This window comes from Streptomyces sp. NPDC006385 (assembly GCF_040612485.1).
Lineage (GTDB): Bacteria > Actinomycetota > Actinomycetes > Streptomycetales > Streptomycetaceae > Streptomyces.
Genome location: NZ_JBEXQG010000005.1, coordinates 1 through 56,745 on the forward strand (window position 1 = coordinate 1; position 56,745 = coordinate 56,745).

The 56,745-nt window shown below is 71.8% G+C and carries 47 protein-coding genes and 1 pseudogene; 27 read left to right on the forward strand and 21 right to left on the reverse strand.

Annotated features, from left to right (window positions below; genetic code table 11):
- Both ABZ078_RS04980 and coxB read right to left on the reverse strand, forming a co-directional pair.
- Window positions 1-242: pseudogene (locus tag ABZ078_RS04980) on the reverse strand (cytochrome ubiquinol oxidase subunit I); the annotation flags it as partial.
- Window positions 239-1,204: a cytochrome c oxidase subunit II gene (gene coxB / locus ABZ078_RS04985; RefSeq protein WP_356571721.1), complete on the reverse strand. Its 966-nt coding sequence runs from the start codon at window positions 1,202-1,204 to the stop codon at window positions 239-241. The gene coxB and the pseudogene ABZ078_RS04980, both read right to left, overlap by 4 nt.
- A 265-nt stretch (window positions 1,205-1,469) precedes the next feature.
- On the opposite strand from coxB, the gene ABZ078_RS04990 reads away from it, so the two are divergent.
- The gene (locus ABZ078_RS04990) at window positions 1,470-2,849 is read left to right on the forward strand and encodes an aminotransferase class V-fold PLP-dependent enzyme (RefSeq protein ID WP_356571723.1); all 1,380 of its coding nucleotides are present in this window, start codon (window positions 1,470-1,472) and stop codon (window positions 2,847-2,849) included.
- A gap of 81 nt (window positions 2,850-2,930) precedes the next feature.
- Here ABZ078_RS04990 and ABZ078_RS04995 read toward each other — a convergent pair whose 3' ends face one another.
- Window positions 2,931-3,905, reverse strand: coding sequence for a carbohydrate kinase family protein (locus ABZ078_RS04995; RefSeq protein WP_356571725.1), 975 nt, complete (start codon window positions 3,903-3,905; stop codon window positions 2,931-2,933).
- A gap of 131 nt (window positions 3,906-4,036) precedes the next feature.
- On the opposite strand from ABZ078_RS04995, the gene ABZ078_RS05000 reads away from it, so the two are divergent.
- Together ABZ078_RS05000 and ABZ078_RS05005 are read left to right on the forward strand one after the other, a co-directional pair.
- Window positions 4,037-4,246, forward strand: a complete 210-nt coding sequence (locus ABZ078_RS05000) for a hypothetical protein (protein ID WP_356571727.1) — start codon at window positions 4,037-4,039, stop codon at window positions 4,244-4,246.
- A gap of 187 nt (window positions 4,247-4,433) precedes the next feature.
- Window positions 4,434-6,200 carry a hypothetical protein gene (locus tag ABZ078_RS05005; protein ID WP_356571729.1) on the forward strand — a complete coding sequence of 589 codons (1,767 nt, stop codon included), beginning with the start codon at window positions 4,434-4,436 and terminating at the stop codon, window positions 6,198-6,200.
- Between the two features lie 107 nt (window positions 6,201-6,307).
- Here the strand turns inward: ABZ078_RS05005 and ABZ078_RS05010 are convergent, their stop codons facing one another.
- Complete coding sequence (locus ABZ078_RS05010) at window positions 6,308-6,664, reverse strand: iron-sulfur cluster assembly accessory protein (protein WP_004001854.1); 357 nt, start codon at window positions 6,662-6,664, stop codon at window positions 6,308-6,310.
- Window positions 6,665-6,990: 326 nt separating this feature from the next.
- Here ABZ078_RS05010 and nadA point away from each other — a divergent pair, with 326 nt between their 5' ends.
- The gene (gene nadA, locus ABZ078_RS05015) at window positions 6,991-8,175 is read left to right on the forward strand and encodes a quinolinate synthase NadA (protein WP_356571731.1); all 1,185 of its coding nucleotides are present in this window, start codon (window positions 6,991-6,993) and stop codon (window positions 8,173-8,175) included.
- Window positions 8,176-8,196: 21 nt separating this feature from the next.
- Here the strand turns inward: nadA and ABZ078_RS05020 are convergent, their stop codons facing one another.
- The 6 genes from ABZ078_RS05020 to ABZ078_RS05045 all read right to left on the reverse strand — a co-directional run bounded on the left by ABZ078_RS05020 (window position 8,197) and on the right by ABZ078_RS05045 (window position 17,125).
- Entirely contained in the window at window positions 8,197-10,449 is a 2,253-nt protein-coding gene (locus tag ABZ078_RS05020; RefSeq protein ID WP_356571733.1) for a protein kinase, read from the reverse strand.
- 120 nt (window positions 10,450-10,569) lie between these two features.
- Window positions 10,570-13,710 carry an efflux RND transporter permease subunit gene (locus ABZ078_RS05025; RefSeq protein ID WP_356571734.1) on the reverse strand — a complete coding sequence of 1,047 codons (3,141 nt, stop codon included), beginning with the start codon at window positions 13,708-13,710 and terminating at the stop codon, window positions 10,570-10,572.
- Window positions 13,711-13,889: 179 nt separating this feature from the next.
- Window positions 13,890-14,573, reverse strand: coding sequence for a response regulator transcription factor (locus ABZ078_RS05030; protein WP_356571736.1), 684 nt, complete (start codon window positions 14,571-14,573; stop codon window positions 13,890-13,892).
- Window positions 14,574-14,655: 82 nt separating this feature from the next.
- Window positions 14,656-15,882 carry a histidine kinase gene (locus ABZ078_RS05035; RefSeq protein WP_356571738.1) on the reverse strand — a complete coding sequence of 409 codons (1,227 nt, stop codon included), beginning with the start codon at window positions 15,880-15,882 and terminating at the stop codon, window positions 14,656-14,658.
- A gap of 143 nt (window positions 15,883-16,025) precedes the next feature.
- Window positions 16,026-16,304, reverse strand: coding sequence for a hypothetical protein (locus ABZ078_RS05040; RefSeq protein WP_356572080.1), 279 nt, complete (start codon window positions 16,302-16,304; stop codon window positions 16,026-16,028).
- 41 nt (window positions 16,305-16,345) lie between these two features.
- Window positions 16,346-17,125: a PspA/IM30 family protein gene (locus ABZ078_RS05045; protein ID WP_356572082.1), complete on the reverse strand. Its 780-nt coding sequence runs from the start codon at window positions 17,123-17,125 to the stop codon at window positions 16,346-16,348.
- Window positions 17,126-17,366: 241 nt separating this feature from the next.
- Here ABZ078_RS05045 and ABZ078_RS05050 point away from each other — a divergent pair, with 241 nt between their 5' ends.
- From ABZ078_RS05050 to ABZ078_RS05060, 3 genes are all read left to right on the forward strand, one after another.
- Window positions 17,367-18,011, forward strand: a complete 645-nt coding sequence (locus tag ABZ078_RS05050) for a DUF3043 domain-containing protein (RefSeq protein ID WP_356571740.1) — start codon at window positions 17,367-17,369, stop codon at window positions 18,009-18,011.
- Between the two features lie 83 nt (window positions 18,012-18,094).
- Complete coding sequence (locus ABZ078_RS05055) at window positions 18,095-18,796, forward strand: methyltransferase domain-containing protein (protein WP_356571742.1); 702 nt, start codon at window positions 18,095-18,097, stop codon at window positions 18,794-18,796.
- 56 nt (window positions 18,797-18,852) lie between these two features.
- Entirely contained in the window at window positions 18,853-19,956 is a 1,104-nt protein-coding gene (locus ABZ078_RS05060; protein ID WP_356571744.1) for a trypsin-like peptidase domain-containing protein, read from the forward strand.
- Between the two features lie 47 nt (window positions 19,957-20,003).
- On the opposite strand, the gene ABZ078_RS05065 is transcribed toward ABZ078_RS05060, so the two are convergent.
- Complete coding sequence (locus ABZ078_RS05065; RefSeq protein ID WP_356571746.1) at window positions 20,004-20,216, reverse strand: hypothetical protein; 213 nt, start codon at window positions 20,214-20,216, stop codon at window positions 20,004-20,006.
- A gap of 112 nt (window positions 20,217-20,328) precedes the next feature.
- Between ABZ078_RS05065 and ABZ078_RS05070 the strand changes: the two genes are divergently transcribed.
- Complete coding sequence (locus ABZ078_RS05070) at window positions 20,329-21,531, forward strand: bifunctional adenosylcobinamide kinase/adenosylcobinamide-phosphate guanylyltransferase (RefSeq protein ID WP_356571748.1); 1,203 nt, start codon at window positions 20,329-20,331, stop codon at window positions 21,529-21,531.
- 63 nt (window positions 21,532-21,594) lie between these two features.
- Here the strand turns inward: ABZ078_RS05070 and ABZ078_RS05075 are convergent, their stop codons facing one another.
- Complete coding sequence (locus tag ABZ078_RS05075; RefSeq protein ID WP_356571750.1) at window positions 21,595-22,410, reverse strand: class I SAM-dependent methyltransferase; 816 nt, start codon at window positions 22,408-22,410, stop codon at window positions 21,595-21,597.
- Between the two features lie 215 nt (window positions 22,411-22,625).
- Between ABZ078_RS05075 and cobT the strand changes: the two genes are divergently transcribed.
- Complete coding sequence (gene cobT, locus ABZ078_RS05080) at window positions 22,626-23,771, forward strand: nicotinate-nucleotide--dimethylbenzimidazole phosphoribosyltransferase (RefSeq protein WP_356571752.1); 1,146 nt, start codon at window positions 22,626-22,628, stop codon at window positions 23,769-23,771.
- Window positions 23,772-23,846: 75 nt separating this feature from the next.
- On the opposite strand, the gene ABZ078_RS05085 is transcribed toward cobT, so the two are convergent.
- The gene (locus tag ABZ078_RS05085; RefSeq protein ID WP_356571754.1) at window positions 23,847-24,611 is read right to left on the reverse strand and encodes a hypothetical protein; all 765 of its coding nucleotides are present in this window, start codon (window positions 24,609-24,611) and stop codon (window positions 23,847-23,849) included.
- Window positions 24,612-24,684: 73 nt separating this feature from the next.
- On the opposite strand from ABZ078_RS05085, the gene ABZ078_RS05090 reads away from it, so the two are divergent.
- Window positions 24,685-25,464, forward strand: coding sequence for an adenosylcobinamide-GDP ribazoletransferase (locus ABZ078_RS05090; RefSeq protein WP_356572084.1), 780 nt, complete (start codon window positions 24,685-24,687; stop codon window positions 25,462-25,464).
- Window positions 25,465-25,477: 13 nt separating this feature from the next.
- Here ABZ078_RS05090 and ABZ078_RS05095 read toward each other — a convergent pair whose 3' ends face one another.
- From ABZ078_RS05095 to ABZ078_RS05110, 4 genes are all read right to left on the reverse strand, one after another.
- Window positions 25,478-26,128 carry a spherulation-specific family 4 protein gene (locus ABZ078_RS05095; protein WP_356571756.1) on the reverse strand — a complete coding sequence of 217 codons (651 nt, stop codon included), beginning with the start codon at window positions 26,126-26,128 and terminating at the stop codon, window positions 25,478-25,480.
- Entirely contained in the window at window positions 26,125-27,654 is a 1,530-nt protein-coding gene (locus ABZ078_RS05100) for a hypothetical protein (protein ID WP_356571758.1), read from the reverse strand. Before ABZ078_RS05100 ends, ABZ078_RS05095 begins: the two co-directional genes overlap by 4 nt.
- Window positions 27,651-29,174 carry a GT4 family glycosyltransferase PelF gene (gene pelF, locus ABZ078_RS05105; RefSeq protein ID WP_356571760.1) on the reverse strand — a complete coding sequence of 508 codons (1,524 nt, stop codon included), beginning with the start codon at window positions 29,172-29,174 and terminating at the stop codon, window positions 27,651-27,653. The genes ABZ078_RS05100 and pelF overlap by 4 nt, the downstream gene beginning before the upstream one ends.
- 98 nt (window positions 29,175-29,272) lie before the next feature.
- The gene (locus tag ABZ078_RS05110) at window positions 29,273-31,291 is read right to left on the reverse strand and encodes a hypothetical protein (protein WP_356571762.1); all 2,019 of its coding nucleotides are present in this window, start codon (window positions 31,289-31,291) and stop codon (window positions 29,273-29,275) included.
- A gap of 100 nt (window positions 31,292-31,391) precedes the next feature.
- Between ABZ078_RS05110 and ABZ078_RS05115 the strand changes: the two genes are divergently transcribed.
- From ABZ078_RS05115 to ABZ078_RS05155, 9 genes are all read left to right on the forward strand, one after another.
- Window positions 31,392-31,517, forward strand: a complete 126-nt coding sequence (locus ABZ078_RS05115; RefSeq protein WP_356571764.1) for a hypothetical protein — start codon at window positions 31,392-31,394, stop codon at window positions 31,515-31,517.
- A gap of 163 nt (window positions 31,518-31,680) precedes the next feature.
- Window positions 31,681-33,216 (forward strand): leucyl aminopeptidase, encoded by a 1,536-nt coding sequence (locus ABZ078_RS05120; RefSeq protein WP_356571766.1) that lies wholly within the window; start codon window positions 31,681-31,683, stop codon window positions 33,214-33,216.
- Between the two features lie 242 nt (window positions 33,217-33,458).
- A complete protein-coding gene (gene lpdA / locus ABZ078_RS05125; RefSeq protein WP_356571768.1) occupies window positions 33,459-34,847 on the forward strand; it encodes a dihydrolipoyl dehydrogenase in 1,389 nt (462 codons plus the stop codon).
- Between the two features lie 62 nt (window positions 34,848-34,909).
- Window positions 34,910-36,736, forward strand: coding sequence for a 2-oxoglutarate dehydrogenase, E2 component, dihydrolipoamide succinyltransferase (gene sucB, locus ABZ078_RS05130; protein WP_356571770.1), 1,827 nt, complete (start codon window positions 34,910-34,912; stop codon window positions 36,734-36,736).
- A gap of 195 nt (window positions 36,737-36,931) precedes the next feature.
- The gene (locus ABZ078_RS05135) at window positions 36,932-37,561 is read left to right on the forward strand and encodes a GntR family transcriptional regulator (protein ID WP_356571772.1); all 630 of its coding nucleotides are present in this window, start codon (window positions 36,932-36,934) and stop codon (window positions 37,559-37,561) included.
- Between the two features lie 263 nt (window positions 37,562-37,824).
- Complete coding sequence (gene aceE, locus ABZ078_RS05140; protein WP_356571774.1) at window positions 37,825-40,527, forward strand: pyruvate dehydrogenase (acetyl-transferring), homodimeric type; 2,703 nt, start codon at window positions 37,825-37,827, stop codon at window positions 40,525-40,527.
- A 110-nt stretch (window positions 40,528-40,637) separates the two neighbouring features.
- Complete coding sequence (locus ABZ078_RS05145) at window positions 40,638-41,675, forward strand: YafY family protein (protein ID WP_356571776.1); 1,038 nt, start codon at window positions 40,638-40,640, stop codon at window positions 41,673-41,675.
- Complete coding sequence (locus tag ABZ078_RS05150) at window positions 41,675-42,193, forward strand: DUF4240 domain-containing protein (protein ID WP_356572086.1); 519 nt, start codon at window positions 41,675-41,677, stop codon at window positions 42,191-42,193. The genes ABZ078_RS05145 and ABZ078_RS05150 overlap by 1 nt, the downstream gene beginning before the upstream one ends.
- Window positions 42,194-42,329: 136 nt before the next feature.
- A complete protein-coding gene (locus ABZ078_RS05155; protein WP_356571778.1) occupies window positions 42,330-43,457 on the forward strand; it encodes a peptidoglycan bridge formation glycyltransferase FemA/FemB family protein in 1,128 nt (375 codons plus the stop codon).
- A gap of 24 nt (window positions 43,458-43,481) precedes the next feature.
- Here ABZ078_RS05155 and ABZ078_RS05160 read toward each other — a convergent pair whose 3' ends face one another.
- Window positions 43,482-44,222 (reverse strand): peptidoglycan recognition protein, encoded by a 741-nt coding sequence (locus ABZ078_RS05160; RefSeq protein WP_356572088.1) that lies wholly within the window; start codon window positions 44,220-44,222, stop codon window positions 43,482-43,484.
- Between the two features lie 1,114 nt (window positions 44,223-45,336).
- Between ABZ078_RS05160 and ABZ078_RS05165 the strand changes: the two genes are divergently transcribed.
- A complete protein-coding gene (locus ABZ078_RS05165) occupies window positions 45,337-46,524 on the forward strand; it encodes a MarP family serine protease (protein ID WP_356571780.1) in 1,188 nt (395 codons plus the stop codon).
- A 40-nt stretch (window positions 46,525-46,564) separates the two neighbouring features.
- Here ABZ078_RS05165 and ABZ078_RS05170 read toward each other — a convergent pair whose 3' ends face one another.
- A complete protein-coding gene (locus tag ABZ078_RS05170) occupies window positions 46,565-47,065 on the reverse strand; it encodes a GNAT family N-acetyltransferase (protein WP_356571782.1) in 501 nt (166 codons plus the stop codon).
- 70 nt (window positions 47,066-47,135) lie between these two features.
- Here ABZ078_RS05170 and ABZ078_RS05175 point away from each other — a divergent pair, with 70 nt between their 5' ends.
- On the forward strand, window positions 47,136-48,032 hold the full coding sequence (locus ABZ078_RS05175) for a TIGR01777 family oxidoreductase (RefSeq protein ID WP_356571784.1): 897 nt from the start codon (window positions 47,136-47,138) through the stop codon (window positions 48,030-48,032).
- Window positions 48,033-48,185: 153 nt separating this feature from the next.
- Entirely contained in the window at window positions 48,186-49,577 is a 1,392-nt protein-coding gene (locus ABZ078_RS05180) for an NAD(P)/FAD-dependent oxidoreductase (RefSeq protein ID WP_356571786.1), read from the forward strand.
- Window positions 49,578-49,641: 64 nt separating this feature from the next.
- On the opposite strand, the gene ABZ078_RS05185 is transcribed toward ABZ078_RS05180, so the two are convergent.
- Entirely contained in the window at window positions 49,642-51,117 is a 1,476-nt protein-coding gene (locus ABZ078_RS05185) for a regulator (protein ID WP_356571788.1), read from the reverse strand.
- A 281-nt stretch (window positions 51,118-51,398) separates the two neighbouring features.
- Here ABZ078_RS05185 and lipB point away from each other — a divergent pair, with 281 nt between their 5' ends.
- The 4 genes from lipB (at window position 51,399) to ABZ078_RS05205 (ending at window position 54,572) form a co-directional block, all read left to right on the forward strand.
- The gene (gene lipB / locus ABZ078_RS05190) at window positions 51,399-52,220 is read left to right on the forward strand and encodes a lipoyl(octanoyl) transferase LipB (protein WP_356571790.1); all 822 of its coding nucleotides are present in this window, start codon (window positions 51,399-51,401) and stop codon (window positions 52,218-52,220) included.
- Between the two features lie 150 nt (window positions 52,221-52,370).
- On the forward strand, window positions 52,371-53,336 hold the full coding sequence (gene lipA, locus ABZ078_RS05195; RefSeq protein ID WP_356571792.1) for a lipoyl synthase: 966 nt from the start codon (window positions 52,371-52,373) through the stop codon (window positions 53,334-53,336).
- Window positions 53,337-53,593: 257 nt separating this feature from the next.
- Window positions 53,594-53,794 (forward strand): hypothetical protein, encoded by a 201-nt coding sequence (locus ABZ078_RS05200; RefSeq protein WP_356571794.1) that lies wholly within the window; start codon window positions 53,594-53,596, stop codon window positions 53,792-53,794.
- 76 nt (window positions 53,795-53,870) lie between these two features.
- A complete protein-coding gene (locus ABZ078_RS05205; protein WP_356571796.1) occupies window positions 53,871-54,572 on the forward strand; it encodes a DUF4191 domain-containing protein in 702 nt (233 codons plus the stop codon).
- Window positions 54,573-54,647: 75 nt separating this feature from the next.
- Here ABZ078_RS05205 and ABZ078_RS05210 read toward each other — a convergent pair whose 3' ends face one another.
- Window positions 54,648-55,115, reverse strand: coding sequence for an RDD family protein (locus ABZ078_RS05210; RefSeq protein WP_356571798.1), 468 nt, complete (start codon window positions 55,113-55,115; stop codon window positions 54,648-54,650).
- A gap of 198 nt (window positions 55,116-55,313) precedes the next feature.
- Here ABZ078_RS05210 and glnA point away from each other — a divergent pair, with 198 nt between their 5' ends.
- Window positions 55,314-56,723, forward strand: a complete 1,410-nt coding sequence (glnA, locus tag ABZ078_RS05215; RefSeq protein WP_004001807.1) for a type I glutamate--ammonia ligase — start codon at window positions 55,314-55,316, stop codon at window positions 56,721-56,723.
- Window positions 56,724-56,745: the final 22 nt, after the last annotated feature.

The following is a 56,745-nucleotide window of genomic DNA, read 5'->3' on the forward strand; positions in this document are numbered from 1 at the left end:
TCGTTCGACATGATCTGCAGACCAGGCCGGGCGAGCTCGGCGCGCATGAGCAGCGCCATCACGCCACCGATCACGAAGAACGCGAACGACGTGACGAGGTACAGCGTCCCGATCGTCTTGTGGTCGGTGGTGGTGAGCCACTTGACCACGACGTTGCCGGGTTGCCTGCGCCTGACCGGCAGCTCGTTCTCGTACGAGTCCTCAGCTGCCGCGGCACCCTGGGGTTCGTTGAGGATGCTCACAGGTTTGTCGTCTCCCGGTTCTTCTCGTGGCTCGTCTGCGCGATGCCGGCGGGAACGTAACCGGTCTGCCCCTTCTTGGCGAGGTCCTTGAGGTGCTGCTCGTAGCGCTCGGGGGAGACGACCTTCACGTTGAACAGCATCCGGGAGTGGTCGACGCCGCAGAGTTCGGCGCACTTGCCCAGGAAGGTGCCCTCACGGTTGGGGGTCACCTCGAAGGCGTTGGTGTGGCCCGGGATGACGTCCTGCTTCATCAGGAACGGCACCACCCAGAAGGAGTGGATGACGTCACGCGAGGTGAGGACGAAGCGGACCGTCTTGCCCTTGGGGAGCCACAGGGTCGGGCCCGGGTTGCCCGTCTGCGGGTTCCGGGTGCCGGGGGTGCCGCAGTCGTAGACGCCGCCGGCGTTCGCCGGGAAGTCTTCCTTGTACCGGTTCGGGATCGCGTCCAGTTCCTTGGCCGTCTTGGCGTCACCGGTGGAACCTTCGACGTTCTCGATCATGTTGAAGCACCAGCTCCACTGGAAGCCGACGACGTTGACGGTGACGTCGGGCTTGTCCTTGAGGCTGAGGAGCTTCGACTCGTCGCGGGCCGTGAAGTAGAAGAGGACCGAGACGATGATGAGCGGGACCACGGTGTACAGCGCCTCGATGGGCATGTTGTACCGGGTCTGCGGAGGGACCTCGACCTTGGTGCGGCTGCGCCGGTGGAACATGGCGCTCCACAGGATCAGACCCCACACCAGCACGCCGACGGCGAGCGCAGCCGCCCAGGAACCCTGCCACAGGGAGAGGATCCGCGGAGCCTCTTCCGTGGTCGGGGTGGGCATACCAAGGCGGGGGAAGTCTTCCCAGTTGTACGAGCAACCGGTGGCTGTCGCCAGGACCAGGCCCGCGGTCATTGCCTGCAGCAGCTTCCGCCGCATCGGGCGCCGCGGCGAGCGGTCGGAGCCGTTGGGACTCACGTAGCGCCTTCCCGAGAGTCTCGCCCGCGCTGATTGGCTGCGGCCTGGCCTTCTCGCTGGTCGGTCGCCGCCCTGCGTCGGGCAGGGGTTTGGATGTTTATGCGGACCAAACCCTAGCCGACGCCCTCCGGGGGTTCGCGGGGAGGGGGGCCTACTGAGGTGGGGGGTTCGCTTGATTGGCGGCTGCGGGTTCGTTCGGCCTTGTCGCGCAGTTCCCCGCGCCCCTTTGGGGACGTTGCAGTGACCGGGCGTTTAGCGTTGCTGTGTGGGTTACTTCGACGCTGCTTCCAGTGCTCCTCTTCATCCCGTTGCCCGGCAGGCTCTCCAGGCCTCGCTCGATGAAGGGTGGGCTGATCCCGCACGTCTGTACAGGGAGGGTCGCAGGGCTCGGATGCTGCTGGACGCGGCTCGGGAGGCCGCTGCCGAGGCTGTGGGATGTCGTGCCGACGAGTTGGTGTTCACCTCGTCGGGGACGAGGGCCGTGCACTCGGGCATCGCCGGGGTGTTGGCCGGGCGGCGGCGGATCGGGCGTCACCTGATCGTGTCCGCCGTCGAACACTCCTCTGTGCTCCATGCGGCTGACACGCACGAGGCCGAGGGAGGGGCGGTCACACAGGTGGCGGTTGACCGCGCGGGGGCGGTGAGCGTGCGGGGGTACGCGGACGCCCTGCGGGCGGACACCGCGCTGGCCTGCCTGCAGTCGGCCAACCACGAGGTGGGGACCGAGCAGCCGGTGGCGGACGTGGCCGCCGTGTGCCGGGCGGCCGGGGTGCCGTTGTTGGTGGACGCGGCCCAGTCCCTGGCGTGGGGGCGGGTCGAGGGTGACTGGTCGGTGGTGACCGGGAGTGCCCACAAGTGGGGTGGGCCGGCGGGGGTCGGACTGCTCGTCGTACGCAAAGGGGTGCGGTTCGCCGCGCAAGGGCCCGTGGACGAGCGGGAGTCGGGGCGGGCGGCCGGGTTCGAGAACATCCCGGCGATCGTCGCCGCGGCGGCCTCGCTGCGGGCGGTGCGGGCGGAGGCGGCCCAAGAGGCGGTACGGCTGCGTGAGCTGACGGAGCGGATCCGGGCGGGGGTGGCTCGGCTGGTGCCGGACGTGGAGGTGGTCGGGGATCCGGAACGGCGGCTGCCCGGGATCGTCACCTTCTCCTGTCTCTATGTCGATGGGGAGACCTTGCTGCACGAGCTGGACCGGGCCGGGTTCTCGGTGTCGTCGGGTTCGTCCTGCACGAGCAGCACGCTGACGCCCAGCCATGTGCTGAAGGCGATGGGAGTGCTGAGCGAGGGGAACGTGCGGGTGTCGCTGCCGTTCGGGACGGCGGCGAAGGACGTCGAGCGGTTCCTGGAGGTGCTGCCCGGGGCGGTGGCGGGGGTGCGGGAGAAGCTGGGCGCGCCGGTCGCCGAGGCGGTCGTACGGGACGACGACGACCTGGTCGTGGACGCCCTCGGCAGGCGGTGCCCGATCCCGGTCATCGAGCTGGCGAAGGTCATCGGGGACGTGCCGGTGGGCGGGACGGTACGGGTGCTGAGCGACGACGAGGCCGCGCGGCTCGACATCCCGGCGTGGTGCGAGATGCGGGGCCAGGAGTACGTCGGTGAGGAGCCGGCGGAGCAAGGGACGGCGTACGTCGTCCGCCGGGTGAGCTGACGCCGTCGGGGGCGCGGGGCTGTGTCGATGCGCGGCTCCGCCGCGCCGGCACGACCAGCCCCCACGCACCCGCACCCGGCCTCAGCCCAGGTGAGCCTGGACCTCCTCAGCGGCGGCGGGTCCGTACGCCTTGGCGAACCGCTCCATGAAGTGCGCCCGGCGAAGCCGGTACTCCTGCGTCCCCACCGTCTCGATGACGAGAGTCGCCAGCATGCACCCGACCTGGGCGGCCCGCTCCAGCGACACCCCCCACGCCAGTCCCGACAGGAACCCGGCGCGGAAGGCGTCGCCGACACCCGTGGGGTCGGCCTTGCGCTCCTCCTCCGGGCAGCCGACCTCGATGGGGTCCTCGCCGTCCCGCTCGATGCGCACGCCCCGCGAGCCGAGGGTGGTGACGCGGTGGCCGACCTTGCCGAGGATCTCGGCGTCGGTCCAGCCGGTCTTGGACTCGATGAGGCCCTTCTCGTACTCGTTCGAGAAGAGGTACATCGCCCCGTCCAGCAGTATCCGGATCTCGTCGCCGTCCATCCGGGCGATCTGCTGGGAGAAGTCCGCGGCGAAGGGGATCCCGCGGGAGCGGCACTCCTCGGTGTGGCGGAGCATCGCCTCGGGGTCGTCGGCGCCGATGAGGACCAGGTCGAGGCCGCCGAAGCGGTCCGCGACGGTCTTCAGTTCGATCAGACGGGCCTCGCTCATCGCGCCGGTGTAGAAGGAGCCGATCTGGTTGTGGTCGGCGTCCGTGGTGCAGACGAAGCGGGCGGTGTGCAGGGTCTCGGAGATACGGACCGAACCGGTGTCGACGCCGTGGCGGTCCAGCCAGGCCCGGTACTCGTCGAAGTCGGAGCCCGCGGCGCCGACCAGGATCGGCTTCGTGCCCAGCTGACCCATGCCGAAGGCGATGTTGGCGCCGACGCCGCCCCTGCGTACGTCCAGGTTGTCGACCAGGAACGAGAGCGAGACCGTGTGCAACTGGTCCGCGACGAACTGGTCGGCGAAGCGGCCGGGGAAGGTCATGAGATGGTCGGTGGCGATGGAGCCGGTGACTGCGATGCGCACGGCGTGGAGTCTCCTGCGGGGAGGTTGGGTTGACAGTCCACGCTATCGTTCGTGACCGGGACTCTGAAGCGGCCGAAACTACCCGATAGTAGATCTTTCTTCGCGGGCTCCAGCGTGCATACGGTGCCGCTATGACGAAATTCGAGGTCCACGCCCCCGTTACGGCCGACCCGGAGGTCGACCTGGCGTCGCTGCTCGGCGACTGCGCGCGGATGGCGCCCCACTGGACCGTTCCCGACCGTGTCCTTCCCCTTCCGGTCTCCCCGTCACTCATCCATGGGGTCACCGTGCCGCCGAGGTCGGCGCGACTGCTGGACGCGATGTCGGACTACGGCGACTGATCGGCCCACGGCGGCCGATCGAACTCCGGCGGCCGAACCGGCGCCTTTCAGGGAACCGCGCGCTCCCCCGCTGCGTCCCATCGCTGTCCCCCGTGGAGGGGATGCGGGATACGACCCGACGGACCGGCTCTTTTGACAGGGTCGGGTCAGGGTCATGGGACATGTGCGCAGCCGAAGGAGCGATGCGGTGAACACCGAGCGACCCGAGAACGACGACACGGGCGCCGACGGCTCCGCCGAGGAGCAGGACGCCCGGCAGGAGAAGGACGCCGCGGGTACGGAGGCTTCCGGCGCCGAGGCGTCGGGAGCCGCGGAGAGCGGTGCGTCGGTTTCCGACACCGAGGACGGACCGGACGCCGAGGACGGACCGGACGCCGAGGCCGCCGAGGCCGCCGAGCCCGAGGGCGAGCACGACGCCGAGGGTGCCGGGACCGAGGTCGGGGGTCCGGATCCCGCTGCCGCTCCCGACGAGGACGAAGCCACCGGTCCGACCCGGCGCCGCTCCCCCGCCGTCATCGCCTCCGTCGCCGCCGCCGTACTGCTCGTCGGCGGTGGTGGGGCCTACCTCGCCGCGAACGCGTCCGGAGGGTCGGACGGTGGTACGACGTCCGCGGCGCCCGGCGGTGACACTCCCCCGCCGCTCCACCTCGACGGCTACACCGGGGGCGACACGGGCGGCATCGCGCCCGGCGAGCCCAACCCGTACGGCGTCACCTACGAGACCGACGACGCGCTGCCGGACGGGCCCGGCTCGGCGCCGGTGTACCGGGCCGGGGGCGAGGTCGGCAAGGTGGAGGTGGCGCGGCTGGCCGAGGCGCTCGGGATGGCCGGGACGCCGGTGGCGCAGGGGCAGACCTGGAAGGTCGGCGCGCAGGACGGGGCGGGACCCAGCCTGCAGGTGAACAAGCAGGCGCCGGGGACCTGGACGTTCTACCGCTACGCCCCCGGCACCGACGACTGCCGGAGCACCACCGTCTGCCAGAAGGACCCGGGCGCGACGGCCGCCGACCCGGTCGACGAGGAGACCGCGAAGAAGGCCGCCGCGCCGGTGTTGGAGGCGGTGGGTCAGGCTGACGCGAAGCGCGACGCGGGCCAGTTGATGGGCGCCCAGCGGGTGGTGAACGCGAACCCCGTGGTCGACGGGCTGCCCACCTACGGCTGGACGACCGGCGTGACCGTGGGCGCCGACGGTGAGGTGGTCGGCGGGAGCGGCCAGTTGAAGGCGCCGGTGAAGGGGGACACGTACCCCGTGCTGGATGCCGAGAAGACGCTGGGGCTGATGAACTCGGCGCCCGGGACCGACCGCCGCATGGGTATCGGGGGCTGCGCCAGTCCCGTACCGCTGAAGGACCGCCCTGAGGCGCCGTGCGATGCCGAGGCGTCGACGGGTGCGCCGGCGAAGGACACCGTCACGGTCGAGAAGGCGGTGTTCGGGCTGGCCGCGCACCATGTGGACGCGCGGCAGGCGCTGGTGCCGTCCTGGCTGTTCGAGGTGCGGGCGCCGGGCGCGCAGGACAGCTTCACGGTCACGTATCCGGCGATCGACCCGAAGTACCTGGCCACGGACACGCCCTCCGGGAAGCCGACCGAGCAGCCGAGCCCGCGGCCGAGCGGGCCGAAGGACGAGCCGACCTCGCCGCCCGTCACGCGGAACGTGGCGGTCGACGGCTACACGGCCGACGGCACGGAGCTGAACGTGGCCTTCACGGGCGGTGTGTGCGCCGACTACAAGGTGACGGCGAGCGAGAGCGACGACGAGGTGACGGTCCGGGTGACCGAGACCTCGCAGCCGGACAAGGTCTGCATCCTGATCGCGAAGCTGTTCCACAAGACCGTGCAGTTGGACGAGCCGCTCGGTGACCGGAAGGTCGTGGGCACGGACGGGCAGGAGATTCCGCTGGAGAAGCCCGGGACACGGCTTCCGGACGCGCCGCGGACGTCCGGGGCCCGGTAACGGCCCGGTAAGGGCCCGCGGACACGGGAAGGCGGCGGCCCCGTCGGAGGGGGTCGCCGCCTTCCCGTGTCCCGGCGGAGTCCCGTGGGTTCAGCCGCCCGGCCGGCTCAGCTGAAGGAGTCGCCGCAGGCGCAGGAGCCCGTCGCGTTCGGGTTGTCGATCGTGAAGCCCTGCTTCTCGATGGTGTCGACGAAGTCGATGGTGGCACCGCCCAGGTAGGGGGCGCTCATGCGGTCGGTGACGACCTTCACACCGCCGAAGTCCTTCTCGACGTCGCCGTCGAGGGAACGCTCGTCGAAGAAGAGCTGGTAGCGCAGGCCGGAGCAGCCGCCGGGCTGGACGGCCACACGCAGGGCGAGGTCGTCACGGCCTTCCTGGTCGAGCAGGGCCTTGACCTTGGACGCGGCGGCGTCGGTCAGGACGATGCCGTCGGTGACGGTGCTGGTCTCGTCCGATACGGACATCTACATCTCTCCCGGGTTGTACGGAGACTGCTTGCCGACGGTTGCAACCGGCGGGGCCGCGGATTCATTCCGGGCCGGGCGCTCGTCTTTCGGTCCCTCTTCATGCTCGCACACCGCGTGCGGAGCGGAAAACGCCTCTTCGGGGAATACGCGGGCCCCCACCGGGATTCACGTCACATCGACGCGATGGCCATCGTCAAACTGACATGAACCGGTTATGATAGATAGCGTCAATTCGACGAAAAGTCGATGAAGGTGTCCCGCATGACCCGCCGGGTCCGGTTCTTCCGGTCCCGGCGAGCCGCAGAACAGAAAGGGTGCGTGTCGTGACCACCGCCCAGACCCAGGAGCTCGACGTACAGCCGACGCCCCTCGCCCTGCTGCTCCTCGGCCGTGAGGCCGACCCGAGGAGCGAGCGCGGCGTCGAGTGTCCCGGTGACCTCCCCTCGCCGTCCGACCCGGACCTGGTCGAGCGCGCCCGCGCGGCCAAGGCGAAGCTCGGGGACAAGGTCTTCGTGCTCGGCCACCACTACCAGCGCGACGAGGTCATCCAGTTCGCGGATGTCACCGGCGACTCCTTCAAGCTGGCCCGGGACGCGGCCGCGCGTCCGGAGGCCGAGTACATCGTGTTCTGCGGCGTGCACTTCATGGCGGAGTCGGCGGACATCCTGACCTCCGACGACCAGAAGGTCGTCCTTCCCGACCTCGCCGCCGGCTGCTCGATGGCCGACATGGCGACGGCCGAGCAGGTCGCCGAGTGCTGGGACGTGCTGACCGAGGCCGGCATAGCCGAGCAGGTCGTGCCGGTGTCGTACATGAACTCGTCCGCCGACATCAAGGCGTTCACGGGCAAGCACGGCGGCACGATCTGCACCTCGTCCAACGCCAAGCGGGCCCTGGACTGGGCCTTCGAGCAGGGCGAGAAGGTGCTGTTCCTGCCCGACCAGCACCTCGGGCGCAACACCGCGGTCCGGGACATGGGCATGTCCCTGGAGGACTGCGTCGTCTACAACCCGCACAAACCCAACGGCGGGCTGACCGCCGACGAGCTGCGCGCCGCGAAGATGATCCTGTGGCGCGGCCACTGCTCGGTGCACGGCCGCTTCAGCCTCGACTCGGTGAACGACGTGCGCGCGCGCATCCCGGGCGTGAACGTCCTCGTCCACCCCGAGTGCAAGCACGAGGTCGTCGCCGCCGCGGACCACGTCGGCTCGACCGAGTACATCATCAAGGCCCTGGAGGCCGCCCCGGCCGGCTCCAAGTGGGCCATCGGCACGGAGCTGAACCTGGTCCGCCGGCTGGCGAACCGTTTCGCACCCGAGGGCAAGGAGATCGTCTTCCTCGACAAGACGGTCTGCTTCTGCTCGACCATGAACCGCATCGACCTCCCCCACCTGGTCTGGGCCCTGGAGTCGCTCGCCGAGGGCAACCTGGTCAACCGCATCGAGGTCGACAAGGAGACCGAGGCGTTCGCGAAGCTGGCGCTGGAGCGGATGCTGGCGCTGCCGTAAGCCCTGCCGTCGGCCCCGCGCTCACCCCGACACGGGTTTCCGGTCGGGGTGAGCGGGGTCGAGGCTGAAGACGGTGCCGTCGGGGGTGGCCACGACCAGGGCGCCTCCCAGGAGCCGCACATTGGGGGCGGCCCAGCCGGAGTCGTTGCGTTCGGCACGCGGCAGCGTCTCCCACAGCAGCGTGCCCTTCCGCGCGTCGAGGGCACCCACCCGGCCGCTCTCACTGGCCAGGTACACGGCCCGTGTCCGGGAGTCGAAGGTCGCCTCGGACGGCTGCTCCAGGCTGGTCGGGGTCTGCCACAACTGCTCGCCGGTACGGGCCGACACGGCGGTCACCTGTCCGCTGGAGGTGGCGAACCACAGAGTGCCGCCCGCCAGCGTCACCTCCCCGGCGTACTCCTCGGCCAGCCTCGTCGTGCTGCTCGCCCCGGTGTCCGGGTCCACGAGCCGGATCCGGGCGTACACGGCGTCCTCGCCGATCAGCAGGTTTCCGCTCTCGTCCTCGTTCGCCTCCAGGAACAGCAGCCGGCCGTCGAGGGTGCCGAGGAGACCGGCTTCGTTCGGTACGGTCAGCCGGCGTGTCGAGCCGTCGGCCCGGTCCAGCGCCAGGACCAGCATGTCCGCGGGTTCCTCCGCGTCCGGGCTGCACTGCAGGTACAGCTCCTCGCCGGCCTCCGTGAACCCGCAGAAGTACTGCGGGGGCAGCTTCGCCGTCCAGCGCTCGGCGCCGGTTCGGGGCGAACGGGCGGTCACCGAGCCGCCGTCGCGGTCCGGGAGCACGACGACGTCGCCGGAGAGGATCACGTCGGCCCATGCGTCGCTCGTCGTGCGCTGCCAGAGCCGTTCACCGGTCCCGGTGTCGTAGGCGACGACCCTGGTCGTGCCTTCGTCGGCGCTGTCGGGATGGAAAAGCTGCTGGACCAGCACCGCGTCGTCCCGGACGCCGAGGAGGGTGAACTCGTACGAGCCCGTGTCGTTGCCGGACCGCACCGGCTCCGCGCGCCAGACGGTCTCGCCCGTCCTCCCGTCCAGGCGCAGGGGCAGAATGCCGTCGCCCGTGCAGTAGGCGGCGCCTTCGTACACCTGGCAGTCCGGCCCGCCCCGCATCCCGCCGCCGTCCGTGTCCAGCGGCTTGCGCACGCCGTGCGCGGCGGTCTCGTACACCGTCGTCTGCCATGGTTTCCAGCCGCTGGGCGGCTCCACCCACCGGGAGGGCGCGGGCGGTGCGGCCCCACGGCTGGTCTCCACCCATATCGGACCGAGCGTCAGATAGGCCGTCAGGCCGAGGGCGACGGCACCGACCGTGCCGGTCGCGGCCAGCAGCGGGCGGACACGGCCGCGGCGGCGGGAGCGGGGGGTGTCCGTGGGGGCGGCAGGGTCGGCGACGGTCGCGGAGCGGGTGACCGGGGTGGCCGGGGGCCGGTCCACGCGCAGGGTCACGGTGGCCGCGTCGCCGTCCGTCGGCTCGGGCAGGGCGGTCGCGAACTCCCCGGCCAGTTCCTCCAGTCCGGGCCGGTCCGCGGCGTCCTTGGCCAGGCAGCGCTCCAGGAGCTCGCGCAGCGGCTGACCGATGCCGTCCAGCACGGGTTCGTTGTGGACCACCCGGTAGGCGGTGAGATACGGGCTGTCGGCGTCGAAGGGGCCGCGCCCGGTGACGGCGTACACCAGCAGCGCGGCGAGCGAGAAGACGTCGGAGGCCGGGCCGACCGTGCGGGCGTCGGTGAGCTGTTCCGGGGACATGAAGGGCGGGGTGCCGATCATCTGGCCGGTCTCGGTGAGGGTGTTGTGGTTCTCGGCCGCGCGGGAGATGCCGAAGTCGATGACGCGGGGGCCGTCCTCGGCCATCAGGACGTTGGCGGGCTTGAGGTCCCTGTGCACCACGCCGGCCCGGTGGATGTCCCGCAGGGCCTCCACCAACCCCAGCGCGAGCTGGCGCAGTTCGCCGCCGCGCAGCGCGCCCCGGTCACGGATCCGCTGGGCGAGCGAGGGGCCGGGCACGTACTGGGTGGCCATCCAGGGCCGTACCGCCTCCGGGTCGGCGTCCACGACCGGCGCGGTGAAGGCGCCGCTGACCTTGCGGACGGCCTCGATCTCCTGCCGGAAGCGGGTGCGGAAGACCGGGTCCTCGGCGTACTGGGCGTGCACCACCTTGACGGCGACCTCACGGCCGGACCGCGATCTGCCCCGGTAGACGGCGCCCATACCACCGGCACCGAGCCGGTCGAGCAGCTTGTACCCGCCGACCGACTTCGGGTCGTCCTTGCGCAGCGGCACGCCCGACTTTCCTCCCCCGTGCGACAGTTCGAGGACTCAGGATACGTAACGGCGAGACGGCGGAGGCCGGGTACCGAACCGTCGGCGGTTCGGTACCCGGCCTCCCCCGGGGTGGGACGGTCACACGGACGCGGGCTCCGCCTCGTCCGAGGACGAGTCCGACGCCGCCGCCGACTGCTCGGGCAGCCCCGCCTTCTTCGCCCGCTTCGCCGCCCGCTTCCTCGCCCGGCGCTCCTTGCGGAGCTCCAGCATCGCGTACAGCGTCGGGACGAGGAGCAGGGTCAGCATGGTCGACGTGATCAGGCCGCCGATCACCACCACCGCCAGGGGCTGGGCGATGAAGCCGCCCTCGCCGGTGACGCCCAGGGCCATGGGCAGCAGGGCGAAGATCGTCGCCAGGGCCGTCATGAGGATCGGGCGCAGACGGTGGCGGCCGCCCTCGATCACGGCCTCGACGACGCCGTAGCCCTGGCTGCGGTACTGGTTGATCAGATCGATCAGCACGATCGCGTTCGTCACCACGATGCCGATCAGCATCAACATGCCGATCATCGCGGGGACGCCCATCGGGGTGCCGGTCGCCACCAGGAGGCCGATCGCGCCCGTCGCGGCGAACGGGATCGACACCAGGAGGATCAGGGGCTGGACGAGGGAGCGGAAGGTCGCGACCAGCAGCATGAAGACGATCGCGATCGCCGCCAGCATCGCCAGGCCCAGGTTGGCGAACGCCTCGTCCTGGTCCTCGGAGACCCCGCCGATCGCGGCCGTCGCGCCCGCCGGGAGCGTCAGCCCGTTGATCTTCGTCTGGAGCTCCGCGCTGACCGCTCCGGTGTTGTCGCCGGTCGGCTTGGCGGTGATCGTGGCGGCGCGTTGGCCGTCGATACGGGTCATCGAGACCGGGCCGTCCACCAGCTTCACGTCCGCGATGTCACCCAGCTTCACCGGGCCCAGCCGCAGGTCCTGAAGCTGCTTCAGCGTCCTGGCCGGCTTCGCCGACCTGACGACGACGTCCCGCTCGGTGTCGTCGAGGGTGGCCTGGGCCGCCGTGTTGCCGCGGACGGCCTGGGCGACCGCCATGCCGAGCGTCTGGTCGTCGAAACCGGCCGCGGCCGCCTTGTCGTTGGCCTTCACCGAGATGCGGGGCACGCTCTGCGCCAGGTCGCTGGTCACGTCCGTGACGTCGTCCAGGCCGGCCACCGCCTCGCGGACCTGCTCGGACGCCTTGCGCAGCACGTCCGCGTCGGCCGCCTTCACCACCACGCTCAGGTCCTGGGCGCCGAAGCCGTCACCGGCGGCGATGGTGGTCGTGCCGACGCCCTCCAGCTTCTTCAGGCCCGTCTCGATACGGGCTTGTACGTCGTCGTACGACGCCGAGTCCTCCAGCATCACCTGGTACGACGCCTGGTTGGTGTCGGTGCCGCCGCCGAAGGCCGCCATGAAGCCGGACGAGCCGACGGTGACCTGGTAGTCCTCGACGCCCTCGGTGGCGGCGAGCAGCTTCTCGACCTTCTTGGCCTGCTCGTCGGTGGCCGCGAGGCTGGTGCCCGGCTTCAACTCCTGCTTGACGGTGAGGACTTCCTGCTCGCCCTGGTCGAAGAAGTTCGTCTTCAGCAGCGGCGCCATGCCGAACGTGCCGATGAGGACGACGATCGCGAGCAGCACGCTCGTGAGACGGCGGCGGGTCGCGAAGCGCAGGACGGGGACGTACAAGCGCTGGAGCCTGCTCTTGGCCTCCTTCTCCTCGGCCACCCGACGCGCTTCCTCGGCGTCCTGCGGCGTGCCCTTCGGGGCGCGCAGGAACCAGTACGACAGGACCGGTACGACCGTCAGCGACACGAGCAGCGACGCCAGCAGGGCCGCCGTCACGGTCAGGCTGAACGAGCCGAACAGCTCGCCCACCATGCCGCCGACCAGGCCGATCGGCAGGAAGACGGCCACCGTGGTGAGGGTGGAGGAGGTGACCGCTCCGGCGACCTCGCGGACCGCCTTGAGGATGGCCTCCTGGCGCTCCTCGCCGTAGCCGAGGTGACGCTTGATGTTCTCCAGGACCACGATCGAGTCGTCGACGACGCGGCCGATGGCGATGGTGAGCGCGCCGAGCGTCAGCATGTTGAGGGAGAGGTCCCTCGTCCACAGGACGATCAGGGCGAGGACGACCGACAGCGGGATGGAGACCGCCGTCACCAGCGTCGAGCGGATGGACGCGAGGAAGACCAGGATGACCAGGACCGCGAAGAGCAGGCCGAGCGCGCCCTCGGTGGTCAGGCCGTCGATGGACTTCTTGACCGCGGGGCCCTGGTCGCTGACCACGGTGACCGTGGCGCCCGAGCCGAGGTCCTCGCGCAGCTCAGGGAGCTTGTCCCGGACCGCGTCCGAGATCGCGACCGCGCTGCCGTCACGGTCCATGGTGACCGCGACCGCGAGGGACGGCTTGCCGTCCGTGCGGGTGAGGGAGTCGGCCGGGGCCTGCTCCTGCTCGACCGTGGCCACCGCGCCGAGGCGTACGGGCTTGTCGGCGCCCTCGCCCGCGACCATCAGGTTCTCGATCTGCTCCAGCGAGGTGAAGCCGCCGCCCACCTGGACGGTGCGGTTGCCGCCGTCCTCGTCGAAGGAGCCGGCCGGGACGGTGGCACCGCCGGCCTGGAGGGCCTGCGAGAGGTCGGCCGAGGTGAGCCCCGCCTTCGCCAGTTTCGCGTCGTCGGGGGTGACGGTGACCTGGAGGTCCCGTACGCCGTCGACGGTGACCTGGCCGACGCCGTCGATGTCCTTGAGGTCCGGCACCAGGGTCCGGTCGATCCGGTCGGCCAGGGCCTGCTGGTCCGTGGCGGAGGTGACGGCGAGGACGACGGTCGGGATGTCGTCCGTGGAACCCGCGATGACCTGCGGGTCCACCTCGTCCGGAAGCTGGGCGCGGGCCCGGTTGACGGCCTGCTGGACGTCCGCGACGAGCTGCTGGGTGCCGGGGCCGTAGTCGAAGGACGCCATGATCACGGCGTTGCCGTCGCCCGCCGTGGAGGTGACGCCGGTGATGCCGTCGACCGCTTCGAGGCTGTCCTCGATGGGCTCGACGACCTGCTTTTCGACCACGTCCGGCGACGCGCCCTGGTACGGGGCGAGCACGGAGACCATGGGCAGTTCGATGGAGGGCAGCAACTGCTGCTTGAGCTGGGGTATCGCGATCGCGCCGAAGACCAGCGCGATGATCGACACCAGGCCGATCAGGGCACGCTGGGCAAGGCTGAATCTGGACAGCCAGGACATGGGTCGGGGTCTCTCTTCTGTGAGCAGCAGAAGTGGGCAGCGGGCGTGACAGAGGCGTCTGTCGCGCACATGTGAGCGCCCGCTCCTACACCCTGAGCCATCGGGGAGCCCGATTTCCTAGGCCCCAGGTCCATTTCCTTATACGGCGCATACTCCGGGCGCAGTACACCGCTTGCCGGTCACTCCACCCTTGGACGTACCAGCCCCGACTCGTACGCGATCACCACGAGCTGGGCCCGGTCGCGGGCGCCGAGCTTGGACATGGCCCGGTTGACGTGCGTCTTCACGGTCAGCGGGCTGACCTCCAGCCGCTCGGCGATCTCGTCGTTGGAGTGCCCGCCGGCGACCTGGACCAGCACCTCCCGCTCCCGGCCGGTGAGGGCGTCGAGCCGCTCGGAGCGAGCGGGGTCGCCCTCGCCGTCCCCGGTGCCGCCCTGGGCGAGGAAGCGGGCGATCAGGCCCTTGGTGGCGGCCGGGGAGAGCAGGGCCTCGCCGCCGGCCGCGATGCGGATGGCGGCGAGGAGTTCGTCGGGTTCGGAGCCCTTGCCGAGGAAGCCTGAGGCGCCGGCGCGCAGCGACTGCACGACGTAGTCGTCGACCTCGAAGGTGGTCAGGATGACCACGCGGACATGGGCGAGGGCGGGGTCGGCGCTGATCATGCGGGTGGCGGCGAGGCCGTCGGTGCCGGGCATCCGGATGTCCATCAGCACGACGTCCGCCCGCTCCTCCTTGGCCAGCCGCACGGCCTGGGCCCCGTCGGACGCCTCGCCGACGACCTCCATGTCGGGCTCGGAGTCCACGAGCACGCGGAAGGCGCTGCGCAGCAGGGCCTGGTCGTCGGCGAGCAGGACGCGGATGGTCATGCGGGGTCCTCCGCGGGGCGCGAGGTGGGTGGCTTGGCGCTACGAGAACTTCCGCGGGGTGCCCGGGAGTTCCGCGAGCGGGTCACACGGTGCCTTCAGCGGCCTCGGTGGCTCCGGCGGCCTCGGTGGCTCCGGCGGTCTCGGTGGCTTCCGTGGCGCGGGTGGGGTTCTTGACCGGCAGGATCGCGTGGACGCGGAAGCCGCCTCCGTAGCGGGGGCCGGTGGTGAGGGTGCCGCGCAGGGCGGTGACGCGCTCGCGCATGCCGAGCAGGCCGTGGCCACCGCCGCCGGGGGTGTCGTCGTCGACGGCGCCGTCGTCGAGGACGGTGATCTCGATGTTCGGGCCCACGCGGACGACGCTGACCTCGGCCTTGGCGTCCGGGCCCGCGTGCTTCTGCACGTTGGTGAGGGCCTCCTGGATGACGCGGTAGGCGGCGAGGTCGACGGCGGCCGGGAGCGTGGCGCCCTGGTCCGCGCGGGCGACCTCCACCCGCAGGCCCGCACTGCGGAAGGTGCCGGCGAGTTCGTCGAGGCGGTCGAGGCCGGGGGCGGGTTCGGTGGGGGCCTCCGGGTCGCCGGACTGCCGGAGCAGGCCGACGGTGGCACGGAGTTCGTTGAGCGCCGAGCGGCTGGCCTCGCGTACGTGGGCGAGGGCCTCCTTGGCCTGGTCGGGACGCTTGTCCATGACGTGGGCGGCGACTCCGGCCTGCACATTGACGAGGGCGATGTGGTGGGCGACGACGTCGTGCAGGTCCCGGGCGATACGCAGGCGCTCCTCGGCGACGCGGCGGCGGGCCTCCTCCTCGCGGGTGCGCTCGGCTCGCTCGGCGCGTTCGCGGATGGCGGCCACGGCGGCGCGGCGGCTGCGGACCGCGTCGCCGGCGGTGGCGCCGATGCCGGTCCAGGCGAAGATGGAGAGGTTCTCCTGGGCGTACCAGGGCAGGGGGCCGGCGAGCATGGCGGAGCCGGTCAGGACGGTCATGGTGAGCAGGCCGACGCGCCAGGTGGTGGGGCGGTCGGTGGTCGAGGCGACGGTGTAGAGCGCGATGACCGCGGACATGGCGACGGGGGCGCGGGGGTCGCCGGTGACGGACTCGACGAGGGAGACGGCGCCGGTGAGGGCGAGGACCGTCATCGGGGCGCGGCGGCGGAAGACCAGGGCGGCGGCGCCGAGGGCGATGAGCACGAGGCTGAGCGCGTCAGGGGTGCGCAGGGCCCAGGTGACCCCGTTCTCCCCGTGCGGGTCCACGAACGAGCCGGCCACCATGCAGGCCAGCACGCCGACCGCCAACGCCGCGTCCAGCGCCATGGGGTGCGCCTTGAGATGACGCCGGACGCGATTGCCTGCGGGGCTCGGAACGGGGGCCAACGGAAGGTTCCTCGTGTGATGTGCCCGGCGTGCGATGTGCCCGGCGTTGCGGTCCGCGTCGCCCCGGGGCTGCCGGCGTCGGCTCACCCCGGGATCAAGCCGTCGTCGCTCAACAGCTCCCGGACCTCCTCCAGTGTCGCGTCCGGGGAGGGGAGGATCAGTTCCGACGGTTCCAGGGAGGCGTCGGGCAGGGGTTCGCCCACTTCACGGACCTTGGCCAGGAGGGCGGCAAGGGTGCGGCGGAAGCCGGGGCCGTCGCCGTTCTCCATTTCCAGCAGGAGCTCGTCGTCGAGCTTGTTCAGCGCGGGCAGGTGGCTGTCGGACAGCTTCACCTGCCCCTCACCCATGATCCGGACGATCATGTCGCCCATCTCGCCCTCCTCGGCGTGGGCCCCGCCGTCGGCTACTGCTTGTCGAAGCGCGGGGTGTCCTGCGGCTGCTGCTGGGACTGGGGCTGGGCCTGGCCGGCACCGCCCTCGATCGCCTGCTGCGAGGACGAACCGCCCGCCAGCTCCGCCTTCATGCGCTGCAGTTCCAGCTCTACATCCGTACCACCGGAGAGCCGGTCCAGCTCGGCCTGGATGTCGTCCTTGTGCATGCCGGACTGGTCGTCCAGGGCGCCGGAGGCGAGGAGTTCGTCGATCGCTCCGGCGCGGGCCTGGAGCTGGGCCGTCTTGTCCTCGGCACGCTGGATCGCCAGGCCGACGTCGCCCATCTCCTCGGAGATGCCGGAGAACGCCTCGCCGATCCGGGTCTGGGCCTGCGCCGCGGTGTACGTGGCCTTGATGGTCTCCTTCTTGGTACGGAAGGCGTCGACCTTGGCCTGGAGCCGCTGGGCCGCCAGGGTGAGCTTCTCCTCCTCGCCCTGGAGGGTGGCGTGCTGGGTTTCCAGGTCGGTCACCTGCTGCTGGAGCGCGGCTCGCCGCGACAGCGCCTCGCGGGCCAGGTCCTCCCGGCCCAGGGCGAGCGCCTTGCGGCCCTGGTCCTCCAGCTTCCCGGACTGCTGCTGCAGCTGGTTCAGCTGGAGCTCCAGGCGCTTGCGGGACGTGGCCACGTCCGCCACGCCGCGGCGGACCTTCTGGAGCAGCTCCAGCTGCTTCTGGTACGAGTAATCGAGGGTCTCGCGCGGGTCCTCGGCCCGGTCAAGGGCCTTGTTCGCCTTCGCGCGGAAGATCATCCCCATACGCTTCATGACACCGCTCATGGGCTTCGCGCGCCCCCTTCTGACGTCCAGCTCCAGCTCTGCGACAGAACCCACAGTACGGGCCCTGCATCCATTGACGCACTGTTCGGGGACGGATGCGCTCATCCCCAAGGACGACTGCTGACGCTCCCGCTCCGGCGTAAGGAGTAGGTGGCTCCCGGACCGTCTGCAACGTTCCCTCTGTCCCCCTACGACGACTGGTGTTGCCGGATCGTTCCCCATGGGGGTGGGGTCCAACCCCTGCCACCCCGTACCCTTGGGTTTTGTGTTCCGTAGCCGTGCCAAGGAAGAGAAGGCCCAGGCCGCCGACAAGGCGCCGGTGACCGACTCCACTCAGACCCGTCACCCCGAGGCCCCGAAGGGCCGCCCCACGCCCAAGCGCAGTGAGGCCCAGTCGCAGCGTCGCAGCGTGGCCAACACGTCGATGACGCGCAAGGAGGCCGCCAAGCGCCAGCGCGAGGAGCGCCGGGCCGCCCTGGAGAAGCAGCGCCAGGCGCTGGCCGGGGGCGACGAGCGGTATCTCCCGGCCCGTGACAAGGGTCCGGTCCGCAAGTTCGCGCGTGACTTCATCGACTCGCGTTTCAACATCGCGGAGTTCTTCCTGCCGATGGCCGTGATCATCCTCGTGCTGAGCATGGTCCGGGTGGCGGCGCTCCAGAACATCGCGCTGCTGCTGTGGCTCGTCGTGATCGTCCTGATCGTGCTCGACTCGCTGGTCACGGGCGTCCGCCTGAAGAAGCGGCTCGCCGAGCGCTTCCCCGACGACAACAGGCGCGGCGCCGTCGCCTACGCGCTGATGCGCTCCCTCCAGATGCGCCGGCTCCGGCTGCCGAAGCCGCAGGTCAAGCGCGGAGAGCGGCCCTGACCGCAACCGCTTTTCCCGGGGGTGCGGCCGATGCCTGGCTGAGCGGGCTGGGCGGGCTGCGTGATGTCGTACGACAGGAGCTGGTGGCCCGGCAGCTCGACGAGCAGATAGCCGGGCGGTTCCCGGTCGGGCAGCGGCTGCGGGTGCTCGACGTCGGGATGGGCCAGGGCACGCAGGCGCTGCGCCTGGCCAGGGCCGGGCACCAGGTGACCGGTGTCGAGCAGGACCCGAAGATGATCGCGGCGGCCCGCGAGGAGCTCGCCGGCGAGCCGGAGGGGATCCGGGAACGGGTCCGTATCGTCCAGGGGGACGGACGGGACACCGGCGTGCACTTCCTGCCGGGCAGCTTCGACGTCGTGCTGTGCCATGGCGTGCTGATGTACATCGAGGAGCCCGATCCCCTGCTGGCCGGGCTGGCCCGGATGCTCGCCCCGGGCGGACTGCTTTCGCTGCTCGTGCGCAACGGCGACGCGCTGGCCATGCGGCCGGGACTGGGCGGGGACTGGGCCGGTGCGCTGACCGCCTTCGACACGACCGCGTACCGCAACCGGCTGGGCCTCGACGTCCGGGCGGACCGGCTGGCCGAGCTGACGGCGACGCTCGCGGGGATCGCGGCGCCGCTGCACGCCTGGTACGGCGTACGGGTCTTCACCGACACGGCGGTGGACGGGGCGGAGGTCCCGGCGGACCTGGAGACGTTGCTGGCGGTCGAGGAGCGGGCCGGGAAGACGGATCCCTACCGGAGCGTCGCGGCGTTGCTGCATCTGTGCGGAGTGCGCGGCTGAGCTCGTTCGGGTGAGCAGCACAGGCCGACGCCGGCCCCCGAAGCGAGACTCGGGGCATGGATGCTCGCCGTTTCCGTGCCCCGCGCCCGATCGTCACGGTCGCCGCCCTGCTGTGCTGTGCCGGCCTGCTGTCGGGGTGCTCCGACTCCCCGTCCGCCCGCTCCGGCGAGTCCGGCGAGAAGGAGGACTCGACCACGCGGGCCGCGCAGGCAGCCGTACCGAGGGCGGCCAGGGCCGTCGACGATCTGGAGAACGGCTACCTGAAGGTGATCGAGGACGTGCTGCCGTCGGTCGTGCAGATCATGGCCAGGAACGATCTGGGGTCGGGCGTGGTCTACGACGGCCAAGGGCACATCGTCACCAACGCGCATGTCGTCGGCGACGAGGAGACGTTCCGGGTGACGACCGCCAACAGCGAGGACACCATCACCGCGAAGCTCGTCTACTCGTACCCGCAGCAGGACCTCGCCGTCATCAAGCTGGACAGGGTGCCGCGGGGGCTGAAGGCGGCGAGGTTCGGGGACTCGTCGAAGGTCGAGGTCGGGCAGATCGTGCTGGCCATGGGCTCGCCGCTCGGGCTGTCGTCCAGCGTGACGCAGGGCATCGTCTCGGCGACCGGACGGACCGTCACCGAGAGCCGTGCCGAGGGCGGTACGGGCGCGACGATCGCCAACATGGTGCAGACGTCGGCCGCCATCAACCCCGGCAACAGCGGTGGTGCCCTGGTGAACCTCGACAGCCGGGTCATCGGCATCCCGACCCTCGCGGCCACCGACCCCGGCCAGGGGGACGACGCGGCGCCCGGCATCGGGTTCGCGATCCCGGCGTCGACGGTGCGCACGATCGCCGACCAGATCGTGCGGGACGGCAGGGTCACCGAGTCGGGCCGGGCCGCGCTCGGCATCACGGGCCGTACGGTCGTGGACGAGGACTACCGGGTCGCGGGCGTCGCCGTCGTCGAGGTGATGGCGGGCGGGGCGGCCGACAGGGCCGGGATCGAGCCCGGGGACGTCATCACCCGGCTCGGTGACACGGACATCACGACCATCACCTCACTCGCCGAGGCGCTGGCCTCCGCCCGGCCGGGTGAGCGGACCACGGTGACGTACACGCGCGACGGCAGTGAGAAGACCGTGGATGTGACGCTGGGTGAGCAGTGAGGGGGCGGTGGGGTGAGGGCCCTGTTCCCCCTCACCCCGTCCGCCGTCTACGACGCGTCGGCGTGCAGGCTCATCGGCCCGTAGATCTCCGTGGCGTCCTCGAACAGCCGTACCTGGTCCGCGCCGCCCTCCTGAAGTGCCTTCCAGTGCTCCCCGATCCAGGACTCGGCGTCCCCCTGGGTGGTGAACTCCTCGGGCTGCACCGCGGGCTGGACTTCCGCCCCGTCGGCCTTCTCGAACCGCCACGTCCATGCCGCCATGTACGCCTCCAAGGTGTCAGCACGTGCAGAACAGCAGCCGGATCTTGGTCCGGCTCCTGCGCTGAGCCTAGCCGGATGCGCAAGACCTGCGCGGACACGCGAAAATCAGTCCGTGGAACTGACTCTGCTCGGCACCGGTGCCCCCGCGGGACTGCCCCGCCCCGACTGTCCGTGCGCGGCCTGTGCGAGCGCGCTCGGTGATGACGCGCGGGCGGCGACCGCCTTGCTCGTGGACGGGGCGCTGCTGCTCGACCTGACGCCAGGGGCGGCGTTCGCGGCGGCTCGGGCGGGGCGTTCGCTGGGGGGCGTACGGCAGGTGCTGCTGTCGCATCCGCACGACGGGCCCGCCGTCGAGGTGCCGGCGGGGCTGCCGCAGCCCGGCCGGGTGCCGGACGGGCGGGAGTTGACGCTGCTTTCGGGGCATCGGGTGCGGGCGGTGGCGTTGGACTCGCCGGGCACGGGGTACGCGCTGACCGGGCCGGACGGGCAGCGGCTGCTGTATCTGCCGCCGGGGGGCTCGCCGGCCGGGCTGGAGGAGGGGGCCGTCGGGATGTACGACATGGTGGTCGCCGATGTCGTGGGGCGGCCGGACGCGCTGGCCAGGCTGCGGGCGGTGGGCGCGGTCGGGCCGACGACCGATGTGGTCGCCGTCCATCTGGACCATGACGTACCGCCGGGCGCCGAGCTGCGGCGGCGGCTGGCCGCGGCGGGGGCGCGGGCGGTGCCGGACGGGGAGACGCTGGTGGTGGGGGCCTACGAGGACGTGCCGGACGTGCCCCGGCGGACGCTGGTGCTGGGCGGGGCCCGGTCCGGCAAGTCGGTGGAGGCGGAACGGCGGCTGGAGTCCTTCCCGGACGTGCTGTACGTGGCGACCGGGGGCACGCGGGGCGGCGACCACGAGTGGGCGGCGCGGGTCGCCGCGCACCGGGAGCGGCGGCCGGGGTCGTGGCGTACGGCCGAGACCTGCGAACTGGTGCCGCTGCTGGCCGAGGACGGGGCGCCGCTGCTCGTCGACTGTCTGTCCCTGTGGCTGACGGACGTGATGGACTCCGTCGGGGCGTGGGACGACGCGGTGTGGGCGGACGGCGGGGAGCGGGCGTTGCGGGAGCGGGTGCGGGAGCTGACGGACGCGGTGCGGGCCACCCGGCGGACCGTGGTCGCCGTGTCCAACGAGGTGGGCTCGGGGATCGTGCCGGCGACGGCGTCGGGGCGGCGCTACCGCGACGAGCTGGGACGGCTGAACGCGGCGTTCGCCGGGGAGTGCGAGCAGGTGGTGCTGGTGGTGGCGGGGCAGGCGATCGTGCTCCGTGGTTAGGGTCTGTTGCGAAAGCGGCGTCGTCGCCCGGCAGGCGCCGCTTTCGCAACAGACCCCAGGGCCTCAGGCCGGTGCCATCGGCTCCTTGCGGGCGATGACGCGGTAGGCGTTCGCGAGGGGGGTGCGGCGCAGTACGGGGGCCAGGACGAGGTCGAGTGCCCAGGCCGCGGCGATCAGGGGCGCGCCCACCAGCGCCAGGACCGGGGACAGCAGGCGGCTCAGCACCCGTGAGGTCGTGACGGCGATGTCGTACGGGGTGTGTGCGGTGCGGTCGATCGAGACGATCGCGCAGCCCTGGGACCGGAGCTCCTCGCACAGCGTGTGCACGGGCAGCAGGTGCAGATGGCCGGGTCCGCTGTGCGGGGTCCACCACGCGCCGAGCAGCAGGGCGAACACACCGCGCGGGTTGGGGAGTTCGAGGAGCAGGTGGCCGCCCGGGCGCAGGACCGCGAGGGCGGCGCGGAGTTCGGCGCGGGGGTCCGGGGCGTGCTCCAGGTGGCGGAGCATGCTGACGACGTCGTAGCGGGCGCGCAGCCGGGCCGTGACGCGGGGGTCCGTCAGCCGGCCGACGTAGGCCTCCTCCACCCGCTCGGCCACGCGCGCGTGCAGGACGCGGTCGGTGGGGTCCAGGCCGTCGAACGCCGTGTACGGGAAGACTTCCTTGGCCGCCTCGGGGAAGCGGGCGTCGCCCGTGCCCACGTCCAGCCAGCTCTCCGGCTCCGGGAAAGGGAGCACCGCGCGGGCGGCGGCTCTCAGGCGGCGGGCCGGCGCCTGCCGTGCCAGCCACAGGTACCGGGGGACGTAGGTGTGGTCCCGGCACGGGGCGAGGGTGAACGCGCAGGCGGTGTGGCGGCGTTGGGCGGGTGCGGTCGCGGTCATGGTGGCTCCCGGGCGCGAGGGCGTACGACGGGGGCGTACGGCGGGGCATACGGCGGGACGGTGCGAGCATGCCCCGACAATCCACTGCAAAACGGAACGTATGGGATGGCGATCTTGGGTGCAACGACGTCACGCCCATGCGGCCGTGCCGTGGCGCGGCCCGTGGTGGCGATGTGGCGCCCTTCTGTTCGACCGGTGCCGGTACTGTTCGGCGAATGAGCTCGCTTAATCTCGACGACTTCTCCGAACTGATCGAGCGCCCCGACGGTGGGGTGCGCCGTGACGCCGAGGCGCGCCGTGAGCGTCAGATCGTGCCGCCCGGAGCCCTGGGCCGCCTCGACGACCTGGGTGAGTGGCTGGCGGCGGCGCAGTCCGCCGTGCCGGTGCGGCCGATCGAACAGCCGCGGGTCGTGCTGTTCGCCGGGGATCACGGCATCGCCGAGCTGGGCGTCTCGGCGCGGCCGGCGGGCGGCGCCGGGGAGTTGGTGCGGGAGATCCTCGAGGGCGGCCGGCCGGTGTCCGTGCTCGCGCGCCGGCTCGGGGTTCCGGTGCGGGTCGTCGACATGGCGCTGGACTGCGATCCGGCGTCGCTGCCGGAGGCCGTCGTACGGCACCGGGTGCGGCGCGGCAGTGGCCGTATCGACATCGAGGACGCGTTGACGCTCAAGGAGGCCGAGGCCGCCTTCCGGGCCGGGGTGGCGGTGGCCGACGAGGAGGCCGACTCCGGTACGGATCTGGTGGTGCTCGGCGATGTGAGCGTCGGCGGGACGACGGCGGCCGGGGTGCTGGTCGCCGCGCTGTGCGGGACCGATGCCTCCGTGGTCACCGGGCGGGGCGGGCTGGCCATCGACGACCTGGCGTGGATGCGCAAGTGCACGGCGATCCGGGACGCCCTGCGCCGGGCGCGGCCCGTGCTCGGGGACCAGGTGCAGCTGCTCGCGACGGTCGGCGGCGCCGACCTCGCCGCGATCACGGGGTTCCTGCTGCAGAGCGCGGTGCGCAAGATGCCGGTGGTGCTGGACGGGGTGGTGGTCGCCGCCTGCGCGCTGGTGGCGCAGCGGATCGCGTTCCGGGCGCCGGACTGGTGGCTGGCCGCGCACGACAGCGGGGAGCCGGGGCAGGCGAAGGCGCTGGACCGGATGGCCCTGGAGCCGCTGCTCGACCAGGGCGTGCGGGTCGGGGAGGGGGCCGGGGGCCTGCTGGCCCTGCCGACGGTGCAGGCCGCGGCGGCGCTGGCGGCGGAGCTGCCGGAGAAGCCGAAGGAGTCGGAGGAGTCGGAGGAGTCGGAGGAGTCGGAGGAACCGGTGACCGAGGAAGCGGTGGCTGAGAAAGCGGTCGCTGAGGGGCCTGAAGCCGAGTAGGGGCGCCCTGACGCTCCCGGGCGGCGGTCGCGGCGGTCGCGGCGGTGCTGGTGTGTGCGGGGTGGCGGCGGTGCGTCAGTGGCGTTCCAGGGCCCGGGCCGGGTCCGCGTCGGGCGCGCCGCCGATCCAGTCCTGAAGCTTGCGGCTGGGACCCGCCCAGCGCCGGTCGTGGTGGTAGGCGCGTAGCTGGGCCTTGGCGCGGGCGCGCGGGCGGCGGCGGTAGAAGCGCTTCGCCCAGGGCGAGGTGGGCCGGGCCAGGCGGATGGCGCCGAACAGGGCGACGAACGGGACGATCACCCCGAAGATCGCCATACGTGCCTTGCCCTTGGCGAGGGCGATCAGGGCGAGGAGGAAGTTCCCGGCGATGGTGCTGAGCACCGACCCGCGGTTCTGCATCTCGTTCTCGTCGAGGTCGTTGACCCCGAACGGCGCGAAGCCGAGGAGGAGCAGGCCGACCAGGGCGGCGGTGAGCACGACCACCTCGACGCTCTTGCGGCCGGCCTCGGTCCAGTAGACGTCGTCGAGATGCAGGATCAGCGCGAACTCGTCCATGACCAGGCCCGCGCCGATCCCGAAGACCACGGCGGCCGTGGCCGAGCCGAAGCCGCGCTGGCCGCCCGCGACCGCGCAGAAGCCGCCGATGACCGTGAGGACGACTCCGGGCACGACGTGGTGGATGTGGACGGCGCCGGTCTCGATGTTACGGAAGGGGCCTTTGCCCGCGCGGATGAGGCGGGTGATGACGCGGGTGACCGCGAACGTGACCACGAAGGCGGTCAGAGCCAGGAGCAGGGGGAGTTTGCCCGGTTCGATGATGTTGCGCTGCCACCAGTCACCCATGTTCTCAGTGTCTCCGTGACAGGGGTGGGCTGCCTGGCGGGCACGGCGTCCGGGCTAGTCTGCGGCCGTGTTCATGACCCGCCCGCCCCTGCACGGTCTCCGCTTCGCCTTCGGCACGCTCAGTGTGCTGCCCGTCCGGGTGAGCCGGTGGGACCGGGAGGCCGCGCGCGGTGGCATGCTGTGCGCCCCGTTCGTCGGGGTGGTCCTCGGCTGCGGTGCCGCCCTCGTCGCGCTGGTGCCGCTGTTCCTGGGCGCCGCTCCCCTCCTCGCCGCGGTCGCCGGCGCCGCCGTCCCCGCCGTGCTCACCCGGGGGCTGCATCTCGACGGGCTCGCCGACACGGCCGACGGGCTCGGCAGCGGCAAGCCCGCCGAGGACGCGCTGCGGATCATGAAGCAGTCGGACATCGGGCCCTTCGGCGTCATCACGCTCGTGTTCGTACTGTTCGCGCAGGTGGCCGCACTCTCCGAGCTGTACGCCGACTCGTGGGCCCGCGGCGCCCTGGCCACCGTGGTGTCCGCCGTCGCCGCCCGGCTCGCGCTCACCCTGGCCGCACGGACGGGCGTGCCCGCCGCACGACCGGAGGGGCTGGGAGCCGCGGTGGCCGGCGTCGTCCCGGTACGGGCCGCGGTGGCCGTCGCCCTGGCCGTGACCGGCGTGGCCGCGGCGGTGGGGGCGCTGCTCGGGACGCGGGACATCGCCCGCACCGCGCTCGCGGTCCTCGCGGCGCTCACCGCCGCCGAACTGCTCCTACGGCACTGCACCCGCCGCTTCGGCGGCGTCACCGGCGACGTCTTCGGCGGACTCGCGGAGACGGCGGCGACGACCGCGCTCGTCGTGCTGTCCCTGGGCTGACGACCACGGCACTTCAGCGACCGGACCCCAGCGCGTACGGCAACGTCCCCCACGGGTGATCACCCGTACCCGGCACCGCGCAGTGGACCGTGGCCCCGCGGGCGCGCGCCAGGTCCGTCAGGTCGACGTCGGCCGGGACGCCGTACACGAGGTGGCACAGCCGCGCCCCGGTGCCACCCCGCCACCGCTGCGGGCCGAGTCGGGTGTACGACGTCCAGGTGCCCTCGAAGGTGACCAGGACGTCGGCGATCCTGGCGTACGACGGGTGGGGTGCCGTGCCGTGGTTCAGCGCGAGCGTGCCGTAACCGGCGGTCCAGGCCGCGGTCGCGAGCCGCTGGTAGTACCCGAACTCCTCGCGGCCGGCGGCGACCTGGTCCAGGAAGACGCCGTCCGTGCCGTACCAGTCGCGGTGCCGGGTGAGGTCGCGTACGACGTCGGCGTGCGGTCGGCGGCCGTAGTCGGTGTCGGCGTAGCCGAGCACCCGCGCGGCCGCCGCCCGCAGTCGGGCCGCGACCTCGGCGAACGCCGGGTCGGGCGTCTCGCCGGGGCCGCTGGCCGGGTTCAGTACGACGCCGTAGAGGCGGGGCGCGGCCGCGATGATCGCGTCCCATTCGGCGGGGCGGACCGACGGATGCTCGTAGTACGGGATCAGCAGCTCGCTCATCGGTGGGCGGTCACTCTCCCCAGCAGGGCGCAGACCAGCGTGGCCTGAGCGATCGCCGCCGCCCCGTGGAGGATCAGGCCGATCCAGTGCGGGCTGCCCGCGTGTGTCACCAGGGCCACCGTCTGGGCGAGGGCGGCCGCGCAGCAGATCATCGCCGCGCTGAGCACCGCGCCGAACGACTGGAGCAGCAGGCCCGTCCACAGGACCACGCCCAGCAGGAGCAGTCCGGCGAGGCGGACGCCGGTGATGCCCGGGGCGTGCGGCCACAGCGCGGAGATGGCGAGGCTGAGCGCGAGGAGGGCGGCCAGGTAGGCGGAGAGGCACTCCGCGACCGTGAGCACCGTCGTCCGCCAGAACGCCTTGGGCGTGCTGCTGGAGCGCAGGCCCGCCAGGCTGCCGCTGCGGAAGCGGTACAGCAGCCATTCGGCGGGGCCCATGCTGAGGGTGAGGGCGACGGCGGCGGGCGCGGCGACCGCGCCGGTCCCCTCCTCCGCGAGGGCGTCGCCGAGGGCCGCGTACAGCACGAGCACGCCGCTGCCCAGGCCGAACAGGGCGTACGGGAGGGAGCCGGTCAGGCCGGGGGACGCGGGGCGGTGCGCGTCCGGGGCGGTGCCGTACGCGCCGAAGGGCAGGAGGGCGGTGAGACCGGCGGTCCAGCCGCCCTCCCCCAGCTCCCGCACAGCGGGCGCCACTTCGCGGAAGGCGAGCACCGCCACCGCGAGCAGCGAGCCCAGCAGCACGGCGAGTCTCGCCGGGTCGGAGACGGGCTGCGCCACGGCGAACACCGCTGCCGCCGCCATCGGCAGCAGGGCCGCCAGCAGGGCGCGCTCGCGCCCCATGACCAGCAGGACCGTGGCCGCGCCGAGGTAGCAGGACTGCCCGGCGGCGAAGGCGACCCCGGCCGGGTGGGGCGTGGCCGCCGTCGCCGCCACGGCCAGGGCGACCAGGGCGCCGAGCAGCACGCCGGCCGGAGTGCCGAGGAGCAGCGAGCGGCGGGCCGCGCTCCGGTCGCCGAGCCCGAGCCATGAGTACGCCCGGTGGGCCAGGCCCTGGTTCCAGGTCCAGCCGACCAGGGCGCCGGCCAGCAGCGGGACCGTGCCCGCGGGGAGACCGAAGTCGTCCGTCGGTCCGGCGAGCAGGGGGGCGCCGAGGACGTAGCCGAGGCCGGGGAGGGCGAAGACGACGCCTCTGAGGAGGCAGCCCAGCAGGCCCACCTGCCAGGGGTCGTGGACCGGCCCCTCCGGCTCGGGGTAGCGGCGCTCGGCCCGCTCGTACAGCTCCTCGGCGAGCGCGAAGGAGTCCTTGACGCCGTAGCGCTCGCGTATCTGGTCGTCCGACAGCCCGTCGGACTCCAGGAGCGCGGCGATCTCGTCGGGGTGGACGGCGGCGGTGATGAAGTCGTCGAGGCGGTCGGCGAGTTCGTCGATGGGGTCGGGGGCCGCCCAGCTCGGCTTGGCGCGCTGACGCGGGATGGCGGGCAGGGTGTCGGGGCGGGAGCCGGGCGGCATCCAGAGGCTTCCGCTCACCAGCCGGTCCCGTCCGTCGCGACCTTCTCGTACCAGGGGCTGCGCAGTTCGAGGGTCCAGTCGGCGACCGTTTCGAGCGTCGGTTCGTACACCTCGGGGCCGCCCGCGAGCTCTTGATAAATCGTCCGGAAATTGTCTACGGAGCGGCGCAGCGTGAACCGGTCGATCACCCGCTGACGGGACAACTCGCCCAGATCGCGTCGCCGTTCGTCGTCGCGGAGCAGGGTCAGCGCGGCCGCCGCCATCTTCTCCGGCTCGCGCGGCGGGACCACCAGACCGGTGTCGCCGACGGCCTCGCGCACTCCCCCGACGTCCGTCGAGACCGTCGTACGGCCGCAGGACATGGCCTCGATGAGGGAGAACGGGAAGCCCTCGGAGATGGACGACAGCATCACGACGTGCCCGGCCGCGTAGGCACGCCAGACCTCGCTGATGCGGCCCTCGAAGGTCAGGCCGTCCGTCACGCCCAGCTCGGCGGCGAGCTTCTCCAGCTTGGTGCGGTACGCCTCGCCGCCGGGCGGGACCGGGCCGAACAGCCGCAGCCTGGTCTCCGGGAGCTCGGCGCGGACCATGGCGTAGGCCCGCAGCAGGGTCTCCAGGTCCTTGATGGGGTCGACGCGGCCGCACCAGGTGAGGGTGGGGATCTCCGGCTCGGGGCCGGCGTGCGGGAAGGCGTGCGGGTCGACGCCGTTGTAGACGGTGCGGATCTTGTCGGCGTCGGCGCCGCCGCGTTCCTCCCAGCGGCGGTTGTACTGGTTGCAGGGGGTGATCAGGTCGGCCGTCCGGTAGCCGTGCGAGTTCAGCTCCCGGTAGAAGCCGAGCATGAACGCCTTCACGGGCCAGCGCTGGGCGTCGCTGCGGTAGCCGAGGTAGCGTTCGCGCAGGTAGATGCCGTGCTCGGTGAGGAGGAACGGCACGCCGTCCAGCCGGCGGGCGGCGAGGGCCGGGAGGGTGGCGAGGCCGCTGCTGACGGCGTGGGCGACGCAGTCCTCGGGGATGCGGGTCCCGAGGGGGCGCAGGGCGTGTTCCAGCAGGTCGGTCGCGGTCAGGGCGTCGTGGACGGTCGGCCGGGCGGCCGCGGTCGGCAGATGCGGCATCGTCCATATCCACATCAGCGAGCGCAGCGCCGACTCGGTGCGCAGGGCCGCCGACAGACGTCCGTCACGGGCGAGTACGGCCAGCTCGTCCAGGGCCTCGCCGAAGTCGCAGGGGGCCTCGGGGTCGAGGAAGGACAGCAGGAAACGCTCGTAGGAGTCGGTGAAACGACGACGGGCCCGGCCGTACGGCGCTCGTCCGCGCCCCGGACGCGGGCCCCAGGTCGGTACGGAGGTGTGCCGGTAGACGTTCGGCGGCAGCTCCCAGGTCACGGGTTCGCGGCCGGTGCCGGTGAGCGAGACGAGGTGGAAGTCGACCTCCGGCATGCCCTTGACGAGCTGGTCGCACCAGGTGCTGACCCCGCCGTGGACATGCGGATAGGTGCCTTCGGTGAGCATGGTGACATGACGGCCGGTGCGCATCATGGGAGTTCCCCCCTGTGGAACAGAGTGTGGTGCTACGGCCCGAAAACGCACCCCGGCCGGCGGTCGTGAGGCGACCGGGGCGCGCGCCTGGCGCTGTGCTACGACGGCAGCTTCAGCTGGAGAGCGGACTGCAGCGTTCCCGGCGTGGTCCAGGCCGAGCGCTCTCCCGCGTACGGCGTCCCGAACGCGGTGGTGCCGATGAGGAGTTGTTGGACGGTCCCTTCCGGTGCGGTCACCGGGATCCGGGTCCCGGACGGGGCGGTGACGGTGACGGCGCTGCCGATGCGGTACGCCGTGACGGAGCCGTTCGCGAGAGCGCGCTGCCAGGCGGCGCGGCGCTGGAGTTCGGTGCCGATGGCGTTCTGGGAGACGTTCTGCACCGGGGTGTTGTCGGCGAAGAGGGCCTCGTAGTCGGCGAGCACCTTGTCCAGGACGGGGTACAGCGTCCGGTCCTCGGCCAGGTTGGACTGGTGGACGTAGTGCGGGCGCGGGTCGCCCGAGACCACGTGTCCGAGAGCGGTGCGGGCCTCCTGCGGGACGATGTGCTCGTCGTAGCCGGTGGCGGTGTCCAGCGGTTCGGCCAGGCAGGTGGAGGCGGGGTTGGTCTCGCAGACGCCGCTGCCGCCGTCGGCCCTGGAGGTGTAGATCCAGTTGTACTCGTCGGCCATCTCCTCCTCGGTACCCACGTTGTAGTACACGTTCATCGGGTGCCGGGGGACGGTCAGCGCGGCGCCGACCGCACGCTGGGCGGGGTCACGGGAGTTGTCCGAGGCGATCCACTTGACGCCGCTGTCGGCGAGGGCGCCGGCCAGGTGGGGGTTGTCGTCGGGCTGCTGCGGCAGGGTCTTCAGGCCCGAGTGCTCGCCGGTCACGAGTTCCGTGCGGTCGAGCGGGAGCCCCTTGGTGACGCCCCAGTTGTGGTTGTCGCGGATCTGCGCCGCGATGTCCGCGCGGCTCATGTACCGCGTCGAGCCGTCGGCGTTCTTGGCGCACCTCCACGGGACGGTCGAGGTGTCCTGCTCACAGCCGAGGAACGGGTGCGTGTAGGTGTGGTTGATCCAGCGGTACTCGGCCCGGTCGGCGAGCAGCCGGTCGGTGAGGGCGTCGGTGCCGCCGTGCTCGTTCTTCCACGCCTCGCCGGAGCCGGCGTTGTAGACCATGTCGAGCGTGAACCCGCGCTCGCGCTGCCACCGCGCGGCGTACACCGCGTCCTCGGCCGTCATGCGGATCGGCGTGGTCCCCTCGCCGTCACCGCCCACGCAGTCGAAGTCGCCGGGGGTGCAGTTGCGTTCGGTGTCCCAGCGGCTGTCGGACGCGAACACGTCGTCGACGTGCACCGCGAAATAGTTGCGTGTCTGCCCCAGGTGGACGCCCTGGGTCAGCCATTCGACGATGCCGCGGGCGAGCACCCGGAAGTGCTGCTGGTGCTGGTTGTAGGCGAAGGTCACCACCAGCTCGCGGCGCCCGTCGTGCCGGTACTCGCCGACCAGGCTGCCGCGCCCGGAGCCGGCGGGCACGGGGAGGTCGACATAGCTGGTGAAGCCGGTGCGGGGCCTGGCGACGTAGCCGTAGCTCTCCAGGACGGAAGCGTCGTTGTCCTCGAAGGTGAGGGCGCCGTCGAGATAGCCGAAGTACCCCGCCCTGCCCGCCGCGGTGACGGACGCCTCGCGCCCGTCGAGGCCGCCGGCCCAGCCGCCCTCGCTCGTGTAGTCGAGACCGACGCCCGGGTGGGCCCAGGTGTAGGCGTCGACCTGCGGGATGCCGTAGGTCCGCTCGTAGTTCTCCAGCGCGGTCTGCTCGGCGGAGCCCGCCCCGAAGGGGGTCTCGTCGGGCACGACCACCCCCTGGTACTTGGCCCGGGGCCTGCCGTTCACCGTGTCGCTGAGGAACGCGGCCGTGATGGTCGGGCGGTCCGCGTCGTTCAGGTCGACGGTGGTGTACGGGATGCCGGTGCTCCTGAGTTGGGCGGTGACGGCCTCGACGGGGCTGTCGCCGTTGTCCACGACCAGCACCCTGAGATCGATGCGCGGTTCCTCGGCGGCCGCGGCTCGCGGGGCCGAGAGCCCCAGGGCCAGCAGGCCCGTCGCCGTCAGGGCGGCGACGGTGTTTCTGCGCATGGTCCAGCGCATGGTCCATCTGTGCGCACTGTGCGCCATTGAGCGTCCCTTCCCCCCAGAAGATCCCTCCGCGCCCCTGTGACGGATCGGCGGAGGATTCGTGGAAATCATGCAAAGCGGCAAGCTGATCGCTCACCGGAACCACACGAGTGTGACTCAGCTCACCGAGGCCGAGGATCAAGAAATGACCGGCACGCCACCGACAGGTGAACACCCGCAGGAATGAGCGAACGCTCACACGAGCGTAGGCTCATCCCCGTGTTCGCCGTACCGGGGAAGGCCCCGTTGACACCGCACCCGTAGGTCGGAAACCAGGGTCGGCCGTCGGGCCCGGTCGACCCACACCATTCGGCCATGCAACTTCACATCGGAAGCGAGATTTCACCACCGTGACTGCTCTCACTCTCAGCACCGCCGCGGCGCCCGGCCTGCGGGCCGACGCGATCGTGATCGGTGTCGCCAAGGGCGCCAAGGGACCGGTCGTGGCGCCGGGCGCCGAGGCCGTGGACAAGGCGTACGACGGCAAGCTCGCCGGCGTCCTGGAGACCCTCGGTGCCTCCGGCGCCGAGGGCGAGGTGACGAAGCTCCCCGCCCCCGCCGGCTTCAAGGCCCCGCTCGTGGTGGCGGTCGGCCTGGGCGCAGAGCCCGACAAGGACGCCGACTACGACGGCGAGGCGCTGCGCAAGGCCGCCGGCGCCGCCGCCCGCTCCCTCGCCGGCTCCAAGAAGGCCGCCTTCGCCCTGCCGCTCGCGGACGCCGCCGACATCGGCGCGATCGCGGAGGGCGCGCTGCTCGGGGCGTACTCCTTCGACGTCTACAAGGAGTCGAAGGGGACCGGCGGCAACGCCAAGGCCAAGAACGGCAAGGCGCCGCTCGCCGAGGTCGCCCTGCTCGGCGGCAAGCCCCGCGACAAGGAGCACAAGGCGGCGATCGAGCGCGCGAGCGCCGTCTGCGAGGAGCTCAACCGCGCCCGCGACCTGATCAACATGCCGCCGAACGACCTCAACCCGGCGTCGTTCGCCGCCGAGGCCCAGCAGGCGGCCAAGGAGCACGGCATCAAGGTGCAGGTGCTCGACGAGAAGGCCCTGACCAAGGGCGGCTACGGCGGAATCCTGGGCGTCGGGGGCGGCTCGACGTCGGCTCCGCGGCTGGTCAAGCTGTCGTACACCCACTCCAAGGCGAGCAAGCACCTCGCGTTCGTCGGCAAGGGCATCACCTACGACTCGGGCGGCATCTCCCTGAAGCCGGCCGGGCACAACGAGACGATGAAGTGCGACATGAGCGGTGCGGCGGCGGTCTTCGCCGCGGTGGTCGCCGCCGCGCGCCTCGGTCTGGAGGTGAACGTCACCGGGTGGCTGGCGCTCGCCGAGAACATGCCGTCGGGCTCCGCCGTGCGCCCGGGTGACGTGCTGCGGATGTACAGCGGCAAGACGGTGGAGGTGCTCAACACCGACGCCGAGGGGCGGCTGGTGCTCGCCGACGCGCTGTGGGCGGCGTCGCAGGAGAAGCCGGACGCGATCGTGGACGTGGCGACCCTGACCGGGGCGATGGTGCTGGCGCTGGGCAACCGGACGTTCGGTGTGATGGCCAACGACGACGCGTTCCGCTCCGCGGTGGTGGAAGCGGCGGAGGAGGTCGGCGAGCCGTCCTGGCCGATGCCGCTGCCCGAGCATCTGCGCAAGGGGATGGACTCGCCCACCGCGGACATCGCCAACATGGGTGAGCGGATGGGCGGGGGCCTGGTCGCGGGCCTGTTCCTGCGGGAGTTCGTGGGCGAGGGGATCACGTGGGCGCACCTGGACATCGCGGGGCCCGCGTTCAACGAGGGTGGGCCCTTCGGATACACGCCCAAGGGTGGTACGGGGTCCGCTGTGCGGACGCTGGTGCGGCTGGCCGAACTGACGGCTTCCGGCGACCTGGGCTGATGCTGTTCTGAAGGAGGGGGCTCCGCACGCGGGTAGGGCGGAGCCCCCTCTTCCCTGCGCGCTCAACTGAACGTGCTACGTCTCACACACCGGCCCGGCGTCTCGTTCGGTGTGGACAAGTGCGAAGATGGGGCTCGGCAGGACAGGGCCCCACCGAAGGGCCGAAGAACGAGCGGCCGGACACCAGCCGCCTGTCGGTCATGGACGACCGGCGCACGGCGCACATGCATGGAGGACGTGACGTGGCGAACGACGCCAGCACCGTTTTCGACCTAGTGATCCTCGGCGGTGGTAGCGGTGGTTACGCCGCGGCCCTGCGCGGGGCGCAGCTGGGCCTGGACGTCGCCCTGATCGAGAAGGACAAGGTCGGCGGCACCTGCCTGCACCGGGGTTGCATCCCCACCAAGGCCCTGCTGCACGCGGGCGAGATCGCCGACCAGGCCCGCGAGAGCGAGCAGTTCGGTGTGAAGGCCAGCTTCGAGGGCATCGACATCGCCGGGGTCCACAAGTACAAGGACGGTGTGATCGCCGGCCTCTACAAGGGCCTGCAGGGCCTCGTCGCCTCCCGCAAGGTGACGTACATCGAGGGTGAGGGCCGCCTGTCCTCCCCGACCTCCGTCGACGTCAACGGTCAGCGCGTCCAGGGCCGCCACGTGCTGCTGGCGACCGGCTCCGTGCCGAAGTCGCTGCCGGGCCTGGAGATCGACGGCAACCGCATCATCTCCTCCGACCACGCCCTCGTCCTGGACCGCGTGCCGAAGTCCGCGATCATCCTGGGCGGCGGTGTCATCGGCGTCGAGTTCGCCTCCGCGTGGAAGTCCTTCGGCTCGGACGTCACCGTGATCGAGGGCCTGAAGCACCTCGTCCCGGTCGAGGACGAGAACAGCTCGAAGCTTCTCGAGCGCGCGTTCCGCAAGCGCGGCATCAAGTTCAACCTGGGCACCTTCTTCCAGAAGGCCGAGTACACCGCCGACGGCGTCAAGGTCACCCTCGCCGACGGCAAGGAGTTCGAGGCCGAGGTGCTGCTGGTCGCCGTCGGCCGCGGCCCCGTCTCCGCCGGGCTCGGCTACGAGGAGCAGGGCGTCGCGATGGACCGCGGCTACGTCCTGGTCGACGAGTACATGCGCACCAACGTCCCGACCGTCTCCGCCGTCGGTGACCTCGTCCCGACGCTCCAGCTCGCGCACGTCGGCTTCGCCGAGGGCATCCTGGTGGCGGAGCGGCTCGCCGGTCTGAAGGTCGTCCCGATCGACTACGACGGTGTCCCCCGTGTGACGTACTGCCACCCGGAGGTCGCCTCCGTCGGCATCACCGAGGCCAAGGCCAAGGAGATCTACGGCGCGGACAAGGTCGTCGCCCTGAAGTACAACCTGGCCGGCAACGGCAAGAGCAAGATCCTGAACACCGCGGGCGAGATCAAGCTCGTCCAGGTGAAGGACGGTGCGGTGGTCGGCGTCCACATGGTCGGCGACCGCATGGGCGAGCAGGTCGGCGAGGCCCAGCTGATCTACAACTGGGAGGCGCTGCCGGCCGAGGTCGCCCAGCTCATCCACGCCCACCCGACGCAGAACGAGGCGCTCGGCGAGGCCCACCTGGCCCTGGCCGGCAAGCCCCTTCACTCGCACGACTGATCCCTCGGTCGACGAAGCGACGACACAGACTTCCGCACTTTCCGTAAGGAGCAACCGAAACCATGGCGGTTTCCGTAACCCTTCCGGCGCTCGGCGAGAGCGTCACCGAGGGCACTGTCACCCGCTGGCTGAAGGCCGAGGGCGAGCGCGTCGAGGCCGACGAGCCGCTGCTCGAGGTGTCCACCGACAAGGTCGACACCGAGATCCCCTCGCCCGCCGCCGGCGTCCTGGCCTCCATCAAGGTCGCCGAGGACGAGACCGTTGAGGTCGGCGCCGAGCTGGCCGTCATCGACGACGGCACGGGCGCGCCCGCGGCCGCCCCGGCCCCGGCCGTCGAGGACGTGGCCCCGCCGGCTCCCGAGCCGGCCCCGGCCGCCCAGCCGTCCACCGAGCAGGCCGCCCCGGCTCCGGCGCCCACCGCCGAGGCCGCGGCCGGCGGCGGCTCCGCCGAGGGCACGGACGTGGTCCTGCCCGCGCTCGGCGAGTCCGTCACCGAGGGCACCGTCACCCGCTGGCTGAAGTCGGTCGGTGACAGCGTCGAGGCCGACGAGCCGCTGCTGGAGGTGTCGACGGACAAGGTCGACACCGAGATCCCCGCCCCCACCTCCGGCACGCTGCTGGAGATCGTGGTCGGCGAGGACGAGACGGCCGAGATCGGCGCCAAGCTGGCCGTCATCGGCGTCGCGGGCGCCGCTCCGGCGGCCGCCCCGGCTCCGGCGGCTCCGGCTCCCGCCGCCGAGGCCCCGGCTCCGGCCGCGCCCGCGGCCCCCGCCGCCCCCGCCGCTCCGGCTCCGGCCCCCGCCGCTCCGGCGGCGCCCGCCGCTGCCGCTCCGGCTCCGGCTCCGGCCGCCCCGGCGGCTCCGGCTCCCGCGCCGACTCCGGTCACCCCGGCGGCTCCGGTCACCCCGGCTCCGGCCGCTCCGGCCGCGGCCCAGGCGACCGACGAGGGCGCCTACGTCACCCCGCTGGTGCGCAAGCTCGCCGCCGAGAACGGCGTCGACCTGGCCACCGTCAAGGGCACCGGCGTCGGCGGCCGTATCCGCAAGCAGGACGTCGTCGCCGCCGCCGAGGCCGCGAAGGCCGCCGCCGCCGCTCCGGCCCCGGCTCCGGCCGCTGCCGCCGCCGCTCCGGCCGCCGCGAAGAAGGCTCCCGCGCTGGAGGTCTCCCCCCTCCGCGGCCAGACCGTCAAGATGCCGCGCATCCGCAAGGTCATCGGCGACAACATGGTCAAGGCGCTGCACGAGCAGGCGCAGCTGTCCTCGGTGGTCGAGGTCGACGTCACCAAGCTGATGCGCCTGCGCGCCCAGGCGAAGGACTCCTTCGCCGCCCGCGAGGGCGTCAAGCTCTCCCCGATGCCGTTCTTCGTCAAGGCCGCCGCGCAGGCGCTGAAGGCCCACCCGGTCATCAACGCCAAGATCAACGAGGCCGAGGGGACCATCACCTACTTCGACACCGAGAACGTCGGTATCGCGGTGGACTCCGAGAAGGGCCTGATGACCCCGGTCATCAAGAACGCCGGCGACCTCAACATCGCCGGTATCGCCAAGGCCACGGCGGAGCTGGCCGGCAAGGTCCGCGCCAACAAGATCACCCCGGACGAGCTGTCCGGCGCGACCTTCACCATCTCCAACACCGGTTCGCGTGGTGCGCTGTTCGACACGATCATCGTGCCGCCGGGCCAGGTCGCGATCCTCGGCATCGGTGCCACGGTCAAGCGCCCGGCCGTCATCGAGACGGAGGAGGGCACGGTCATCGGCGTCCGCGACATGACGTACCTGACCCTGTCCTACGACCACCGCCTGGTGGACGGCGCCGACGCGGCCCGTTACCTGACGGCGGTCAAGGCCATCCTGGAGGCGGGCGAGTTCGAGGTCGAGCTCGGTCTGTAACGCCCTTCGCGGGTACGGCTGTACGGTGCCCCCGTCCGGAATTCTCCGGGCGGGGGCACCGCCGTGTGCGCGTGTAAGTCTCGTCTCACCTGCGCGAAAGCGCCCCCGTGCGCCCTTCCCGCGCGGCGTCCCGGCCGTATTGTCTAAACGTCAAAACGCCCCGGGGGCCTGTGGGCCCCTCCCTAAGGAGCCCTCATGACCGCGCCCGTCATCCACTCGCTGCGCGAACAGATCCGCGAGCACATCCTGGAAGGGATCATCAGCGGGCGCTGGCAGCCGGGCGAGCGGATCGTGGAGCGGCGGATCGCCACCGAGCTGGAGGTCAGCCAGACACCGGTGCGGGAGGCGCTGCGCGAGCTGGAGTCGCTGCGGCTGATCGAGTCCGCGCCCAACAAGGGCGTACGGGTGCGGAGTCTGACCGCGGCCGATCTGGAGGAGAGCTACCCGGTCCGGGCCGGTCTGGAGGCCATCGCCGCGGAGCTCGCGGCCGACCGCCTCGCGGAGGACTGCTCCGCCCTGGAACCGCATGTCGCCGCCCTGTACGAGGCCGACCGCAAGTCCGACGGCACGGCCCAGGTGCGGCACACGGTCGCCTTCCACCGCGAGATGGTGCGGGCGGCGGGCAACTCGGTGCTGCTGCACACCTGGGAGGGCCTCGGCATCGAGGTGTTCACGGCCCTGTCCATCCGGTGGCTGGGGACGGTGCAGCAGTCGTACGCGGAGGAGCACGAGGAGCTGGTGGCCGCGTTCCAGCGCCGTGACCCGAGGATCGCCGAGCTCGTCAAGGCCCACGTCCTGGGCTGCGCCCCGCGCCACGAGTCCTGAGCGCGCTCCCGCTCAGACGTGCCCCCACCTGCGAAAACCTCTCGAAAGTGCGGCACCCCGTGCCTGCCCGAAAGGCACCCCGTGCCTATTTTCTCGTGATCAAGAGGTTTTCGCCCTCAACCCTTTGATCGATCATCGATCAGGGAGTTACAGTCGCCGACGGACCTCCACCGAGGTCTGCCAGCCCTGTCCTGCCAAAGACCAAGGGCACCCCCGAACCCTTACCGATGAGGGAACCCCCTTCGACTGAGGAAGGCGGCGACATGACCGACCCCAACGCCATCCAGCCGAGCGCGCTCGACCAGCTCCCCGACCGCGACCCGGAGGAGACCGCCGAATGGCAGGCCTCGCTGGACGCGGTCGCCAAGGCGGCCGGGCCGCACCGTGCCGCGTACCTGATGCGCCGCACGCTGGAGCGCGCCGAGGGCACCGGCATCGCGCTGCCCAAGCTCCTGGAGACCGACTACGTCAACACCATCCCGACCGCCGCCGAGCCGAGCGTGCCCGGTGACGAGGAGATGGAGCGCCGTATCACCGCGTGGAACCGCTGGAACGCGGCCGCGATGGTGACCCGGGGCAGCAAACACGGCGTCGGCGGGCACATCGCCACCTTCGCCTCCGCGGCCTGGCTCTACGAGACCGGCTTCAACCACTTCTTCAAGGGCAAGGAGGCCGACGGCTCGGGCGACCAGCTCTACATCCAGGGCCACGCCTCCCCCGGCATCTACGCCCGTGCCTTCCTCGACGGCCGCCTGAACGAGACGCACCTCGACAACTTCCGCCAGGAGGCCGGCGGCGACGGGCTCCCGTCGTACCCGCACCCGCGCCGCCTGCCCTGGCTGTGGGAGTTCCCGACGGTGTCCATGGGCCTCGGCCCGCTGTCGGCGATCTACCAGGCCCGCTTCAACCGCTATCTGACGGCGCGCGGCATCAAGGACGTCTCGAACTCCCACGTCTGGGCCTTCCTCGGCGACGGCGAGATGGACGAGCCCGAGTCCACGGCCGCGCTCGCCCTGGCCTCCCGTGAGGGCCTGGACAACCTGACCTTCGTCATCAACTGCAACCTGCAGCGCCTCGACGGCCCGGTCCGCGCCAACTTCAAGATCGTGCAGGAGCTGGAGGCCCAGTTCCGCGGCGCCGGCTGGAACGTCGTGAAGACCCTGTGGGGCACGGCGTGGGACGAGCTGTTCCAGCTCGACACCACCGGCGCGCTCGTACGACGGCTGCGCGAGGTACCGGACGCGCAGGTGCAGACGTACCAGACCCGCGACGCCGCCTACATCCGCGAGGACTTCTTCGGCAAGGACCCGGCGCTCGTCGAGATGGCGAAGCTGCTGAGCGACGACAAGATCCTGGAGTGCTTCCACCTCTCGCGCGGCGGTCACGAGGCGCGCAAGGTCTACGCCGCCTACAAGGCCGCCGTCGAGTTCAAGGGCGCGCCGACCGTGATCCTGGCCCAGACGGTCAAGGGCTTCACGCTGGGCGAGGGCTTCGCGTCGAAGAACGCCAACCACCAGATGAAGAAGCTGTCGGTGGACGAGTTCAAGGCGATGCGCGACCTGCTCGACCTGCCGATCAAGGACAGCGACTTCGTCGACGGGGTCGTCCCCTACGGCCACCCCGGCGCCGACTCCCCCGAGGTCCGCTACCTCCAGGAGCGCCGCGCGGCCCTCGGCGGCCCGGCCCCGGCCCGCCGCGTCCACCCGGTGGCGCCGCTGCCGGCCCCGGCGGAGAAGGCGTTCGCCTCCTTCGACAAGGGCTCCGGCTCCCAGAACGTGGCGACCACGATGGCCTTCGTCCGCCTGATCAAGGACCTCGTCCGCGACAAGGAGACGGGCAAGCGCTGGGTGCCGATCGTCCCGGACGAGGCGCGCACCTTCGGCATGGAGAGCCTCTTCCCGTCCCTCGGGATCTACTCCCCCAAGGGCCAGACGTACGAGCCGGTCGACCGCGACCAGCTGATGTACTACAAGGAGGCCGAGAACGGCCAGATCCTCAACGAGGGGATCACCGAGGCCGGTTCGATGGCCGACTTCATCGCCGCGTCGACGTCGTACGCGACGCACGGCGAGACCATGATCCCGTTCTACATCTTCTACTCGATGTTCGGCTGGCAGCGCACGGCCGACCAGATGTGGCAGCTCGGCGACCAGCTCGGCCGCGGCTTCCTCGTCGGCGCGACGGCGGGCCGTACGACGCTGACGGGCGAGGGCCTGCAGCACGCCGACGGCCACTCCCCCGTCATCGCGGCGACGAACCCGGCCGCGCTGACGTACGACCCGGCGTTCGCGTACGAGGTGGCGGCGATCGTCAAGGACGGTCTGCGCCGCATGTACGGCGAGGCGGCGCCGGACGAGGACCAGAACGTCTTCTACTACCTGACCGTCTACAACGAGCCGCTGCCGCAGCCCGCGAAGCCGCAGGGCCTCGGTGTCGACGAGGGCATCGTCAAGGGCCTGTACCGCTTCAACACGGCGGAGTCGGCGGAGCTGTCCCCGGCGGCGAACGCCCCGCGCATCCAGCTCCTCGGCTCCGGCACCGCGATCCACTGGGTGCTGGAGGCTCAGAAGCTGCTCGCCGAGGAGTGGGGCGTGGCGGCCGACGTCTGGTCGGCGACGTCCTGGACGGAGCTGCGCCGGGACGCGCTGGAGGCCGACGCTGCTCTGCTGCGCGGCGAGGAGCGGGTGCCGTACGTCCGCCAGGCGCTGCAGGGCGCCGAGGGACCGGTGCTGGCGGTCTCCGACTACATGCGCCAGGTTCCGGACCAGATCGCGCAGTGGGTCGAGCAGGACTACTCCTCGCTGGGTGCGGACGGCTTCGGCCTCTCCGACACCCGCGAGGCGGCCCGCCGCCACTTCGGCGTCGACGCCCAGTCGATCGTCGTCGCGGCCCTGGCCCAGCTCGCGAAGCGGGGCGAGGTCAAGGCGACGGCGGTGAAGGAAGCGCGCGAGAAGTACGGGCTGTAAAGGGCCCGAGGGCCGCAAAGGGCCGAGGGCTGTAAGAGGCTGACGGCCGGTGAAGGGGTACGGCGACTGCCGTACCCCTTCCTGTCAGTGGCGACCGGCATCATGAACGCATGCGCGCTGCCCGGCTCATCAAGATGGTGCTGCTCCTTCAGTCCCGGCCCTCCATGACCGCCGCCGAACTCGCCCGCGAGCTGGAGGTGTCCGAGCGCACGGTCACCCGGGACGCGCAGGCGCTGTCGGAGGCGGGGGTTCCGGTGTACGCCGACCGGGGGCGGGCCGGCGGGTACCGGCTCATCGGGGGCTATCGGACCCGGCTGACGGGCCTCGCCCGGAGCGAGGCCGAGGCCCTGTTCCTCAGTGGCGTCCCCGGGGCGCTGCGGGAGATGGGGCTGGAGGACGCCGCCTCCGCCGCCCGGCTGAAGGTGTCGGCGGCCCTTATGCCCTCCCTGCGCGACGCCTCCCGCACCGCCGCTCAGCGGTTCCACCTCGACGCGCCGAACTGGTTCAAGGAGCCGAAGACACCCGAGCTGCTGCCGGCCGTCGCCGATGCGGTGTGGGACGACCGGCGGATCGTCGCGCGGTACCGGCGCGGCGAGGGTGAGGTCGAGCGGGAACTGGAGCCGTACGGGCTCGTGCTGAAGGCGGGGGTCTGGTACCTGTGCGCCCGCGTGGCCGGGCAGGGTCACGGGTCGTACCGGGTGTACCGGATCGACCGGTTCACCGCCGTGGACGCCGGGGACGAACGCTTCGAGCGGGACGAGGAGTTCGATCTGCCGGGCTTCTGGGACGAGCGGGCCGAGCAGTTCGCGCGGTCCATCCTGCGGGCCGAGGTGGTGGTGCGGCTCTCCCCGGACGGGGCGCGCGCGTTGCCGTACGCCGTCGATCGGCGGTCCGCGCGGGAGGCGCTGGAGACGGCGGCCGGGGCGCCGGACGAGGACGGCTGGGTGACGGTGACGCTCCCGGTGGAGTCCGAGGAGGTCGCCCACGCCCAGCTCGCGGGGCTCGGGCCGGAGGTCGAGGTGCTGGCGCCGGAGAGTCTGCGGGAGCGGTTCACCGAGGACGCGATACGGCTGGCGGCACTGTACGGCAAAGATTCCGCCGCACTGAACGTGCGCCCCACCCGCACAGGGCCGATGCTGGACCCGTGATGGACGAGACGGAGTTCTGGGAGCTGATCGACGCAACCCGCGAGGCCGCCGAGGGCGACCCCGAGGAACAGGCTGACCTGCTCCTGGAGCGTCTGCTGGCACTGGAGCCGGAGATGGTCCTGGACTTCGCCCGTCACTTCGAGGCCCGCTACAACCGCGCGTACACCTGGGACCTCTGGGGTGCCGCCTGGGTCCTGCTGGACGGGGCCAGCGACGACGCGTTCGACTTCTTCCGGTGCTGGCTGATCGGCCAGGGCCGTGAGGTGTACGAGGGCGCGGTGCACGAGCCCGACTCGCTCGCCGAGCTGCTGGCCGACTTCGACGAGGAGTTCGACGGCGACGGCGAGGAGCTCGGCTACGCCGCGGACGAGGCCTACGAACAGCTCACCGGCACCGTCGCCCCCGACCTCGGCATCGCGCCCGCGCCCCGGGAACCGGCGGGCACGCCGCTGGACTTCGAGAACGAGCGGGCGCTGGCGGAGCGGCTGCCCAGGCTGTGGGAGCGGTTCAAGGACTGAGCCGGTAGGAGCGGTTCAAGGACTGAGGGTCTCAGAGCTGTTCGGGCCCGCGTCGACGACCGTTCGCCCGGGAACTCTTGACCAGCCCGGTGATCCCCGGCTTAGGGTGGCCGCCCCGACCAGGAGCACCCTGCCCATGACCAGCCTGTTCGTGCGGGAGATACCGCGCACGGAACACCTCGCCCATCTGCGGCGGCATCCCGACGCGAGCCATCTCCAGATCCCGGAGTGGGGCGACGTGAAGCCCGACTGGCTGCCGGAGAGCGTCGGCTGGTTCGAGGGCGAGGCGCTGGTCGCGACGGCCCTGGTCCTGTACCGGCCGCTGCCGGGCACCCGGCGCTACCTGGCCTACGTCCCCGACGGGCCCGCGATCGACTGGCGCACTCCGCGCCTGGAGCGGTGGCTGGACCCGCTCGTCGCCCACCTGCAGAAGATCGGGGCGTTCTCGGTGCGGATCGGCCCGCCCCTCGTGGTACGGCACTGGGACGCGGCCACCGTGGCGGCGGGCATCGCCGACCCCGACGTACGGCATCTGCACGAGCTGCCGGCGGCCGGCATCGACGGATACGCGCTCGACGTCGCGGAGCGGCTGCGGCGGCTCGGGTGGCGGCGGTGCGAGGAGGACGACGGGAGCGGTTTCGGGCTCGGGCAGCCGCGCTACGGCTGTGAGATCCCCTTGGCGGGGCGCTCGATGGACGAGCTGCGCGGCGCCCTCGCACCGCACTGGGAGCAGTCCCTGCGCACGGCCGAGGAGGCGGGCGTCCGGGTCACCTGGGGCTCGGCCGCGGACCTGCCCGACTTCCACCGCCTTTACACCGCGACCGCCGCCCGCGACGGCTTCAAGGCCCGCCCGTCGGACTACTTCCGACGGATGTGGAAGGCGCTGAACGCCGAGGACGACGATCGGCTGCGCCTGTATCTCGCCGAGTACGACGGCGAGGTGCTCTCCGCGGCTCTCATGATCAACGTCGGCTCACGGGTCTGGCACTCGTACGCCGCGTCCGGTCCCCGGGGGCGGCACCTGCGGCCGAGCAGTGCGCTGGTGTGGCGCATGCTCGGTGACGCGCGGGCGGCGGGTGCCGAGACGTACGACCTGCGCTCCATCACACCCTGCCTCACCGAGGACCGCCTGCTCGGACGGCTCCGCTTCAAGACGGGGACCGGCGGCCGGGCGGTGGAGTACCTCGGGGAGTGGGAACTGCCGGTGGGCAGTCAGGGCAGGGTGTTGCAGCGGGCGCTGGGGGTCTACTTGGGGCGCAGGTGACCTGGCGGCGAGGCTGCCCGCTCGCTACGGGCTCCTGCCCTGGAGGCGTGCCGCCTGTTGCCTGATCTCGGGGAGGCGGGCGGTGAGGGCGGCTCCCGGGCAGCTGGTCATGTAGCCCTCGTTGTGGCCGGCGAGGGCGGGGAGGGCCGCGGTGGTGCCGGCGGCGTAGCGGCTGTGGCTGTTGCTGGAGGTCAGGCGGACCTTCGTGCGCGGGTCGGTGTCGGAGAGCCCCAGCTTCCAGGCGGCCAGTGCGGCGATCGCGTCGGTCATCGCCTTCGGCACGGGGACGCCGGCCGTGAAGGTGCCGAGGGCGGCGATGCCGGTGGTGCGGTGGTTGAAGCCCTGGGTGTGGGCTCCGGTGACGGGGCGGTCGATGCCGCCCGCGCGGCCCTCGTAGATGGTGCCGCAGCGGTCGACGAGGAAGTTGTAGCCGATGTCGTCCCAGTCCCGGGAGCCGGTCTGGCCCGCGTAGAGGTAGCGGATGATGCGGGGGGCGTCGGCGCAGTCGTAGCCGTTCGGTGAGTCGGTGTGGTGGACGAAGACGGCGACGACGCGGTCGTCGTAGCGCGGGGGCGGCTGGCCGTGCCGGGTGTCGTCGTCCAGCCAGGCCGACCTCGGCACGATGCGCGGCCGGGGCGCCTGATGCACGACGGCGGGCCGCACCGCGTCCGCCCGCGCGGCGGCCCCGACCGTGCTCTCGACCCCGTTGGCGCACAGCACCAGCGCGAGAACGGCGGCGAGACCGGGAACACAGCCGAGCAGCACGAGCAGGAGGGCGGGGAGACGCCGCCCGCCGACGCCCCACAGCCGGCCCCCCTGCCCGGCACCGACCACTCGCAGACCCCGCTCCCCTGGGCCGACCGCCTGCTGATCCCGGCCGACCGACGCCTCCGGCGCCACTGCCGGCTCCGGCGCCATGGCCTCGCCCCGCACCGCGGGCACGGTCGGCACGGCCGGCTCGGCCGGCTCGGCCGGCTCAGTGGGCTCGGTGGGCTCGGTGGGCTCGGTGGGCTCGGTGGGCTCGTCGGCCACAGCGGGCTCCGCCCATACTCCCGGCTCGTCCGTACGAGGCTGAGAGGTTCCGTCACGCCGCCCGGCATCGGCCGCTCGGACAGCCTGCCGATCCGGGCCGAGCGCCTGTTCCCGAACACCCGACGCCTCCTGCGGCACTGACTGCTCGGGCGCCACGGACCCGTCTCGCCCCGCCGGCACGGCCGGCTCGACCGGCACAGCCGGCTCGTCGGGCGCCGCAGGATCGGCCCGCGTTGTCGATTCGTCCCGCACCACAGGCTCTGCCCACGCCGTCGACTCGTCCCGCGAAGGCGGCCTTTCTCGCTGCACGGACGGCACAGGTGACCCGCCAGGCGCTCCCGCACCGGGTGGAGTGCGCCGGGCGTCCCGCGCCACGCTGTCCGCCGGTCCCCCACCCGCAGTGCCGTGATCCGGCGCTCCCGGATCCCGCAGCCCCGCCCGCACAGCCCTCGGCTCACGGTCCGGCCGTTGCACGCCGCCAACGCCGGGCCCACCGGCCGCCCCCTCGGCCCGCCCACCCGCGCCACCCCCGGCAACCCCGTCGGCCGCCCCCGGCACCCCCCGTATTCGCCCAGCCCACGGTATTCGTACGGCGCGAGGTCTTCGTCTCCCCCGTGTGCGTCGGAAGACCCTTCGGGTGACCCGTCGGAAGACACGCATGGTCCTACTGTCCGACGAATCCCGTCCGCCCGCGATGTGTGACGTGACACGTGGTGGAACCATCGTCCCGGTCGGGGACGTTTCTCCAGGTGCACGCAGCGTGGCCGGTTCCCTGCGGCGCGCGTGCGGGCGCTGATCAACAGGCGCCTTCCACGCGTACTAAGGGGTCCGAGAGAAAGGCGGCTCCGTGGACCTGTTCGACATCCTGCTGTTGCTGGTGATCCTGGCCTACGCCGCGTCCGGCTACCGCCGTGGACTGGTGGCCGGCTGCGTTTCCCTGGCCGGTTTCATCGGCGGTGCGGTGATCGGCGTATGGATCCTGCCCTGGATGATGGACCTGGTCACGCCCGGCACGACCCGGGCGACCGTGACCGCGGTGCTCACGGTGCTGGTCCCGGCGGTCATGGTGCACGAGCTGGCGGGCCGGCTGGCGCTGCGGCTGCGCCGGGAGCTGGACCGGGGGCCGCTCAGGGTGGCCGACGGAATAGGCGGGGCCGTGGCCAACTCCGTGGCCGTGCTGATCGTGGCCTGGGTCGCGGCAAGCGTCCTCGCGGCGTCCACCTCCTCACCGCTGCTCAGCTCGGCGATCCGGGACTCCCGGCTGCTCGGCACCGTGCAGGACACCATGCCGGACACGACGCCGGCCTGGTTCTCGCGGGCCACCTCCGCGCTCACCGAGGCGGGCTTCCCGCAGGTCTTCAACCCGTTCGAGAACGAGTCGACCGCCGAGGTCGCCAAGCCCACCGGCGACAGCGTCACCGCCGCCGCGACGAACGCCGCCAAGCTCAGCACGGTCAAGATCGAGGGCGTTTCGGGCACCCAGGGCCGCGAGGGCAGCGGCTTCGTCTACGCCCCGCAGCACGTGATGACCAACGCCCATGTCGTGGCCGGCATAGACGATCCCAGCGTGCGGGTCGGCGGCGTCGGGCGGTCGTACGAGTCGCGGGTGGTCCTCTTCGACCCGCAGCGGGACGTGGCCGTGCTGTACGTCCCCGACCTGCGCGCCCCCGTCCTGCGGTTCGACGACGACGCCACCCGCGGCGACTCGGCGGTCGTGGCGGGCTACCCGGAGGACGGCGACCTGAACCTCCAGGCGGCGACCGTCGCGAACCGTGTGCGGGCGACGGGCCAGAACATCTACAACGACGAGACGGTCACCCGCGAGATCTACTCGATCCGCTCCACCGTCCGCCCCGGCAACTCCGGCGGCCCGCTGCTGACCACCGACGGCAAGGTGTTCGGCGTCGTCTTCGCCCGCTCCACCTCCGACGCCGAGACCGGCTACGTCCTGACGGCGGCCGAGGTCGCCTCCGACGCCAAGCGCGCGGCGAACGCGACGGCGGCCGTGGACACGGGGGATCTCGTCACGTCGTGAGGTGAGGGGACCGGCACGGGGCCGGTCAGGTCAGGTCAGGTCAGACACTGCGTCCCATGAACACGTCGTCCACGTACGCTCCGCCCACGAAGAACTCCTCGGGCAGCACCCCCTCCACCACGAACCCCTCGGACTCGTACAGCTTGCGGGCAGGCGTGTTGTGCCCGAGGACGCGCAGCGTGAGGCGGCGCGCGCCCCTGCGGCGGGCCTCCTCGACGGCCGCGCGGATCAGGGCACGCCCCACGCCGCGGCCGCGGGCCTCGTCGGCGACCGCGAGGCCCTGGATCTGCCGTACGTGCGCGTTGGACGCGAGCGGGGTGGCGAAGGCGAGGCAGATGTAGCCCACGACGCGGCGGTCGAGCTCGGCGACCAGATAGTCGTCGGGGACATGACGCTCGTCGAAGAAAGGCCGGTACTGCGGCTGCGGTGGGGGCGTGACCGCGTGCAGCGGCGACCAGGTGAGACGGTCGAGGCGGGACAGCTCCTCCGCGTCGTCAGGCAGGGCGGCGCGTATGCGCGGCGGCTGGTGCGGTACGGACATGAGCGTCACCCTATGACCGGAGTGCGGGAATCCGACCGGGATTTTATGCGGCCACAGGCAGGATGAAGTCATGCAACTTTCAAGGATTGCGGTGGCCGGCGCCTCCGGTCTCATCGGCCGCGCACTGGTCCGTTCCCTGCTCGCCGACGGCCACGAGGTGGTGCGGCTGGTGCGGCGCGCGCCCCGGGCGGCCGACGAGGTCCGGTGGGACCCCGAGCGGCAGTACGTGGACGTGGCGGGACTCGCCGGGTGCGACGTCGTGGTCAATCTCGCCGGGGCGAACGTGGGCTCGCGCCGCTGGACGGAGGCGTACAAGGCGAAGCTCCGGGCAGGCCGGGTGCTGGGCACGGCGGCGCTCGCGGAGGCGATGGCCTCGCTGGACGAGCCGCCGCGGGTCTTCGTGAACGGCAGCGCGATCGGCTACTACGGCGAGACCGGCGAGCGGGCCGTCGACGAGAGCGCCCCGCCGGGTCAGGGCTTCCTGCCCTCGCTGGTCGTGGAGTGGGAGGGCGCCGCGGCGCCCGCACGGGAGGCCGGCGTACGGACGGTGTTCCCGCGCACGGGGCTGGTGGTGGCCCGCCACGGCGGGGCGTGGGGGCGGCTGTTCCCGCTGTTCCAGGCCGGGCTCGGCGGGCGGATGGGGGACGGGCGGCAGTACTGGTCGTTCGTCTCGCTGCACGACGAGGTGGCCGCCATCCGGCATCTGATCGACCGGGAGGACCTGTCGGGGCCCTTCAATGTGACCGCCCCCCACCCGCTGACGAACCGTGAGATCACCGAGGCGATGGGGCGGGTGCTGCACCGGCCGACGCTGTTCTCGGTCCCGGCGCCGGTGCTGCGGACCGTGCTCGGTGAGATGGCCGGGGACGTGCTCGGCAGCCAGCGCGTCCTGCCCGCGCGACTGTTGGAGTCCGGGTTCGCCTTCGCCTTCCCGGAGATCGAGGGGGCGATCCGGGCGGCCCAGTGAGTGCCCGTATGCGACCGCTGTGCGACCGTGCTCTGCCGATGCGCGACTGTTCCTGACCGATCGCGACCCTAACCTCGTTCCGAACTCGGGTATCCCCGGAGCCTGTTGGGGGCATGACGTCTCCACCGGCCGCGCAACCTCGAGGAGGGGCACGTGCTTGAGCCCGCGTACCAGGCGGACGTCGTCATCGTGGGAGCCGGGGTCGCCGGGCTCTCCGCGGCGCATCAACTGACCAGCGCAGGAGTAACGACCGCGGTCTTGGAGGCCGCCCCTTACACGGGCGGCCGAATGTCGACCGAGAAGATCGACGGGTTCCGGCTCGACCGGATCGGCCAGCTCCTGTCGACCTCGTACCCGGAACTACGCCTGACACCCGGGCTCGACGCACTCGCGCTGCGCCCCTTCGCGCCGGGCGTACTGCTGCACAGCGACGGGCGCCGGCATCGCGCGGGCGCGTTCGCCACCTCGGCGAGTGCCAGTCGCGCGAGGCGCACGAGGGGCGCAATCTACGCGGTGCGCGCTCTGGCGAGCGCCCCTCGGTCGTCGTCCGTGCGGGGTGTTCAGGGGCCGGCGTCCCCGCCACGGGTGCGCACGAGCGCCCCGCTGGGCACCGCGGTCGATCAGGCCCGGCTCGGCGCCGCCCTCGCCCGCCTCGCCTCCGCGCCCGTCGAACGGCTGCTGGCCCGGGCCGAGTTGCCGGCCGCGCAGGCCCTCGCGGCGCGGGGCGTCCCCGCGCGCACCATCGACGGCTTCCTGCGGCCGCTGCTCGCCGCACTGTTGTGCGACCCGGAGCTGACGACGTCCAGCCGCTGTGCGGATCTCGCGCTGCGCGCCTTCGTGAGCGGACGGCTGTGCGTGCCCGAGGGCGGCGCCGAGGCGCTGCCGGAGCTGCTGGCGCGGGCGTTGCCGCCGGGCACCGTGCACACCGGCGTGCGGGTCACGTCGGTCGCGACCACGTCGGTGACCACGGCGGAGCACGGCGAGATACGCTGCCGGGCCGTGCTGGTGGCGACGGACGCGCGCACCGCGGCCGAGTTGCTGCCCGGCCTGCGCGTACCGGACTTCCACCCGGTGACGGTCGTCCACCACACCACCGACGAACCGCCGACGACCGGCGCCTCACTGCTGCTCGACGCCGACCGGGGCGGTCCGGTCGCGCACACGGCGGTGCTCAGCCAGGTCGACCCGAGCCGCGCGCCCGCGGGCCGGGCGCTTGTCTCGTCGACCGTCCTGGGCGCACCGCCACCCGACATCGACACGGCCGTACGGATGCACCTGTCCCGCCTGTACGGCACGTCCACGACACGCTGGGAGACGCTCGCCGTGCACCACACCCCGCAGGCCGTCCCCGCGATGCGCCCACCGCACGACCCGCGCCGCCCGGTGCGGCTGCTGGCGGGCCTGTACGTGTGCGGCGACCACCGGGACACCAGCACGGTCCAGGGCGCCCTCCACTCGGCCCACCGAGCCGCGACGGCGATCCTGACGGACCTCGGGGCGGCCGGCTCGTTGCACAGGGCCGAGCCGTTACGAGCCGCGGCATAAGGCGTGCTGGGCCCCGCGCCGAAAAGGGGCGCGGGGCTCTATCGGTCGGAGTCGCGGCGACGTGCTACCCGAACGCCGCCACCTTGTCGCGATACCCCCTCACCGGCGCCGCGTCCCGATACGGCTCCAACCTCCGCTCGAAGTCCCTGACGTACTCGATCGCCCGCACCGACCGCATCTCCGCGGCAGCGCCCGCGGCCTCCGCGCCGAGCGCGCAGGCCTGGTCGAGTTCGCCGAGGCCGAGGCGGGCGGAGGCGAGGACGACGCGGCAGAAGAGGCGGCTGCGGGCGTACACGGGGGCGCGCAGTTGCAGGGAGCGCTCGGCGTGCTGGGCCGCCGCGCGGAACTGCTGCAGGTCGCGGTGGCAGTGGCCGAACTCGTCCGCGAGCTGCGCCTCGTCGAAGAAGCGCGCCCAGTACGGGACGTCGTCGCCGGGCCGGGCGGCTTCGAGGGCCCGTTCGGCCCGGACGAGGGAGGCCGTGCAGGCGCGCACCTCCCCCAGTACGCCGTGCCCGCGCGCCTCGCAGGCGTGCAGCAGGGCCTGCACGACCGGCGGCGCGCTGGTGCCCACCCCCTGCTGGGCCACCCGCGCCAGCTGGACGGCCTCGCGGCCGTGCCCGAGGTAGACGGCCTGGCGGCTCATCGTGACGAGGACGTAGGAGCCGTACGGCCGGTCCCCGGCCGCCTGCGCGAGGCGCAGCGACTGCACGAAGTACCGCTGCGCGAGACCGTGCGCGGCGATGTCGAACGAGGTCCAGCCCGCGAGCCTGGTCAGGTCGGCGGCCGCCGCGAACAGCTTGCGGCCGGTCTGCTCGCCGTACGTGCCGCGCAGCATCGGCTCGCACTCGTGCTCCAGGTAGCGCACGAGGGCCTGCCGGGCGTGGCCGCCGCCGTACATGTCGTCGAGGGAGCGGAACAGCTCGCCGACCGAGCGCAGCGCGGCGATGTCGCCCCCGGTGACCTTCTGCCCGGGGGAGCGCTCGGCCTGGCCGCGCTGACGGGCCGCGGCTCCGCCCTGTTCGAGCGCGGCCGGGAACTTGCCGGAGGCGGGCCGGCCCTGGGCCGGGATGCGGGCGACCGGCTCGCCCCGGGCGACCTTCTCGTCGGCACGGCCGATCAGCCAGTCCCGGCTGGGCACGACGAGCCCGGCCGGGGTGAAGGCGATCTTGCGCAGCTCGGCGTGGCTGCCGGAGTCCTTGCGCCACAGGCCGCTGACGATGTCGACGGCCTCCTCGGGGGTCGCGGCGAACTCCAGCCCGGCGTACACGGGCGCGCAGGCGTCGAGGCCGAGGTCCTGGGCGGAGAGCCGGCGTCCGAGCCGGCGGGTGAAGACCTCGGCGATCAGGGCCGGGGTCGTACCGCGTGGCTGCTGCCCGCGCAGCCAGCGGGTGACCGATGTCTTGTCGTATCTCAGATCAAGCCCGTGTTCGAGGCCGAGCTGGTCCACCCGGCGGGCGAGACCCGCGTTGGAGAATCCCGCTTCTGCGATGAGCGCGGCGAGCTGGCGGTTGGGAGTGCGCTGCGCGGGTCGTTCCGTCATCTGCGGTGCGGTCTCCTGCCTTTCGGGCCGCGCGGGGCCGGTGCGGCCGCCGCGGTGCCCGGATTGCCTGTGAGCAGCCCTTTTGGCATCTCGAACGGCGCGAATGTAGCGGAGAGTAAGCAGCCGATCGCACATTACGCCGCCCATTCATCCGATCGTGTGAGGATTGCCCTACCGGGCTGACGCGGGGCCGGAAGGCGTCACCCGAACGAGCCGGTCGTACAGTGGCGTGGGCGCGCTTTGTGCCTTACGACCTTCTAGGGCTTCCAGGGAGGCTTGCCGTGGGTGAGTTGCGGTTCGTGCGCATGGGGTTCGGCGCGGACGCCGTCGAGTACCAGGAGGCGTGGGACGAGCAGCGCCGGGTGCACGCGGCACGGTTCGCGGACGAGATCCCCGACACGGTCCTGCTGCTCGAACACCCTCCGGTCTACACGGCGGGCCGGCGCACGGCGGACAACGAGCGGCCCCTCGACGGCACGCCGGTCGTCGACGTGGACCGCGGCGGCAAGATCACCTGGCACGGCCCGGGCCAGCTGGTGGGCTACCCGATCCAGAAGCTGCCGCGCCCCGTGGACGTCGTGGCGCACGTACGGCGCCTGGAGGAGGCCCTGATCCGCACCTGCGCGGAGTTCGGCCTGGAGACCACCCGGGTCGAGGGCCGCAGTGGCGTGTGGGTCCTCGGCGACCCGGTGGAGCAGCGCCCGGCGCTCGGCGGCCTGTCCCTGGACTTCGACCCCCGCCTCACCGACGAGGAGTTCGACCCGCGCCTGAACGGCCCCGAGTACGCGCCCTCCAACGCCGGCCAGCGGCGCGAGGACCGCAAGATCGCGGCGATCGGCATCCGGGTCGCCAAGGGCGTGACGATGCACGGCTTCGCGCTGAACGTGAACCCGGACAACAAGTGGTTCGACAAGATCATCCCGTGTGGGATCCGGGACGCGGGGGTCGCCTCGCTCGCGGGCGAGCTCGGCCGGGACGTGACCATCGAGGAGGTGCTGCCGGTCGTCGAGCGGCACCTGAAGGACGTACTGGAGAACGCGGACCTGCAGCCGCGGGAGATCGAGAAGACACCGGCCGCGTCAGCCGGCCCGTCCGGCGTTTGAGGACGAGGCCCCTTCAGGGGCGAAGCGGGGTCCGGGGCAGCGCCCCACGCAGGAATGCACCGGCGTTCCGCAAGGTTGCCCGGCCCGGGGACGCACAACGCACGGGCGTACCCTGGTGTACGCCGAAGAATCGAAGCACAGGGAGCCGACGTGTCCGCAGTCTCACCGGACGGACGCAAGATGCTGCGCCTGGAGGTCCGCAACAGCCAGACCCCCATCGAGCGCAAGCCCGAGTGGATCAAGACCCGGGCGAAAATGGGTCCCGAGTACACGAAGATGCAGAACCTCGTCAAGAGCGAGGGCCTGCACACGGTCTGCCAGGAAGCCGGCTGCCCGAACATCTACGAGTGCTGGGAGGACCGCGAGGCGACCTTCCTCATCGGCGGCGACCAGTGCACCCGGCGCTGCGACTTCTGCCAGATCGACACCGGCAAGCCCGAGGCGCTCGACCGCGACGAGCCGCGCCGCGTCGGTGAGTCCGTGGTCACCATGGACCTGAACTACGCCACCATCACCGGCGTCGCCCGCGACGACCTCCCCGACGGCGGCGCCTGGCTGTACGCCGAGACGGTCCGCCAGATCCACGAGCAGACCGCTGCCCGCGAGGCCGGCCGCACCAAGGTCGAACTGCTCGCCCCGGACTTCAACGCCGTGCCGGAACTGCTCCAGGAGGTCTTCGCCTCCCGCCCCGAGGTCTTCGCGCACAACGTCGAGACGGTGCCCCGGATCTTCAAGCGCATCCGCCCCGGCTTCCGCTACGAGCGCTCCCTGAAGGTCATCACCGAGGCCCGCGACCACGGCCTGGTCACCAAGTCGAACCTCATCCTCGGCATGGGCGAGACCCGTGAGGAGATCAGCGAGGCGCTCAGGCAGCTGCACGACGCCGGCTGCGAACTGGTCACCATCACGCAGTACCTGCGGCCCTCTGTGCGGCACCACCCCGTGGAACGCTGGGTCAAGCCGCAGGAGTTCGTGGAGCTGAAGGAGGAGGCCGAGCAGATCGGCTTCTCCGGTGTGATGTCCGGGCCGCTCGTGCGGTCCTCCTACCGGGCAGGCCGGCTCTACCAGATGGCCGTCGAGAAGCGGGGTTCCTACGTCGCCTCGCAGGCCGTCTGATGGCACGGAGTGCCACTCGCTTCGTGTGAATCCGCGCACAAGCGACTACCCCTCGGTAGCGGCCGATTCGACGCGGTCCTGGACGTCCCCGCAGATGGGGGCACCATCAGGGCCGCGTCGAGCATTTCGGGCCCCACATCAAGGCTTCATGGGGGTTTGACCGGCCGGTCACGCCCTGGTAACACCATTCAGTGACCCTGGTTGTACACCCCGTGCACCACTCACCAAAGCCCATTCCCGAGGGGGGAACCTCCACCATGCAGGCCGCGCCCGTTCGCGCCACCGCCATCCCGTCGTTCACCGATGCACTGCGTGCCGTCGAGTCGCTGCTGATGAGCAGCGGCCACCGCACCGCCCGCCGCAACGCCTGGACGTCCGTGCTGGAGGACCGCCGTCGCGCCAAGGACCGGGTCGAGGCACAGCGCGTCCTGGACCAGGTCACCTCGGTCCACCCCTGACCGCTCTCGCCGCCCGCGCCGCCCTCCCACGGCACTGCCGTCGTCGGCGCTCGTGGGGCCACGTAGACTTCTTGGCATGGCGAGGAAGGACACGGCAGCGGACGCTGCGAACCCCGGGCGACTGAAGCAGATCGCTCTGACCTACAAGATGACCCGCAGGGCCGACAAGAAGATCGGTCTTGTACTCGCGGCAGTCGGAATCGTCACCTTCGGTGTCTTCCTCGCGATCGGTTTCTTGATCGGTCACCCCATCTATCTCGGCATCCTGGGCCTCCTGCTCGCCTTCCTCGCGACGGCGATCGTGTTCGGGCGCCGAGCCGAGCGGGCCGCCTTCGGGCAGATGGAGGGCCAGCCGGGCGCCGCAGCGGCCGTGCTGGACAACATCGGCCGGGGCTGGACGACGACGCCCGCCGTGGCGATGAACCGCAGTCAGGACGTGGTGCACCGGGCTGTCGGCAAGGCCGGCATCGTGCTGGTCGCCGAGGGCAACCCGAACCGGGTGAAGAGCCTGCTGGCCGCCGAGAAGAAGAAGATGAACCGCATCGTCGCGGACGTGCCGGTGCACGACCTGGTCGTCGGCGTCGGTGAGGGACAGGTCGAGCTGAAGAAGCTGCGGACCACGATGCTGAAGCTGCCGCGGGTGCTGACCGGCCCCCAGGTGACCGCCACCAACGACCGGCTGCGGGCCATGGGCGACCTGATGAGCAACATGCCGTTGCCGAAGGGCCCGATGCCCAAGGGCATGAAGCTGCCGAAGGGCGGACCCAAGGCCCGCTGACCTCCTCGTACGAGAAAGGGGGCGCCCGGTGATGCCGGGCGCCCCCTTCGTCGTACGAGCGTCGTCGTACGAACGTCAGATCCGCACCTCGACGGTCTTCGCCAGCCGGTCGTGCAGGCCGCGGCCGTCGCGGTCCCAGATCAGCGCCGGGATCGCCAGGCACAGCAGGGCCGTGCGCAGCAGCGCGCGCAGCGGGTTGACGGTGCCGGTCTCCAGGACGACCACACGGAGGCCGAAGAGGCGCTTACCCGGAGTGAAGCCGACCGTGCCGACGGTCAGGACGCTCATCAGGAAGAACAGGAGCAGGGCCCAGTTGCTGGTCGCCTGGCCGTAACCGTCGGTGATGAGACCGTATGCGATCAAGAGGCAGAGACCCCAGTCGACGGCGAGGGCGCCGAGCCGTCGTCCGGGACGGGCGACGGAGCCCGGCCCCTCCTCCGGCAGGCCGAGCTGCTGCCCCCTGTATCCGAAGTCGACACCGGCTTCCTCGGCGGCCGCGCGGGGCCCCGAGAGCCAGGATCCGATTGCTTGCCTCTTGTCCACGCGTCCACGGTACTGTGCCCGTTTTGCGATGTGGACAGGTGGGGTGAGGTACGGGATGTCCGGTTAACGTGTGCGAAACAAATGGGTCACGCCCGAGAAACCACCCGTCCCTAGGGTCGAGGTCAGCGTGTGCCACCGCACTGGCCGCACGAACGAACTACCACCCCGGCACGGACGGTCGGGAGTAGGAGGAGCTGGATGTTCCAGAACGCCGACGAGGCCAAGAAGTTCATCGCGGACGAGGACGTCAAGTTCGTCGACGTCCGGTTCTGCGACCTGCCGGGCGTCATGCAGCACTTCACGGTGCCCGTCGAGGCGTTCGACCCGGACGAGGAGCTCGCCTTCGACGGATCGTCGATCCGTGGTTTCCAGGCCATTCACGAGTCCGACATGGCGCTGCGCGCGGACCTGTCGACCGCCCGGGTCGACCCGTTCCGCCGCGACAAGACCCTCAACGTCAACTTCTTCATCCACGACCCGATCACCGGCGAGCAGTACAGCCGTGACCCGCGCAACGTGGCGAAGAAGGCCGAGGCCTACCTCGCCTCCACCGGTATCGCGGACACCGCGTACTTCGGCCCGGAGGCCGAGTTCTACGTCTTCGACAGCGTCCGCTTCAAGACGTCCGAGAACGAGTCCTTCTACCACATCGACTCCGAGGCGGGCGCCTGGAACACCGGTGCGCTGGAGGACAACCGCGGCTACAAGGTCCGCTACAAGGGCGGTTACTTCCCGACCCCGCCGGTCGACCACTTCGCCGACCTGCGGGCCGAGATCTCCCTGGAGCTGGACCGGGCCGGTCTGAAGGTCGAGCGCCAGCACCACGAGGTGGGCACCGCCGGCCAGGCCGAGATCAACTACAAGTTCAACACGCTGCTCGCGGCCGCCGACGACCTGCAACTGTTCAAGTACATCGTGAAGAACGTCGCCTGGCGCAACGGCAAGACCGCGACCTTCATGCCGAAGCCGATCTTCGGTGACAACGGCTCGGGCATGCACGTGCACCAGTCGCTGTGGCAGGGCGGCTCCCCGCTGTTCTACGACGAGGCCGGGTACGCGGGCCTGTCGGACACCGCCCGCTACTACATCGGCGGCATCCTCAAGCACGCCCCGTCGCTGCTGGCCTTCACCAACCCGACGGTGAACTCGTACCACCGTCTGGTCCCGGGCTTCGAGGCCCCGGTGAACCTCGTGTACTCGCAGCGCAACCGCTCCGCCGCCATGCGTATCCCGATCACGGGTTCGAACCCGAAGGCCAAGCGCGTCGAGTTCCGCGCGCCCGACTCCTCCGGCAACCCGTACCTCGCCTTCTCGGCGCTGCTGCTCGCGGGCCTGGACGGCATCAAGAACAAGATCGAGCCGGCCGAGCCGATCGACAAGGACCTCTACGAGCTCGCCCCCGAGGAGCACGCGGGCGTCCCGCAGGTCCCGACCTCGCTCCCGGCCGTCCTCGACTCCCTCGAGGCCGACCACGAGTTCCTCCTCCAGGGCGACGTCTTCACGCCGGACCTGATCGAGACGTGGATCGACTACAAGCGCACCAACGAGATCGCGCCGCTGCAGCTGCGTCCGCACCCGCACGAGTTCGAGCTCTACTTCGACGTGTGATCGGCACCTGACCGGTCTCGCA

Excerpts from the sequence above, each read along its gene's own strand:
- ABZ078_RS05000 (WP_356571727.1), top strand. The coding sequence starts at position 4,037 with ATGACGAAATTCGAGGTCCACGCCCCCGTTACGGCCGACCCGGAGGTC.
- ABZ078_RS05010 (WP_004001854.1), bottom strand. The coding sequence starts at position 6,664 with ATGTCCGTATCGGACGAGACCAGCACCGTCACCGACGGCATCGTCCTG.
- ABZ078_RS05025 (WP_356571734.1), bottom strand. The coding sequence starts at position 13,710 with ATGTCCTGGCTGTCCAGATTCAGCCTTGCCCAGCGTGCCCTGATCGGC.
- ABZ078_RS05030 (WP_356571736.1), bottom strand. The coding sequence starts at position 14,573 with ATGACCATCCGCGTCCTGCTCGCCGACGACCAGGCCCTGCTGCGCAGC.
- ABZ078_RS05035 (WP_356571738.1), bottom strand. The coding sequence starts at position 15,882 with ATGGCGCTGGACGCGGCGTTGGCGGTCGGCGTGCTGGCCTGCATGGTG.
- ABZ078_RS05040 (WP_356572080.1), bottom strand. The coding sequence starts at position 16,304 with ATGATCGTCCGGATCATGGGTGAGGGGCAGGTGAAGCTGTCCGACAGC.
- ABZ078_RS05045 (WP_356572082.1), bottom strand. The coding sequence starts at position 17,125 with ATGGGGATGATCTTCCGCGCGAAGGCGAACAAGGCCCTTGACCGGGCC.
- ABZ078_RS05050 (WP_356571740.1), top strand. The coding sequence starts at position 17,367 with ATGGGGGTGGGGTCCAACCCCTGCCACCCCGTACCCTTGGGTTTTGTG.
- ABZ078_RS05060 (WP_356571744.1), top strand. The coding sequence starts at position 18,853 with ATGGATGCTCGCCGTTTCCGTGCCCCGCGCCCGATCGTCACGGTCGCC.
- ABZ078_RS05065 (WP_356571746.1), bottom strand. The coding sequence starts at position 20,216 with ATGGCGGCATGGACGTGGCGGTTCGAGAAGGCCGACGGGGCGGAAGTC.
- ABZ078_RS05075 (WP_356571750.1), bottom strand. The coding sequence starts at position 22,410 with ATGACCGCGACCGCACCCGCCCAACGCCGCCACACCGCCTGCGCGTTC.
- cobT (WP_356571752.1), top strand. The coding sequence starts at position 22,626 with ATGAGCTCGCTTAATCTCGACGACTTCTCCGAACTGATCGAGCGCCCC.
- ABZ078_RS05085 (WP_356571754.1), bottom strand. The coding sequence starts at position 24,611 with ATGGGTGACTGGTGGCAGCGCAACATCATCGAACCGGGCAAACTCCCC.
- ABZ078_RS05090 (WP_356572084.1), top strand. The coding sequence starts at position 24,685 with ATGACCCGCCCGCCCCTGCACGGTCTCCGCTTCGCCTTCGGCACGCTC.
- ABZ078_RS05095 (WP_356571756.1), bottom strand. The coding sequence starts at position 26,128 with ATGAGCGAGCTGCTGATCCCGTACTACGAGCATCCGTCGGTCCGCCCC.
- pelF (WP_356571760.1), bottom strand. The coding sequence starts at position 29,174 with ATGATGCGCACCGGCCGTCATGTCACCATGCTCACCGAAGGCACCTAT.
- ABZ078_RS05110 (WP_356571762.1), bottom strand. The coding sequence starts at position 31,291 with ATGCGCAGAAACACCGTCGCCGCCCTGACGGCGACGGGCCTGCTGGCC.
- sucB (WP_356571770.1), top strand. The coding sequence starts at position 34,910 with ATGGCGGTTTCCGTAACCCTTCCGGCGCTCGGCGAGAGCGTCACCGAG.
- ABZ078_RS05135 (WP_356571772.1), top strand. The coding sequence starts at position 36,932 with ATGACCGCGCCCGTCATCCACTCGCTGCGCGAACAGATCCGCGAGCAC.
- aceE (WP_356571774.1), top strand. The coding sequence starts at position 37,825 with ATGACCGACCCCAACGCCATCCAGCCGAGCGCGCTCGACCAGCTCCCC.
- ABZ078_RS05145 (WP_356571776.1), top strand. The coding sequence starts at position 40,638 with ATGCGCGCTGCCCGGCTCATCAAGATGGTGCTGCTCCTTCAGTCCCGG.
- ABZ078_RS05150 (WP_356572086.1), top strand. The coding sequence starts at position 41,675 with ATGGACGAGACGGAGTTCTGGGAGCTGATCGACGCAACCCGCGAGGCC.
- ABZ078_RS05155 (WP_356571778.1), top strand. The coding sequence starts at position 42,330 with ATGACCAGCCTGTTCGTGCGGGAGATACCGCGCACGGAACACCTCGCC.
- ABZ078_RS05170 (WP_356571782.1), bottom strand. The coding sequence starts at position 47,065 with ATGTCCGTACCGCACCAGCCGCCGCGCATACGCGCCGCCCTGCCTGAC.
- ABZ078_RS05175 (WP_356571784.1), top strand. The coding sequence starts at position 47,136 with ATGCAACTTTCAAGGATTGCGGTGGCCGGCGCCTCCGGTCTCATCGGC.
- ABZ078_RS05185 (WP_356571788.1), bottom strand. The coding sequence starts at position 51,117 with ATGACGGAACGACCCGCGCAGCGCACTCCCAACCGCCAGCTCGCCGCG.
- ABZ078_RS05200 (WP_356571794.1), top strand. The coding sequence starts at position 53,594 with ATGCAGGCCGCGCCCGTTCGCGCCACCGCCATCCCGTCGTTCACCGAT.
- ABZ078_RS05205 (WP_356571796.1), top strand. The coding sequence starts at position 53,871 with ATGGCGAGGAAGGACACGGCAGCGGACGCTGCGAACCCCGGGCGACTG.
- glnA (WP_004001807.1), top strand. The coding sequence starts at position 55,314 with ATGTTCCAGAACGCCGACGAGGCCAAGAAGTTCATCGCGGACGAGGAC.